At 73.0% G+C, this 42,305-nt stretch carries 21 protein-coding genes and 3 pseudogenes; 14 read left to right on the top strand and 10 right to left on the bottom strand.

Features of this window, described 5'->3' with window-relative positions; all coding sequences use genetic code 11:
• On the bottom strand, positions 1-17,098 hold a 17,098-nt coding region (locus AB0O67_RS00555; RefSeq protein ID WP_365443730.1), incomplete at its 3' end, for an amino acid adenylation domain-containing protein.
• Positions 17,099-17,269: 171 nt separating this feature from the next.
• Between AB0O67_RS00555 and AB0O67_RS00550 the strand changes: the two genes are divergently transcribed.
• The 3 genes from AB0O67_RS00550 (at position 17,270) to AB0O67_RS00540 (ending at position 20,371) form a co-directional block, all read left to right on the top strand.
• The gene (locus AB0O67_RS00550; RefSeq protein ID WP_365443727.1) at positions 17,270-18,310 is read left to right on the top strand and encodes an iron chelate uptake ABC transporter family permease subunit; all 1,041 of its coding nucleotides are present in this window, start codon (positions 17,270-17,272) and stop codon (positions 18,308-18,310) included.
• A 74-nt stretch (positions 18,311-18,384) separates the two neighbouring features.
• Positions 18,385-19,494, top strand: a complete 1,110-nt coding sequence (locus tag AB0O67_RS00545; protein ID WP_365443724.1) for an iron chelate uptake ABC transporter family permease subunit — start codon at positions 18,385-18,387, stop codon at positions 19,492-19,494.
• 4 nt (positions 19,495-19,498) lie between these two features.
• Positions 19,499-20,371 carry an ABC transporter ATP-binding protein gene (locus AB0O67_RS00540; protein WP_365443721.1) on the top strand — a complete coding sequence of 291 codons (873 nt, stop codon included), beginning with the start codon at positions 19,499-19,501 and terminating at the stop codon, positions 20,369-20,371.
• A gap of 43 nt (positions 20,372-20,414) precedes the next feature.
• Here AB0O67_RS00540 and AB0O67_RS00535 read toward each other — a convergent pair whose 3' ends face one another.
• Positions 20,415-21,362, bottom strand: coding sequence for a methionyl-tRNA formyltransferase (locus AB0O67_RS00535; RefSeq protein WP_365443718.1), 948 nt, complete (start codon positions 21,360-21,362; stop codon positions 20,415-20,417).
• A 120-nt stretch (positions 21,363-21,482) separates the two neighbouring features.
• On the opposite strand from AB0O67_RS00535, the gene AB0O67_RS00530 reads away from it, so the two are divergent.
• Positions 21,483-22,826, top strand: coding sequence for a lysine N(6)-hydroxylase/L-ornithine N(5)-oxygenase family protein (locus AB0O67_RS00530; RefSeq protein WP_365443715.1), 1,344 nt, complete (start codon positions 21,483-21,485; stop codon positions 22,824-22,826).
• 91 nt (positions 22,827-22,917) lie between these two features.
• Here the strand turns inward: AB0O67_RS00530 and AB0O67_RS00525 are convergent, their stop codons facing one another.
• The 4 genes and pseudogenes from AB0O67_RS00525 to AB0O67_RS00510 form a co-directional block, all read right to left on the bottom strand.
• Positions 22,918-24,984, bottom strand: a complete 2,067-nt coding sequence (locus AB0O67_RS00525) for an iron ABC transporter permease (protein WP_365443712.1) — start codon at positions 24,982-24,984, stop codon at positions 22,918-22,920.
• Positions 24,985-24,988: 4 nt separating this feature from the next.
• Positions 24,989-25,969: an iron-siderophore ABC transporter substrate-binding protein gene (locus tag AB0O67_RS00520; RefSeq protein ID WP_365443709.1), complete on the bottom strand. Its 981-nt coding sequence runs from the start codon at positions 25,967-25,969 to the stop codon at positions 24,989-24,991.
• Positions 25,966-26,826, bottom strand: coding sequence for an ABC transporter ATP-binding protein (locus AB0O67_RS00515; protein WP_365443706.1), 861 nt, complete (start codon positions 26,824-26,826; stop codon positions 25,966-25,968). Before AB0O67_RS00515 ends, AB0O67_RS00520 begins: the two co-directional genes overlap by 4 nt.
• Before the next feature lie 74 nt (positions 26,827-26,900).
• A pseudogene (locus tag AB0O67_RS00510) lies at positions 26,901-27,370 on the bottom strand (sulfite oxidase); the annotation flags it as partial.
• Between the two features lie 291 nt (positions 27,371-27,661).
• Between AB0O67_RS00510 and AB0O67_RS00505 the strand changes: the two are divergent.
• From AB0O67_RS00505 to AB0O67_RS00495, 3 genes and pseudogenes are all read left to right on the top strand, one after another.
• Positions 27,662-28,249: a winged helix-turn-helix domain-containing protein gene (locus AB0O67_RS00505; protein ID WP_365443703.1), complete on the top strand. Its 588-nt coding sequence runs from the start codon at positions 27,662-27,664 to the stop codon at positions 28,247-28,249.
• A gap of 13 nt (positions 28,250-28,262) precedes the next feature.
• Positions 28,263-29,516 (top strand): acyl-CoA dehydrogenase family protein, encoded by a 1,254-nt coding sequence (locus AB0O67_RS00500; protein WP_365443700.1) that lies wholly within the window; start codon positions 28,263-28,265, stop codon positions 29,514-29,516.
• Between the two features lie 103 nt (positions 29,517-29,619).
• Positions 29,620-29,801, top strand: a pseudogene (locus AB0O67_RS00495) (TauD/TfdA family dioxygenase); the annotation flags it as partial.
• Here the strand turns inward: AB0O67_RS00495 and AB0O67_RS00490 are convergent.
• A pseudogene (locus tag AB0O67_RS00490) lies at positions 29,801-29,971 on the bottom strand (TauD/TfdA family dioxygenase); the annotation flags it as partial. The pseudogenes AB0O67_RS00495 and AB0O67_RS00490 overlap by 1 nt on opposite strands.
• A gap of 92 nt (positions 29,972-30,063) precedes the next feature.
• Between AB0O67_RS00490 and AB0O67_RS00485 the strand changes: the two are divergent.
• The 5 genes from AB0O67_RS00485 to AB0O67_RS00465 all read left to right on the top strand — a co-directional run bounded on the left by AB0O67_RS00485 (position 30,064) and on the right by AB0O67_RS00465 (position 33,935).
• The gene (locus tag AB0O67_RS00485) at positions 30,064-30,183 is read left to right on the top strand and encodes a putative leader peptide (protein ID WP_365443698.1); all 120 of its coding nucleotides are present in this window, start codon (positions 30,064-30,066) and stop codon (positions 30,181-30,183) included.
• A gap of 98 nt (positions 30,184-30,281) precedes the next feature.
• Positions 30,282-31,388 carry an aliphatic sulfonate ABC transporter substrate-binding protein gene (locus AB0O67_RS00480; RefSeq protein WP_365443695.1) on the top strand — a complete coding sequence of 369 codons (1,107 nt, stop codon included), beginning with the start codon at positions 30,282-30,284 and terminating at the stop codon, positions 31,386-31,388.
• 40 nt (positions 31,389-31,428) lie between these two features.
• A complete protein-coding gene (locus tag AB0O67_RS00475) occupies positions 31,429-32,226 on the top strand; it encodes an ABC transporter ATP-binding protein (protein ID WP_365443693.1) in 798 nt (265 codons plus the stop codon).
• Positions 32,213-33,151 (top strand): ABC transporter permease, encoded by a 939-nt coding sequence (locus AB0O67_RS00470; RefSeq protein ID WP_365443690.1) that lies wholly within the window; start codon positions 32,213-32,215, stop codon positions 33,149-33,151. Before AB0O67_RS00475 ends, AB0O67_RS00470 begins: the two co-directional genes overlap by 14 nt.
• Positions 33,152-33,197: 46 nt before the next feature.
• The gene (locus tag AB0O67_RS00465) at positions 33,198-33,935 is read left to right on the top strand and encodes a hypothetical protein (RefSeq protein ID WP_365443688.1); all 738 of its coding nucleotides are present in this window, start codon (positions 33,198-33,200) and stop codon (positions 33,933-33,935) included.
• A gap of 390 nt (positions 33,936-34,325) precedes the next feature.
• On the opposite strand, the gene AB0O67_RS00460 is transcribed toward AB0O67_RS00465, so the two are convergent.
• The 3 genes from AB0O67_RS00460 to AB0O67_RS00450 all read right to left on the bottom strand — a co-directional run bounded on the left by AB0O67_RS00460 (position 34,326) and on the right by AB0O67_RS00450 (position 40,345).
• Positions 34,326-36,710: a phosphoketolase family protein gene (locus AB0O67_RS00460; RefSeq protein WP_365443685.1), complete on the bottom strand. Its 2,385-nt coding sequence runs from the start codon at positions 36,708-36,710 to the stop codon at positions 34,326-34,328.
• A gap of 117 nt (positions 36,711-36,827) precedes the next feature.
• A complete protein-coding gene (locus AB0O67_RS00455; RefSeq protein WP_365443682.1) occupies positions 36,828-38,465 on the bottom strand; it encodes an alpha/beta hydrolase in 1,638 nt (545 codons plus the stop codon).
• Positions 38,466-38,707: 242 nt separating this feature from the next.
• Positions 38,708-40,345: a sigma-70 family RNA polymerase sigma factor gene (locus tag AB0O67_RS00450; protein WP_365443679.1), complete on the bottom strand. Its 1,638-nt coding sequence runs from the start codon at positions 40,343-40,345 to the stop codon at positions 38,708-38,710.
• Between the two features lie 208 nt (positions 40,346-40,553).
• Between AB0O67_RS00450 and AB0O67_RS00445 the strand changes: the two genes are divergently transcribed.
• On the top strand, positions 40,554-41,390 hold the full coding sequence (locus AB0O67_RS00445; protein WP_365443676.1) for a hypothetical protein: 837 nt from the start codon (positions 40,554-40,556) through the stop codon (positions 41,388-41,390).
• Between the two features lie 100 nt (positions 41,391-41,490).
• Positions 41,491-42,099: a hypothetical protein gene (locus tag AB0O67_RS00440; RefSeq protein WP_365443673.1), complete on the top strand. Its 609-nt coding sequence runs from the start codon at positions 41,491-41,493 to the stop codon at positions 42,097-42,099.
• Positions 42,100-42,305: the final 206 nt, after the last annotated feature.

The following is a 42,305-nucleotide window of genomic DNA, read 5'->3' as shown; positions in this document are numbered from 1 at the left end:
CCGGGAGCCGGGCGGCGACATGACCGCGCAGTGCCCCCGGGTCCGGGGCGGTGCCCGGGGCCGGGATCACATAGGCCACCAGGAGCTTGCGCGGGCCTTCCTGCCGTACCGTCACCAGCGCCTGGCCGACGGCGGGGTGTGCGGTGAGCGTGGACTCGATCTCGGCCGGTTCGATGCGGAAGCCGCGGATCTTGACCTGGTCGTCGGCGCGGCCGAGGTAGTCGAGGCGCCCGTCGGGGGTCCAGCGGGCCAGGTCGCCGGTGCGGTACAGCCGCCCGCCCGGCTCGCCGAAGGGATCGGCCACGAACCGCTCGGCCGTGAGCCCCGGCGCGTCCAGGTAGCCCCGGGCGAGGCCGCCGCCCGCCAGGTACAGCTCGCCCGTGACTCCGGGCGGCACCGGCTGGAGCAGCCCGTCCAGGACGTAGGCGCGGGTGCCGGCCACCGGCCGTCCCACGAGGGGTCGTTCGCTGTCACGGACCCGCGCCACCAGGGCGTCCACGGTGGACTCCGTCGGCCCGTACAGGTTGAACGCCTCGGTGCCGCGCAGCGCGGCGAGCCGCTGCCACAGCGCCCCCGGTACGGCCTCGCCGCCCACGCCGACGACCGCGAGGGGGCAGTCGTCCCCGTTCAGTAGACCGCTGTCGGCCATCTGCGCGAAGAACGACGGAGTGACCTCCAGGAAGTCGAAGCGGTGCGCGGCGACGGCCGCCGCCAGCAGTTCGGGGTCGCGCCGCGCCTCTTCGGACACCACGTGCACGCAGTGCCCGTCGAGCAGCCACAGCTGGGGCTGCCAGGAGGCGTCGAAGAAGAAGGACCAGGCGTGGCCCGCCCGCAGGTGCCGCCGCCCGGTGGCCTCGACGGCCGGCCGGTACAGCGTCTCGCGGTGGCTGTGGAAGAGGTGGCCGAGACTCTCGTGGGTGACCACGACTCCCTTCGGGCGGCCGGTGGAGCCGGAGGTGTAGATGACGTACGCCGGGTGCCGGGGTCTCAGCGGGGCGGTCCGGTCGGCGTCCGTGAGGTCGCCCGCGTCCTGTGCCGCGATCCGCTCGGCCGTGCCGGGCTCGTCCAGGACTAGGGGCTCGGTGCCGGGCGGCAGGGTGGCGGCCAGGGCGCGGGTGGTGAGCGTCAGTACCGGGCGGGCGTCGGCGAGGACGTCGGCCGTGCGGTCCCCGGGCGCGTCCGGGTCGAGCGGCAGATACGCCGCCCCCGCCTTGTGCACGGCGAGCACGGCCGCCAGGAAGTGCGCGGTGCGCGGCAGCGCGAGGGCGACGTACCGCTCGGGACCCGCGCCGTGCCGGACCAGGACGCGGGCCAGCCGGTTGGCCTCCGTGTTGAGCTCGGTGAAGCTGTACTCGACGCCGTCCGAGGCGGCGGCGGGCAGGTCCGGGCACCGGCGGACCGTTTCCTCGAACAGCGCGGGCACGGTGGCCGGCGCGGCGCCGAGGGGGCGGCCGTGCCAGCCGCCGCGCAGCCGCGTCTCCTCCCCGGCGTCGAGGATGCCGATGCGCCCGAGCGAGACGTCCGGGTCCGCGGTGACGGCCCGCAGGACGCGCCGGAGGCGGTCAGCGAAGGACTGCGCGGTCGGATGGTCGAACAGTTCGGCGCTGTACTCCAGCACGCCGTCGACGCCACGGCCGTCGGAGCGCTCCACGAAGTCGAAGGAGAGGTCGAACTTCGCCGTGGTCTGCGCCACTTCGTCCCGGTGGGCCCGCAGTCCGGGCAGCCCGGCGTCGTCCCCGCCGGACGCGAGGTACACCACCATCACCTGGAACAGCGGGTGCCGGGCCAGGGACCGGGTGGGGTTGAGCACCTCCACCAGCCGCTCGAAGGGGACGTCCTGGTGGTCGAACGCGGCGAGGTCGGCCTCCCGTACCCGGGCGAGCAGGTCCCGGAAGGAGGGGTCCCCGGAGGTGTCGGTGCGCAGCACCATGGTGTTGAGGAAGAACCCGACCAGGTCCTCCAGGGCCGCGTCGGTGCGGCCGGAGATGGGGCTGCCGATCGGGATGTCGTGGCCCGCTCCCAGCCTGGTGAGCAGGGTGGCCACGGCCGCCTGCAGCACCATGAACACGCTGACGCCGTTGTCGCGCGCCAACCGGTGGAGTCGCGCCGCCAAGTCCGCGTCCAGCGACAGGTCGGCGGAGCCACCCCGGTAGCTCGCCTCCAGTGGGCGGGGCCGGTCGACGGGCAGCGCCAGCTCCTCGGGCAGCCCGGCCAGCGCCTGGCGCCAGTGGGCGATCTGGCGCGCGGCCAGGCTGAGCGGGTCCTTCTCGTCGCCGAGGACGTCACGCTGCCACAGCGTGTAGTCGGCGTACTGGACGGGCAGCGGCTCCCAGCCGGGGGCCCGCCCGGCCGTCCGGGCCGCGTAGGCGAGCGACAGGTCCCGGTTGAGCGGGGCCTCGGACCACTCGTCTCCGGCGATGTGGTGCAGCAGGAGCAGTAGCATCCACTCCTCCTCGCCGGTGCGGAACACATGGACGCGCAGCGGTGGTTCGCTCTCCAGCCGGAAGCCGTACGCCCCGGCCCGCTCCAGCCGCCCGGGCAGCCGGTCGGCGTCCGTGTCCTCCACCTCGAAGGGGATGCGGACGTCGGCGGCGTCCAGCACCCGCTGGTAGGGCCGGCCCTCCTCGTCGGGGAAGACCGTGCGCAGCGTCTCGTGCCGTACCACCAGGTCGTGCACCGCGGCGCGCAGTGCCTCGACGTCCAGCGCACCGGTCAGCCGCCAGGCCGCGGGGATGTTGTACGTCGCGGAGGGGCCCTCCACCTGGTACAGCACCCACAGCCGCTGCTGGGCGGAGGAGAGCGGCAGGCGTTCGGGACGCGGCCGGACCGTCAGGGCGGGACGGGCGGTGTCCTGTTCGTCCGTGACGCGTTCCGCGAGCCGGGCCACGGTGGGTGCGTCGAAGACCGTCCGCAGGGACACCTCGGTGCCGAGCGCGGCCCGGATCCGGGCGGTCAGCCGCATGGCGAGCAGCGAGTGGCCGCCCAGGGCGAAGAAGTCGTCGTCGATGCCGACCTCGGGGACGTCGAGCACCGCGGCGAACACCTCGCACAGCAGGTCCTCGCGGGGTGTGCGGGGCCTGCGTCCCGAGCTGAGCGCGGCGAGGTCCGGCGCGGGCAGCGCCTTCTCGTCGAGCTTGCCGGAGACCGTGCGCGGCAGCGCGGCGACGGCGACGAAGGCCGCCGGGACCATGTGCGCGGGCAGCGTGGCGGCGGCGTGGCCGCGCAGTTCCGTGAGGTCGGGCTCGCGGTCCCCGGCCGCGAGGACGTAGGCCACCAGCCTGCGCACGCCCGGGGTGTCCTCGCGCACGACGACGGCGGCGGTCGCCACGTCGGGGTGCCCGGCGAGCAGCGCCTCGATCTCGCCGGGTTCGATGCGGAAGCCGCGCAGCTTGACCTGGCTGTCGGCGCGCCCCAGCAGCTCCAGCGTGCCGTCCCGGCGGCGTCGGGCGAGGTCGCCGGTGCGGTACATGCGGCTGCCAGGCGTCCCGAAGGGGTCGGCGGTGAACCGCTCCGCGGTCATGCCGGGCCGGTTCAGATAGCCGCGGGCCAGCCCTTCGCCGGCGAGGTACAGCTCGCCCGTGACGCCCACGGGGACGGGCAGCAGCGCGTGGTCGAGGACGTGGGCGCGGATGTTGCCGACCGGGGCCGCCCAGGGGCCGGACGCGTCGCGGTGCCGGCCGTAGGAGTCGACCGCGCACTCGGTGGGTCCGTACAGGTCGTGGACCGCCACGTCCGACAGCGCGCACAGCCGCTCCCACAGTGCCGTGGGGATCGCCTCACCACCGACCGTGATCACGCCGGGGACGTGGCCGCCGGGGGCGAGGAAGCCGTGGTGGACCAGCTCGCGCATGTAGGTCGGGGTGACGTCGAGGTAGTCGATCCGCTCCCGTTCCAGGTACGCCAGCAGTGCGGCCGGGTCGGCCATGGTGGCCTCGTCGGTCACGTGCAGCTCATGGCCGGCGAGCAGCCAGATCAGCGGCTCCCAGCTGCCGTCGAAGCTGAACGACGCGGCGTGCGCGGCCCGCAGGCCCGTGCGGCCCGCCGCCCGCTCGGCGGGGATGACGACGTCGTCGCGCTGTACGGCGAAGAGGTTGCTCAGGCCGCGGTGGGTGCCGACGACGCCCTTGGGCCGGCCGGTGGAGCCAGAGGTGAAGATGACGTACGCGGCGTTAGACGGGGCGGGAGCCACGGGGGCCGGGGTCTCGCCGTCCGTGCCGAGGCCGGCCTCGTCGAGCAGCACCGGCACGCAGTCGTGCGGCAGTCTCGGCGCGAGCGCGGCCGTGGTGAGGACGCACAGGGACGCGGTGTCCCGCAGCATGAACTCCAGCCGGTCGGCGGGGTACTCGGGGTCCAGCGGGAGGTAGGCGGCCCCCGACTTCAGTACGCCGAGCAGGGCCGGGACCATCAGATGCCGGGGCAGGGCCAGCCCGACGACCGTCTCGGGGCTCGCGCCCCGGCGCAGCAGCAGCCGGGCCACCGCGTCCACCCGCTCCGCCAGCTCCCGGAAGCTGAGCCGTTCGTCCCCGGCGACCAGCGCCGGGGCGTCGGGCCGAACCCGGACCAGCTCGTCCAGGATCTCCGGGACCGAGCGGGTCTCCAGCGGCCTGGCGGTGTCGTTCCACACGGTGGTGGCGGCCGACTCCTCCTCGGCCGTCAGGACGGTCAGTGCGCCCACCGGCCGGGCGGGATCCCGTGCGACCTGCTCCAGCAGACTCACCAGCCGCTCGACGAGCCGGGCGGCCGTGTCCGCGTCGGTGAGGTCGGTGGCGTACTCCAGCAGCAGCGCCATGTCGCGTCCGGCGCCGTGGTCGACGAACGTGAAGTCCAGGTCGAACTTGGCCATGCCGGTGTCCATGTCGAACCACTCGGTGGGCAGCCCGAACAGGTCGGGGTCGCCGTCGGGCCGGTGGTGGTAGCCGAGCATCACCTGGAACAGCGGGTTTCGGTCGGCGACGCGCGCCGGGTTGACGGCCTCGACCACTCGGTCGAACGGCACGTCCTGATGCTCGAAGGCGGCCAGCGCGGCTTCCCGTACCCGGCCGAGGAGTTCGGTGAAGGTCGGGTCGCCGGTCAGGTCGGTGCGCAGGACGAGCGTGTTGACGAAGAAGCCGACCAGGTCGTCCAGCGCGCTGTCGGTGCGCCCAGCGATCGGCGCGCCGAGCGGGATGTCGTCCCCGGCGCCGAGCCGGTGCAGCAGGGCCGCCGTCGCCGCCTGGAACAGCATGAACATGCTGACCTGATGGCCGGCGGCCAGCTCCCGCAGCGCGGCCGCCGTGGCGTCCGGCAGGTCCAGGCGCACGACGGCGCCCCGGCCGGTGGTCCGGGCCGCGCCGGGGCGGTCCAGCGGCAGCGGGATCTCCTCGGGCAGATCGCGCAGGGTACGCGTCCAGTAGGTGAGCTGTTCCTCGCCGACCTCGGCGAGCAGGCGCTCCTGCCACAGCGTGTAGTCGGCGTACTGCACCGGCAGGGGTGCCAGGTCGGGCCGCTCGCCGGCGGCACGGGCCGCGTAGGCGCGGTTCAGGTCGGCCAGGAACGGCCGGTCCGACCACTCGTCGGTGGTGATGTGGTGCAGCACCACCGCCACCACGTGGTCCTCGGCTGCGAGCCGCATGACCTCGGCCCGGACGGGGAGTTCGCCGGCCAGGTCGAAGGGGCGGCGCTGGGCCGCCTCGATCCGCGCGGCGAGTTCCTCCTCGGCGCAGTCGGTCACCTGGACGTCGGGCTCGACCGCGCCGGGCGGCACGACCCCCTGGTACGGCTCGCCGTCCTCCGCCACGAACCTCGTGCGCAGCGCCTCGTGACGGCCCGTCACGTCGCGCAGCGCGGCCCGCAGGGCGTCGATGTCGAGTGCTCCGCGCACCCGGACGACCAGCGGGAAGTTGTAGGCCACGCCGCCGCCGGTGATCCGCTCCACCAGCCACAGCCGCCGCTGGGCCGCCGACAGCGCCACCCGTGCGGGACGTTCGGCCGGGGGTACGGGTTCCAGCACCGGCCGGGCGGGCCGTCCCGCCTGCGCGCGCAGGGCCAGCGCCTCGGGGGTCGGGGCCTCGAACAGGTCCCGGATCGCCAGCTCCGCTCCCAGCTCGGTGCGGGCCCGGCTGATCAGCCGGGTGGCCAGCAGCGAATGGCCGCCCAGGTCGAAGAAGTCGTCCTCCGCGCCGGTGCGCGCCAGGCCCAGCACCTCGGCGAACAGACGGCACAGCACCTCCTCGACGGGCGTGCGCGGCCCGCGGCCCTCCGACAGGGCCACCGCCGGCTCGGCGTCCGGCAGTGCCCGCACGTCGAGCTTGCCGTTGTCGTTCATCGGCAGCCGCGGCAGGACCACGAAGGCGGCCGGGACCATGTAGCCGGGCAGCCGCTGCCCCAGGTCCTCGCGCAGCCGGCGGACGAGCGCGCCGTTGCCGCGGGTGGCGGTGGGGGTGTTGGCGTAGGGGGCGGTGCCCCGGTCGTGGCGGGGGCGGTGCAGGCCCGAGGTGCGCCGGGGCTGCGGGCCGCGCACGAACACGGCGTCGAAGTGGCCCGGTTCGTCCGACCAGGTGGTCAGGACCCGGTAGCCGCGCGACTCCCCCAGCCACCGCAGTCGCTCGGGCTCCTCGCCCGCCGGGGCGGGGACGGGCCGGCCGGCGTCCATCGCCCGCGTCGCCGCGAGGTCGTCCGCCGTACGGGCGTCGGGTACGCGGCGGACCCGGAGCAGGTCCACGCCGTCCAGGCGGGCGGCGAGGTCGCCGGTGCCGGCCCAGTCCAGGACGGGGGCGTCGTCGACCCGCAGGGCGCCCTCGCCCTCGTACAGCACCACGTCGTAGCGGTACCGGGTCAGTTCGTTGTGGTGCCGTCCGGCCTTGGTGCGCAGTTCGACGCCGACGCCGAGGGTGCTGAACCAGTCGGGGTCGACGAGGAGTTCCTTCTCCAGCGCGAGGCCGCGGTCCACGGCCCGGCGCAGCGAGTCGGGGTCGGTGTCCGCGCCCGCCCGGGCGAGCTGGATGCCCGTCTGGAACACCCGCGCCTGCCGCAGGTCGCGCACGTCACCGAGGAACAGGGCGCCGCCCGGTGCGAGCAGCTTCAGGGCGCCCCGGATCACCTTGTGCAGGTGGTTGAGGCTCGGGAAGTACTGCACGACGGAGTTGATGACGACCGTGTCGAAGAACCCGGTCGGCAGGCCCTCGGTCACCTCGGCCGGTCGGCAGCGCAGTTCGACCTTCCGCGCCAGCTCGGGGTCGGCCTTCAGGTCCTCGCCGATCTTGCGGATCACGGGCTCCGCGAAGTCCGTCGCCCAGTAGGCCTCGGCGTCCGGGGCGAGCCTAGACAGCAGCAGACCGGAGCCGACGCCGATCTCCAGGATCCGCCGCGGCCGCAGCTCGCGGATGCGCTCCACGGTGGCCTCGCGCCACTCACGCATGTGCTCCACGGGGATGGGCGCGCCGTCGTAGGAGCTGTCCCAGCCCGCGAAGTCCTCGGTGAAGACGGCCGTGCCGATCTCGCTGTACTCGGCGGAGTAGATCTCCCGCCACTCGCCGATCTGGTCCCGCTCGGCCGTGCGCAGCGCCTCGGCGTCGGGGTCCGCCGGGACGACGTAGCCCACCAGCCGCTTGGTACCGGGGGCATTGGTGTCGTCGCGGGCGACGACGGCCGCCTGGGACACCTCGGGGTGCTGGACGAGCACCGTCTCGATCTCGCCGAGCTCCACCCGGTGCCCGCGGATCTTGACCTGGTCGTCGGTACGGCCGAGGAAGTCGAGGTTGCCGTCCGGGCCGCGCCGCACCAGGTCACCGGTGCGGTACATCCGCTCGCCCGGCCGCCCGTAGGGGTCGGCCACGAACCGCTCGGCCGTCAGGCCCGGCCGGTCGAGGTAACCGCGGGCCAGGCCCACGCCTGCGATGTACAGCTCGCCCGCGACCCCGTCCGGCACCGGCCGCAGCCAGGCGTCCAGGACGCGGGCGCGGGTGGCGCGGATCGGGCGGCCCACGGTGGGGGTGGCGCTGTCGTGGGTGCCGCCGCCGAGGGTGTTGATCGTGTACTCGGTGGGCCCGTACAGGTTGTAGCCGTACGTGCCCTCCGTGTCCCGCAAGGTGTTCCACACCGTCTCGGTGACCGCCTCGCCGCCGAGCAGCACGAGCGGCGGCCGGTGCCCCTCCAGCAGGCCCTCCTCGATGAGGAGATGGGCGTAGGTGGGCGTCACGTTCACCACGTCGACGCGGTGCTCCTCGCAGTACGCCACCAGCGCGGTGGCGTCACGGCGCAGTTCCTCGTCGCAGACGTGCACCTCGTGGCCCTCGACCAGCCACAGCAGTTCCTCCCAGGACATGTCGAACGCGAACGACACGGTGTGCGCGATGCGCAGCCGCCGCCCGCCCGCCGAGGCGATCGCCGGGGCGAAGATCTCCTTCTGGTGGTTGAGCTGCATGTTCGTCAGGCCGACGTACGGCGTGACCACGCCCTTGGGGCGGCCGGTGGAACCGGACGTGTAGATGACGTACGCGGGGTGGTCGAGGCTGAAGGTGACCTCCACGGCGTCGGCGGGCAGACCCGCGAGCTCGCTCGCCACGTCCGGGGCGTCGAGCAGGACGCGCGGGGTGTCACCCGTCAGGGTCCGTGACACCGCTTCCGTCGACAGCAGGAGCAGCGGGCGGGCGTCGGCCAGCATCAGCGACAGCCGCTCCGCCGGGTGGTCGAGCTCCAGCGGCAGGTACGCGGCCCCGGTGCGCAGCACCGCGAACAGCGCCACCACCATGTCGATCGACCGCGGCAGGCCCAGCGCGACGACCTTCTCGGGGCCCGCGCCGCGCGCCAGGAGCAGCCGTGCCATCCGGTTGCAGCGGGCTTCGAGTTCGGCGTACGTGACGGTCTGGGCGCCGAAGACGAGGGCCGTCGCGTCCGGGGTGCGGGCGGCCTGGGCGGCCAGCATGTCCGCGACCGTCTCGTGCGGCACCGGCTGCCGGTTCGCGCTCTCCTCACGGGCCAGCGTGGCGGCCTCGGCGGGCAGCAGCGGGTCCAGCGAGCCGACGGCGGCGGACGGGTCGGCGACCAGTCGGCCGACCAGGAGCACGAACCGGTCCAGCAGGCCGCGCGCGTAGACGTCGTCCAGCAGGTACGGACGGTAGGCGAGGGTGACCCGGACCCGCTCGCCCGGGGTGACGACCAGGTTGGCCGGGTAGTGGGTGGCGTCCACGTTGGCGACGGCCGTCGCCCCGTGCCGGTCGCGCAACTCGGCGAGCCGCTCGTCGGTGTCGGCGTTGCGCAGCACGAACAGCGTGTCGAACAGGCGCCGGTGGCCTGTCTCGGCCTGGAGGACGCCGAGGCCCAGGTACTCGAACGGCATCAGCGCGAGGCGCTCGCCCTGGACGCGGCGCAGCAGGTCGAGGACCGGCTCGCGCGGGTCGAAGGCGAGGCGGGCCGGCACGGTGTTGAGGAACATGCCGATGACGTTCTCGACGTCCGGGACCTCGCTGGGACGTCCGGCGACGGTCGTGCCGAACGCGACGTCCGTCCGGCCCGTGACGGCCGCCAGGGCGAGGCCCCAGGCCGCGTTGAGGACCGTGTTCAGGGTGAGGCCGTGGCGGCGGGCGGTGTCGCGCAGCCGGTCCGCCACCTCGGGGGCGAGGACGGCGTCGAGCTGCTCGGGGATCACCGGCTCCAGGCCCCGGTCGGAGACCGTGGGGGCCAGCAGCGTGGGCTCCTCGAACCCGGCCAGGGCGGTCCGCCAGGCGCGGGTGGCCTCCGTGTCGTCCTGGCGCTCGAGCCAGGTCAGGTAGTCGCGGTAGGAGCCGGGCCTGTCGAGTCCCTCGGGGTCTCCCGCGTTCTCGTAGAGGGCGAAGAGCTGGTCCAGGAACAGCCAGGCCGACCAGCCGTCCCACAGGATCAGGTGGCGTCCGATCACCAGGCGGTCGCCGCGGCCGTCCCCGAGCCGCACGAGCAGCATGCGGAACAGCAGCGGGCTGGTCAGGTCGAAGCGCCGGGAGCGCTCCTCGTCCATCAACGCCCGCATCCGGGCGTCCTGTTCGGCCGTCGCCAGCCCGGACAGGTCGACCTCGGTGAGCGGTATCTGCGCGTCCCGCACGATGAACTGCACCGGCTGGGGCAGGCCTTCGCCGGTGAAGCCGGCGCGCAGGCTGGGGTTGCGGTCGAGCAGGGTGCGGGTGGCGGCCACCAGCCGGGCGGTGTCGACCCGTTCGGCGAAGTCGAAGGACTCGTGGACGGTGTAGACGTCGAGGACGCCGTCGTCGTAGGTGGAGTGGAAGAACAGGCCTTCCTGGAGCGGCGCGAGCGGCCACACGTCCTCGACGCGGCCGGGGGCGAGCCGCTCGACGCGGGCGCGTTCCTCCTCGGTGAGGACGAACGCGGGGGCCGCCTCGGCGGGTTCGGCGCGCTGGTCCACCGTGGCCGCCGCGGCGAGGGCGGCCGGGGTGCGGTGCTCGAAGACGTCGCGCGGGCCGATCGCGAGACCCGCGCGGCGGGCGCGGCTGGAGACGGCGATGGAGGTGATGCTGTCGCCGCCGAGCAGGAAGAAGTCGTCGTCCGCGCCGGCGTCGGGGAGTTTCAGCACGGCCGCGAAGATCTCCGTGAGGAGTTGCTCGCGCGGATCGCGGGCCGCGCGGGCCACGGCCCGTACGGCCCGCGGGGCGGGCAGGGCGGCCCGGTCCAGCTTGCCGCTGGGGGTCAGCGGCAGCGCGTCGAGGAGGACGTAGGCGCCGGGGACCATCGGGGCGGGGAGGGAGCCGGACAGGGCGCCGCGCAGCGCCGTGGCGTCGACGGCGGTGCCGGGCTTCGGCACGACGTAGGCGACGAGTGCGTCGTCCCGTACCGTCACGGCGGCCTGCGCCACCTCGACCAGGCGCGCCAGCGCGGCCTCGATCTCGCCGAGTTCGATGCGGTTGCCGCGCAGCTTTACCTGCCGGTCGGTGCGGCCCAGGTACTCGAGCACGCCGTCCGCGCGGCGCAGCACCAGGTCGCCGGTGCGGTACATACGGCTGCCGGGCGGGCCGTAGGGGTCGGCGGTGAAGCGTTCGGCGGTCGGCGCCGGGCGGGCGTGGTAGCCGAGCGCCAGCTGCACGCCCGTCAGGTACAGCTCGCCCGGGACCCCGTCGGGCACGGGCCGCAGGCACCGGTCGAGCACTCGCATGCCGGTGTTCCACACCGGCCGCCCGATGGGCACGGTCGTGCCCGCGTCCCCGTCGTAGGGGTGGTGGGTGACGTCGACGGCGGCCTCGGTCGGGCCGTACAGGTTGTGCAGCGGTACGCCGGTCAGCTCGCGCCAGCGGCTCGCGGCGGCCGTCGGCAGCGCCTCGCCGCTGCTCAGCACGCGGCGCAGGGACGCCGCCCAGTCGGGGTCGGCGGTGACGTCCTCCGACTGGAGGAACGCCTCCAGCATGGACGGCACGAAGTGCATCGTGGTGACGGACCGCTCGCGTACGAGCGCCGCCAGATAGGACGGGTCGCGGTGTCCGTCGGGCCGGGCGAGGACCACGGCGGCGCCTTCGAGGAGCGGCCAGAAGAACTCCCAGACGGACACGTCGAAGCTGGACGGGGTCTTCTGGAGCACGCGGTCGTCGGCGCGCAGCCCGTAGGCGGCCTGCATCCAGGCGAGCCGGTTGACGATGGCGCGGTGGGTGACGACCACACCCTTGGGCAGACCGGTCGAGCCGGAGGTGTAGATGAGATAGGCGGGGTCGCCGGGGCGGGCCGTGCGCCCGGCGACGGGAGCGGCGGCCGTCTCGGGTGCGTCGAGCAGCACGGCCGAGGGCGCCTGCCGGGGCAGCCGGCCGGCGGACGCGGACAGCGTGACCACCGTCGTGGCGCCGGAGTCGGCGAGCATGTGGGCCACCCGGTCGGCCGGGTAGTCCAGGTCGACCGGCAGATACGCGGCACCGGACTTCAGCACGCCGATCAGGGCGACCATCAGCTCCGCCGACCTCGGGACCGCGACCGCGACGAACGCGCCCGGGCCCGCTCCGCGACCACGCAGCCGGGCCGCCAGCGCCTCGGCGCGGGCGTCGAGTTCGGCGTACGTCAGGATCTCGTCCTCGAACAGGACGGCGGTCGCGTCGGGGGTGCGGGCGGCCTGCGCCGCGAACGCCTCGGCCAGGGTGGTGTCCGGGACGGGACGCTCCTCGCCCGCCAGATGGGCGCGCAGTGCCTCGTCGGGCGACAGCAGTTCGACGGAGGCGGCGGGGCGCGCCGGGTCGTCGGCGATCGCCTCCAGGATGCGGGCGAGCCGGTCACCGAGCGCGCGCACGGCGTCCGCGTCCAGCCGTTCCGTGTGGTGTTTCAGCCGCAGGTCGAGCCGGCGGCCGGGCTTGACGACCAGGGCGAGCGGATAGTGGACGGCGTCGTGGAACGCGTCGCCGGTGATCCGGATGCTGCCCGAGGCGTCCCGCAGGTCGGTCTCGGCGGGATAGTTCTCGAACACCACGAGGGTGTCGAAGAGTTCGCCCCCGCCCGCGTGCCCGGCCAGCCGCTGGATCTCGGCGAGACCCAGGTGCTGGTGGTCGAGGAGGCGGGCCTGCTCGTCCTGGAGACGGACCAGCAGCTCCCCGAGCGGCTCGCCCGGCGCCCAGCGGAAGCGGGTCGGCAGGGTGTTGATGAAGAGGCCGACCATGGCGGCGATGCCGTCCACCTCGCTGTCCCGGCCGGAGACCGTGGTGCCGAACACGACGTCGTCCCGGCCCGTCAGCCTGCCCAGCAGCAGCCCCCATGCGGCCTGGACCACCGTGCCGAGGGTGACGCCGTGGGCGCGGGCCCGCTCGGTGAGGCGCGCTGTGGTCGACTCGGGCAGCTCCACGCGGATGTGCGCGGGCCGCACCGGCGCTCCCGTCCCCGGGGCGGCCACGAGCCGGGTGGGCTCGTCGAGCCCGGCGAGGGCGGCGCGCCAGGCGTCGCCGGCCGCGTCACGGTCCTGCTCCGCGAGGCGGCGCAGGAAGGCGCGGTAGGGGGTGACGTCGGCGAGGGGCGGCGCGTCGTCGCCGTAGCAGGCCATCAGTTCGCGGTGCAGGACCGGCAGGGACCAGCCGTCGGCGACGATGTGGTGGAACGTCAGGACGAGCCGGCTGCGCAGTGCGCCGAGCCGGATCAGGGCGCAGCGCAGCAGCGGCGGCGCGGCCAGGTCGAAGCCCCGGGAACGCTCGTCCTCGGCCACCGCGTCGCCCAGCGCCTCGCGGACCTCGCCGTCCTGTGCCGACAGGTCGATCTCCCGCCACGGCAGCTCGGCGTCCCAGGTGATGATCTGGACGGGCGTGCCGTCCGGGCGCTGGCGGAAGGCGGCCCGCAGCGGCGCGTGCCGGTCCAGCAGGCGCTGCGCGGCCCGGCGCAGGGTGGGGCCGTCGACCGGCCCGGCCAGGTCGAGCACCTGCTGCACCACGTAGGCGTCGCCGTCCGGGCCGCCGCTCAGCGCGTGGAAGAAGAAGCCCTGCTGGAGCGGGGTGAGGGGGAACAGCTCCGCGACGGGCAGCGGTCGCGTGCCCTGGATCTCGGCAAGTTCGGCCGCGTCGGCGTCGACCAGCGGGTGGTCGGCGGTGTGCTCGTCGGTGCGTTCGACGGCGGCCTTCGCGAGCGCCGCGACCGTGCGGTGCCGGAACACGTCGCGGGTGGTGAGCCGGAGCCCCGCCTCCCGCGCCCGGACCAGCAGCTGGATGGCGGTGATGCTGTCGCCGCCGAGGGCCAGGAAGTCGTCCTCGGCCGTCACGGAGTCGAGCCCGAGCGCCCCGGCGTACAGCCCGCAGAGCAGTTTCTCGCGGGCGGTGCGCGGAGGGCGGCCGGAACTCATCGCCGAACGGTCCGGGACCGGCAGCGCCTTGGCGTCGATCTTGCCGCTGGGGGTGACCGGCAGGGTGTGCAGCGGGACGAAGGCCGACGGGACCATGTAGTCGGGCAGCCACTCGGCGGCGTGCGCGCGCAGGCTCCGCATCAGGGCGGTCACGTCGCGGAAGGGGGCGGGGCGGTTGGCGCGCGGGTACGCCCCGGTGGTGCGGTACGGCCCGGACAGCGGGCCGTCGAGGGCGAGGAGCACGTCGAACGCGCCGTCGTCGGCGGCGCCGTTCCAGGTGAGGGCCACCTGGTAGCCGTGCTCGGCGGCCACGCGGTCGACGTCCTCGGGGTCGACGCCGGGTGCCGCCTCCTGGCCGCTGCCCTCCAGCCGCCGCAGGTCGGCCAGGTCCTCGGCGAGACGGGCGTTGGGCACACCGGTGACCCGCAGCCGCCGCGGCCGCCGCGCGAGCAGGTCTGCCAGGCCGGTGAGACCGCCGACGGCGGCCCAGTGCACCTCGCGCTCGTCCGGAACGCCGGCCGTGGCGTTAGCGGGGCGCAGGACGACGTCGTACCGGTAGCGGCTCAGCTCGTTGTGGTGCGTGGCCCGCTTGATGCGGATGTCGGCGTCGAAGCCGTCCAGCGCGGCGAAGAAGTCGGGGTCGAGGAGGAGTTCGCCCTCCCAGCGCACCGACCGCTCGACGGCCGCGCGCAGGGCGCTCTTGTCCGCCTCCTCCTCGCCCGCCGAGCGCCGGGTCTCGACGGCGGCGCGCAGCGTGCGCAGCAGCCGCAGATTGCGTACGTCACCGACGAAGACGCGTCCGCCCGGGGCGAGCAGCGCCGAGATCCGGGTCAGTACGTCCCGGAGGTAGTCGGCGCTCGGGAAGTACTGGGCGACGGAGTTGAGGACGACGGTGTCGAAGTAGCCGGCCGGCAGCCCGTCGGTGTCGTGCGCGGGGCGGACGCTCAGCTCGACCTTGGCGGCCAGCTCCGGGTCGGCCGCCACCTGGGCGCGCAGGGCGTCGATCGCCTGCTGCGAGAGGTCGGTGCCCCAGTACGCCTCGCAGTCCGGCGCGATCCGGGACAGGATCAGGCCGCTGCCGACGCCGATCTCCAGCACCCTGCGGGCGGTGCCGAGTGCGCGGACGCGCTCGACGGTCGCGTCCCGCCACTCGCGCATCTCCTCGACGGGTATCGGCCGGCCGTCGTACATGCTGTTCCAGCCCGCGAAGTTCTCGCGGAAGCCGCCGGCGTTCTCGCGTGACCCCTCGGATCCGGCGGCGCGGTAGAGGAGTTCGTGCAGCTGCTTCCACTCCTCGACCCGCGCCTCCGGGTCGGCGTCGCGCGGCCCGTCCAGTGCGGGCACGACGTAGGCGGCCAGCCGCCGGTCGCCGGGGCGGTCCTCGCGGGCCACCACGGTGACCTGGTCCACTGCGGGGTGGCCGCGCAGCACGGACTCGATCTCGCCCGGCTCGATACGGAAGCCGCGGATCTTGACCTGGGCGTCGGCGCGGCCGAGGAACTCCAGCCGCCCGTCCGCCTTCCAGCGGACCAGGTCACCGGTGCGGTAGAGGCGTTCGCCGGGCGCGCCGAAGGGGTCGGCGACGAACCGCTCGGCGGTCAGGTCGGGGCGGCCCAGATAACCGCGCGCGAGGCCGGCTCCGCCGAGGTGGAGCTCACCCGTGACACCGGCGGGAACCGGCCGCAGGAAGGCGTCGAGGACGTACGCGCGTGTGCCGGGGTCGGGGACGCCGATCGGCACGATGGAACCGGCCGGGATGTCCGGATCGCACAGACCGAGTGTGGAGTTGGTGGTGGCCTCCGTCGGCCCGTACGCGTTGAACATCATCCGTCCGCGCGCGTAGCGGCCCACCAGCTCCGGGGACACCCGTTCGGTGCCCGCCAGCAGCGTGGCCGCGGACGGCAGCCGCACGTCCTCGGGCATGGCGGCGAGCAGCGCGGGCGGCAGGATCATGAAGGTGATGCCGTGGGCGTTCGCGTAGTCGGCGAGCGGCGCGCCGGGCACCCGCCGTTCGGCCGGTACGACGACCAGCCGGCCGCCGGAGAGCAGGCCGAGGCACAGGTCCCAGAAGGCGACGTCGAAGCTGGGCGAGGCGAACTGGAGCACCCGGCTGTGCGGTCCGATGCCGAACCGCTCGCTCTGGGTGGCGACGAGCTTCGCGACGCCGCTGTGGGAGAGGACGACGCCCTTGGGGCGGCCGGTCGAGCCCGAGGTGTAGATGACGTAGGCGGCGTTGAGCAGGGAGACGGGTACGGCGGGGTCGTGGGCCTCGCACCGGGCCATTTCGGCGGCGATGGCGGGCGCGTCGAGTGCGAGCAGCGTCATGCCGTCGCGTTCGGGGAGTTCCCGCGCGGTCTCCTCGGTGGTCACCATGCAGACCGGTGCCGCGTCGCCGAGCATGTACCCGATACGGTCCACCGGGTAGTCGTGGTCGATCGGCAGATAGGCGGCGCCGGACTTGAGGACGGCGACCTCGGCGACGATCAGATCGGTGGAGCGCGGCAGGGCCAGCGCGACGATGCGTTCGGGGCCGGCGCCGCGCGCGATCAGGGCGTGGGCGAGACGGTTCGCCCGGGCGTCCAGCTCGGCGTAGGTGAGTTCCTCGTCCTCGAAGACCAGGGCGACGGCGTCGGGGCGCGCCCGGACCTGCTCGGCGAACATCGCGGGCCAGGTGAGCGGCGGCACGGTGTGCTCGGTGGCGTTCCAGTCGACGACGACCTGACGCACCTCGTCGGGGCCCATCAGGTCGAGCCGGGCGACGGTGGTCCCGGGCCGGGCCAGCGCGTCGGCGAGGAGTACCCGGTAGTGGCCGAGCATCCGCTCCACGGTGCCGCCGTCGAACAGGCGGGGGTCGTACGTCGCCCGCGCCTGGCCTTCACGCACCTCCAGCACCACGTCGGCGGGAGCGGGCAGGTCGCCGGCGGGCCGGGCCGCCGTCGCGAACACCGTGTTGACGAACAGGCCGCCGCCGCGCGTCGGCCGGGGCCGCAGTTCGTCGACGAGGAGTTCGGCGGGCACCCGGTGGGTCACCGCCTCCTCCCAGGCCCCGGTCACACGGCGTACGAGTTCCCCGAAGGTGGGCTCGTGGTCGAGGGACACCCGCACCAAGAGCCCGTCGTGGCCGACGGTGAGGTCCGGCGCGCCGCTGTAGCGGTGCAGCAGGGCGACGAACGCCGCGAGCTGCACGGTGTCGGCGGCGTCCGGTACGCCGGCCAGCGTGCGGGTCTCCCGTTCCGCTGCCGGCTCCGCCGGATAGGTCCGGTCGGTGGGCAGGGATGTCTCCAGCGGGAGCGGGGTGAGTATCCGCCGCCAGTACGCCAGCACTTCTTCGGAACCGCACACAGCAGCGTGCCTCCCCAGCGGGTCTGTCCCGGCCCTGGGCCGGGGGTCGGCGACATACTAAGGTAAGGGTTACCTTATTCACAGGGTAAGCACTTGGTTCACCCAGGGGTGGGATGCCGGGCCGTCTCGCCCTACGCTTGGCTAAGGCAAGCCTCATCAAAGGAAGTTCACGTGGGGACCTCAGCGGTCCGGGTGGCGAAAGGCCCCCGCGCAGTCGCACTGCTCGCGCTCTCCGGCGTGGCGCTCCTGGCGCTGTGCGCCCTCTCCATGGCGTACGGCGCGCTCGCCGTACCCCTCGACCAGGTCTGGGACACGCTCGTCGGCGACGCGCCCAACTCCCGTATCGAGAGCGTGATCTGGTCCGTACGGCTCCCCCGCACCGCCCTCGGCCTCGCCACCGGCGCGGCGCTGGGCCTGTCGGGGGCCCTGATGCAGGCCCTCACCCGCAACCCGCTGGCCGATCCCGGCATCCTGGGAGTCAGCGCGGGCGCCGCCTTCGCCGTCGTGCTGTCCGTCGGTGTCCTCGGCATCGGCACGGTCTACGGCTACATCTGGTTCGCCTTCGCCGGTGCCCTGGTGGCCAGCGTGCTTGTCTATCTCCTGGGCGGGCTGGGGCGGTCCGGATCCACGCCCGTCAAACTGGCCCTGGCCGGCGTCGCCGTGACCTCCCTGCTGTTCTCCCTGACCAGCGCCGTCGCGCTGACCGACCCGGACGCCCTCAACCGTTACCGCTTCTGGTCCGCGGGCTCGCTCGCCGACCAGAACGACGAAGTCCTCGTCCGTGTCCTGCCGTTCCTGGTGCTCGGCGCGGTCCTCGCCCTCGCCTGCGCCCCCGCGCTCAACAGCCTCGCTCTCGGTGACGACGTCGCCAAGTCGCTCGGGCTCAGGCTGGGCACGGTCCGCGTCTGCGGGGTGGTCGCCGTCACGCTGCTCACCGGCGGAGCGGTCGCCGTGATCGGCCCGGTGGTCTTCGTCGGCCTGGTCGTCCCGCACATCGCGCGCGTCCTCACCCAGTTCGCCGGCATCGGCCCGGACCATCGCTGGCTGCTGCCCCTGTCGGCGGTGCTCGCCCCCTGCCTGCTGCTCACGGCGGACATCGTCGGCCGGCTGGTCGCCCGCCCGGTCGAGATCCAGGCCGGGATCCTGGTCGCCTTCATCGGAGGCCCGTTCTTCATCGCCCTGGTCCGCCGCCGACGCCTCGCGGAGCTGTGAGCGATGACGCGTCCGCGAGGGGGCCGGGAGCGGCCGCCGGCCCATGACGAACCCACGCACGAAGGTGTGAGCGAATGACGACCGAACTCGTGCCCGGAGCCGGGGGGAAGGGCGTGGCGGACCGGATCGCCGTCCCCCGCTCCCCCGGCCGCGTCCCCTTCCGGCTCGGCGTCCCGCCCGTCTCCGGGGTGCTGCGGCCCCGGCTGGTGGCGGTCTGCCTGGTCCTCGCCGCCTGCGCCTTCCTCGCGTTCTCCGTGGAGACCGCGATCGGGGACATCGGCCTCCCGCTCACCGACGTGATGCGGGCCCTGTTCGGCGCGGGCGACCCCGGCACCCAGCTGATCGTCCATGAACTGCGCCTGCCGCGCGCCCTGGCGGGCCTGCTGGTCGGCATCGCGTTCGGCGTCTCGGGCGCCCTGCTCCAGACCATGACGCTCAACCCGCTCGCCAGCCCCGACATGATGGGCATCACCCAAGGCGCCGGCGCGGCGGTGGTCGCCGGCATCGTCCTCGGCTGGGAGACGGGCCTGAGCACCCAGGCCCTGGGCCTGCTCGGCGCGTTGACGGCCGCGCTCCTGGTCTACGTCCTGGCGTGGAGCCGCGGCACCACCGGCTACCGGATCGTCCTCGTCGGCGTCGGCGTCGCCTGGATCTGCACCAGCGCCACCGACTACCTCATGGCCCACGGCAGCCGGTTCCAGGCGCAGGCGTCGCTCGGCTGGCTGGTGGGCAACCTCAACGGCCGCACCTGGGAGCAGATCGGCCCGCTCGCCGTGACCATGGCCCTGCTGGTGCCCGCCGCCCTGCTGTTGGGGCGGCAGATGCGGACCCTGCAACTCGGCGACGACGTCGCGCGGAGCCTGGGGACCCGCGTCCAGACCGTCCGGGTGGCCGTGCTGCTCGTCTCCGTGGCACTCGTGGCCTTCGGCACGGCGACCGCCGGGCCCGTCGCGTTCGTGGCGCTCGCCGCGCCCCAGGTCGCCCAGCGCCTGGCCGGCACCGCCGTCCCGCCGCCCGTGGCCGCCGGCCTGACCGGCGCCGTGATGGTGCTCGTGTCCGACCTGATCGCCCGGAAGCTGATCCCGGACACGGAACTCCCGGTGGGGATCGTCACGGGCGTCCTGGGCGCCCCCGTACTGCTGTGGCTGCTCGTCCGCGCCAACCGCGCCGGTTCAGGAGGCTGAAGACGTGTCATCGAAGCACGAGGTGTACGAAGGTCCCACCGATGGGCCCGACCTGCGCGCCGAGGGCCTGCGCCTGGCGTACGACGACCGGGTGGTCGTCGAGGACCTCGATGTGGTGATCCCCTCCGGCCGGATCACGGCGATCGTCGGCGCCAACGCGTGCGGCAAGTCGACCCTGCTGCGGGCGCTGGCCCGGCTGCTGACTCCCCAGTCCGGGGCCGTGCACCTCGACGGGCGCTCGGTGCACTCGATACCCACCCGCGCCCTGGCGCAGCGGCTCGGCATCCTGCCGCAGACGCCGGTCGCGCCCGAGGGGCTGACCGTCGTCGACCTGGTGGGGCGCGGGCGTTCACCGCACCAGACGTGGTGGCGGCAGTGGTCGGCCGCCGACGAGGAGGCCGTGCACGACGCGCTGCGGGCCACGGCGATGACGGACCTCGCGCACCGGCCCGTCGACGCGCTTTCGGGCGGTCAGCGCCAGCGGGCCTGGATCGCCATGGCGGTCGCGCAGGGCACCCCGGTGATGCTGCTGGACGAGCCGACGACGTATCTGGACCTCGCGCACCAGATCGACGTCCTCGACCTGATCACCGACCTGAACCGGCATCAGGGCCGCACCGTCGTGATGGTGCTGCACGACCTCAACCAGGCGTGCCGGTACGCCGATCACGTCGTCGCGATGAAGGCGGGCCGGGTCGTGGGCGAGGGCGCGCCCGCCGACGTCGTCACCGCCGCGATGGTGGAGGAGGTCTTCGGGCTGCGCTGCCTGGTCGGCGAGGACCCCGTCAGCCGGACTCCGATGGTCGTCCCCATGGGCCGCCACCACGAGGGCGCCCAGGACACCGCCCCCGTCGCCGTGCCGGGCGTGGCCGGCTGACGTGGGGCGGACCGGCGACGCCGCCGGTGCGCCCCGGGCGCCACTAGGGATGGGGTGTCAGATAGCCGCCCATGGTGCGGAAGTAGTCGGTGGCGGCGTGCTCGGTGCCGTCCGCGGTGCGCACCCGCCTGACCACCAGACCGGGCAGCCGCCCGGACCGCGCCCCCGCGCCGGCGACGACGACGACCCCGTCGCCCTCACGGATGAAGATCCGCCCCGGCGTGCCCCCGTAGCGGCCCTCGGAGACGGCGGCCGAGACGATCCGGATCCGTTCGCCGCGGTGATGGGTGAAGGCGTTCGGGTACGGGTCCGACTGGGCCCGTACGAACCGCTCCAGGTCCTCGGCGGGCCAGGTCCAGTCGATCCGGCTGTCCTCCAGGGACCGCTTGTGGAAGAAGCTGGAGCGGGAGCGGTCCTGCGGCGTCCACACCGCCTTGCCGGAGGCGATGAGATCCAGGGCGTCGGTCACGATGGGGCCGATCAGGTCGACCGTGCGGTGGAACAGGTCGGTCGCCGTGTCGGTGGCGCCCACCGGCACCGCGCGCTGGAGCAGGATGTCGCCCATGTCGAGCTCGGCGTCCATGCGGTGCGCGGTGACCCCGACCTGCTTCTCGCCGTTGATGAGCGCCCAGATCAGCGGCGAGAAGCCGGCGTAGGAAGGCAGCAGCGAGTCATGGACGTTGAGCGTGCCGTGCGGCGGCAGCTCGAAGATCTCCGGGGGCAGCCAGGTGCGCCAGTTGTTGGCCACGATGATGTCCGGCTCGGCTTCCTTGAGCGCGCGCAGCAGTTCGTCGTCGCCCGGCCGGTTGCGCAACAGCACGGGCACACCGTGCTGTTCGGCGAGGTCGGCGACCGAATCGCTCCAGATCCTCTCGTACGCGTGGTCGCTCTTGGGGTGGGTGACGACCAGGACCACCTCGTGGTCGGAGGCGAGCAGAGCCCGCAGCGTCCGGTGCCCCCACGTCTGATAGCCGAACATGACGACCCGCATATAGGCCTCCTCAGGCATTGCTAGGTAAGGCTTACCTTATCTAGCATGTGCCTGCTTGGGGGAGGCCGTGTTCCAACTTTGGGAACGCCGCGTCCCCCCTTCATGGGAGGCGATGAAGCGGTGACGACACTGCAGAGCGAGCCGGATGACGTCCACGACCTTCTGGGCATCGGCTTCGGACCGTCCAACCTCGCACTGGCGATCGCGCTCCAGGAGCACGGCGCGACGTCGGGCGAAGGAGGCGGGATCCGGGCGTTGTTCCTCGAAAGACAACCTCGATTCGGCTGGCATCGCGGCATGCTCATCGACGACGCGACCATGCAGGTGTCCTTCCTCAAGGACCTGGTCACGATGCGCGACCCCACCAGTGACTTCAGTTTCCTGTGCTACCTGCGTGAGCGCGGCAGGCTGGTCGACTTCCTCAACCAGAAGACGCTCTTCCCGCTGCGCATCGAGTTCCACGACTACTTCGAGTGGGCGGCGAGCCGCGTCGCGCCGCTCGTCGAGTACTCCGCGGAGGTCGTCTCCGTACGGCCCGTCACCGAGGGCGGCGAGGTCCGCTGGTTCGACGTCACCACCCGCGACCCTGCCCACCCGGAGCGGCTGACGGTCCGCCGGGCCCGGAACGTCTGTGTGGCCACCGGCCTGGAGCCGCATCTGCCGCCCGGCGCCGAGCGGTCCGGACGGGTCTGGCACAACAGCGAGTTGCTTCCCCGTGTGGACCAGCTCGTGGCCTCCGCGACCCCCGTACGCCGCGCCGTCGTGCTCGGTGCCGGGCAGAGCGCCGCCGAGGCCGTGGACTACCTCCACCGCACGTTCCCCGACGCCGAGGTCTGCTCGGTGTTCGCCAAGTACGGCTACACCCCGGCCGACGACAGCCCGTTCGCCAACCGGATCTTCGACCCCGAGGCCGTCGACCTCTACTACGGCGCGCCTCGTGAGGTGAAGCAGTCGCTGTTCGAGTACCACCGCGGCACCAACTACTCCGTGGTGGACATGGAGTTGATCGAGGCCCTGTCCCGGACGATGTACCAGGAGAAGGTCCAGGGCACGCAGCGGCTGCGGATGATGAACGTCTCCCGCATCCGCGAGGTCGAGGACGGCGCGGACGCCGTGAAGGTGACGGTGGAGTTCCTGCCGACCGGCGAACGTGAGGTCATCGCCTCGGACCTGCTCGTGTACGCGACGGGCTACCAGCCGCAGGGCATCGGCGACAACCTCGGCGAGCTGGCCAAACTCTGTGTACGCGACGAGGAGGACACCCTTGAGGTCGGCCGTGACCACCGGGTGGTGACCACGTCGAACGTCACCGCCGGCATCTACCTCCAGGGCGGCACCGAACACACCCACGGCCTCACCTCCACCCTGCTGTCCACCACAGCGGTCCGGGCCGGGGAGATCCTCACCTCGCTGCTGGCCCGGCACGGCGCGGACACCGCGAGCGCGGAGCGCGTGCGCAGCTGAGAAGAAGGTCCTCCACGCGAGCGGCCGCGGTGCGGTGGACGGCTGAGCCGTCCACCGCACCGCGGCCGGTCGAAGCCGGGCGGCCGGGCCGCTACCGGCGGCTGCGGACGAGCAGATGGAGGAAGTACGGCGTTCCGATCACCGCGGTCATCAGTCCGGCGCCGAGCTGGGCCGGTGCGATGACGGTTCGGCCGATCAGGTCCGCGGTGCAGACCAGGGTCGCGCCGAGGAGCATCGCGACGGGCACCACCCGGACGTGCTGCCGGCCCACGAGGGCCCGGGCCGCGTGCGGCGCGACGAGGCCCACGAAGCCGATCGTGCCCGCGGCGGCCACGGCGGTGGCGCTGAGCAGGACGCTCACGACGAGGAAGCCCAGGCGCCCCCGCGCCACATCGAGCCCCAGGAGCCGCGGCGTGTCCTCGTCGAGCGACACGAGGTCGAGCTCCGTGCGCCGCAGCACCGCCACGGCCGCACCGACGGCGAGCACCGCCGCGAGCGGCGCCACGTCGGGCAGCGTCCGGCCGTAGGTGGAGCCCGACAGCCAGGTCAGCGCCTTGGTCGCGTTGAACGGGTCGGTGAGGATGATGAGCATGCTGATCAGGGCACTTGCCCCGGTCGCGACGCCGAACCCGACGAGGACCAGCCGGTTCTGCTGGAACCCGCCCCGTGCCGCGAGCCCGAAGACCAGGACCGAGCTGACCGCGGCGCCCGCGAACGCCCCGCCGGCCACGCTCCACGACCCGGCCATGGGCACGGTCGTCACGAGCAGCACGGCACCGAGCGCGGCGCCGCCGGAGACTCCGAGGACACCGGGCTCGGCCAGGGGGTTGCGGGTCACGGACTGCACGAGGGTCCCCGCCAGAGCCAGTGCCGCTCCCGCGAGGAGCGCCGCGGCGACCCGGGGCACCCTGGTGTCCAGAACGAAGCCGACGGTCCGCCCGGCCCTGCCCTGGGCCCAGTTGACGACGTCGCCCAGCAGCAGCTTGCTGTCGCCGAGCAGCACGGCGGCGGTCGTCACCGCGACGAGGAGGACCACGAGGACGGCCGTGGTGGTGAGGAAGGCGGACCGGCTCCTGATGCGCAGCCGGTCGGGTGCGGAGGCGGCGACGCCGTCCCGGACCCGGGTGGCCATCACGATCAGGAAGACCGCGCCGACCAGGCTGGTGACGACCCCGGTCGGCACGGCGACGGCCAGGTCCGTCGGTACGACGGCGCGCAGCAGCACGTCCGAGCCGAGCACCAGCAGCGCGCCGACGAGCCCCGCGAGCGGCATGCTCGCACGGGTGCGGGTGAATCCGCGGAACCTGCGGGCGAGGGGGCGGACGAGCGCGGGGGCGCACAGGCCGACGAAGCCGATCGGTCCGGCGAGCGTGACGGCGGCCGTGGAGAGCAGCGCCGTGAACACGACGACGGTGATCCGGGTGGTGCGGACCCGGACTCCCAGGCCGCGTGCGGCGTCGTCGCCGAGCGCCAGGGCGTCGACCCGCCGGGCGACGAGCAGCAGCCCCACGAGGCCGGCGACGCCGATGGGCGTGGTCTGGAGCACGCCGTCGAACCCGTTCTGGGCGATGCCGCCCTGGTTCCACCGGTAGAGGCCCTCGGTCTGCTGCGGGAACAGCAGGAGCAGCCCCTCGGTGACGGCGGTGAGGCCGAGCATGAGGGCGCTGCCGGCCAGCACGAGCCGGACGGTGCCCGTGCCCTGACCGGACAGCCCGAGGACGACGGCGGCGGCGGTGAGGCCGCCGGCGAACGCGACGCCGGTGGAGGCGAACAGCGGGAGGGAGACGCCCGTGACGGCGGCCACGCCGAGGGCGAGGTAGGAGCCCGCGTTGACGGCGAGGGTGTCGGGAGACGCGAGGACGTTGCGGCTGACGGCCTGGAGGGCGGCGCCGGCCATCCCCAGCAGGACCCCGACGACCAGCCCGGCGGCCATTCTGGGCAGCCGGGAGGCGATGACGACGGAAGAGTCGCCCGGGTCGGCCCGGCCGGTGAGCGCCTTCCACACCTCGGGGGCGCCGACCGCGGCCGTGCCCTGCGTGATGTCCACCAGCGCGAGCACGGCGACCAGCAGGACCAGCGTGGCCGTCACCGCGGCGGCGCCGCTCCGGGACGTTGCGGGCGTCGGGCGGGTGGTGGGAGCGGTTGCGGTGACGGCCACGGTGCTACTTCGCCAGGGCCTCGACGACCGCGTCGACGTACTGCCCCATCGCCTCGGGGCCGCCGAACATCCAGATGCCGTCGGGCAGCCGGTGCACATTGCCCTTCTTCACGAACGGCAGCGAGGTCCACACCTTGTCCTTGGCCAGCGCGCCGGCGAACGGGGTGCTGTTCTTGTCACCCTCGCTGCCGATGTAGGCGAACTGGACGTCGCCCAGCTCGGTGAGGCCCTCGACGTCGGAGGAGGCGAGCCCGTAGTCCTTGTCGCCCTCGACCGCCCAGGCGTTCTTCAGGCCGAGCTTCTCGTTGACCGCGCCGATGAGCGAGCCGCTGGTGTACGGCCGGATCGAGACCTGGTTGGAGACGACGTAGCCGTCGGCGAAGGCGTAGCCGGCGCCCGCGAGTCCGGCGTCGGCGAGGGCCTTCTTGCCCTCGGCGAGCTTCGCGTCGAACTGCTCCTTGAGCTCGTCCGCCTTCTCGGTGGTGCCGGTGGCCTGGGCGATGAGGTCCAGGTTCTCGGTCATCTGCCCGATCGGGTCGGACGCGTCGGCGGAGCGGAGTTCCAGGACCGGGGCGACCTCGCGCAGCTGCTTCACGGCGGCCGGCGGCAGGTCGGTGGTGGCGACGATGAGGTCCGGGGCGAGCGAGGCGATGGTGTCCATGCTCGGCTCGCCGCGCGTGCCGATGTCCTTGGGCTCGTTCTTCAAAGCGACCGCGGTGTCCCAGGTCTTGTAGCCCTTGACGTCGGCCACGCCGACCGGGTCGACGCCCAGCGATATCAGGTTCTCGACGACGTTCCACTCGGTTCCCACGACCTTCATGGCCGGACCGTCGAGTTCCACCTTCGCGCCGGTGGCGTCGGTGAGGGTGATGCGCTCGCTGGTCTTCTTCGCCGCTTCGTCGGCGGCGGGTTCGGTGGTCCCGCAGGCGGTCATGGTGAGCGCCGCGGCGGTGGTGACCGCCGCGGTCAGCAGGAGGCGTCTCATGAGGTGGTGCTGAGCCTTTCGCTTCGCGTGTGGTGTCGGCCGATGGCGCGGGTGCGCAGCCGGCCGGTGAGGGGGTCGGTGTCGACCTCGATACGGATGCCGTACGTGTCGGTGAGCCGCTGTGCCGTCAGTACGTCCTCGGGCAGGCCGTCGGCGATGATCCGACCCTCGTGGAGCAGCACGATCCGGTTGGCGACGGCCGCGGCCTGGTCCAGGTCGTGCAGGACGGCGCCGACGGCGATCCCGTGATCGTCCGCCAGGTCGCGGACGAGGTCCAGGAGTTCGATCTGGTACCGCAGGTCCAGATAGGTGGTGGGCTCGTCGAGGAGCAGTACACCGGTCTCCTGGGCGAGACAGCCGGCGAGCCAGACGCGCTGGAGCTGGCCGCCGGAGAGGTGCTCGGCACCCCGTTCGGCGAGCTCCGCGACGCCGGTCAGGGCGAGCGCGCGGTCCACCGCCGCCCGGCCGTCCGCGTCGCCCCGGCCCCAGCGGCCCCGGTAGGGGTACCGGCCGAACTCGACGACGTCCCGGACGGTCAGCCCGCTGGGCGTGGGCCGCCCCTGGGTCAGCAGAGCGACACGGCGTGAGAACTCACGGGGAGTCAGTGCCAGTGCGTCGGTCCCGCCGTCGATGACGAGCTCGGCGGTCCTCGGCCGCTGCAGCCGCGCGAGGGCGCGCAGCAGCGTCGACTTGCCGCTGCCGTTGGGCCCCACCAGCACGGTCACCTCGCCCGGCCGCAGCCTCAGGGCAGCGCCGTGCACGACATCGACACCGTCGTAGGCCACGGTGACACCCGTGGCCGACAGTTCATGACCCCGTGGACTCACGGTCCCGGAGGTCTCTTCAGCAGCTCGCACGTTACGAAGGTTAGCCTAACCTAAGGTTGGATTGAACCGGGGGCGGCCCATGCGCAAGGCGAAGATCCGCCGGATCAGAGGACCGTGACCGGATGCCGCACCACCGCGTCGAAGAGGTAGCCCTGGGTGTTGGGTACGGCGACGTCGGGCTGGCGGCGCCCGCAGGTGCCGGTGCGCGGGCCAGCAACTGTGTGGCGCCCGGCCGCTCGGGCGTCCAGGCCACGGACCAGCGCGTCCAGGTGCCGGCCCGGGGACGGTCGTGCAGCCGGGCCCGCCGCCAGCTCGTCCCGCCGTCGGTGCTGACGTCGACCCGCCCGACCGCGCCCGCGCCCGACCAGGACCTGCCGTGCAGCACCTGGTCCTCCCCCACCGGGAACGTGGCGCCGTTCGCCGGCTCGAAGGCGCTCTTGACCGTCTGCCGGGTCAGCGGCGCGCTGCCCCCCGCGGGGTGAGCGGGCCCGAACAGCCGGTAGAACGTGGTGTTCCAGGGCGAGAACAGCGGCTGCGCGGACACCTCGATGTCACCCGCCCACTTGACCGACGAGGTCCTCACGGCGCTCCTCCCCCACTTTCCCTATCGAATCACTAGGAAAGTCTTGACGGGGCGTGGCGGGGCCGCGCAGGATGGCGTACATGTCCCGTACGCAGCAACGACTCGTTCGTCGTCGGCATGTCGACTTTGGTCACGTCGTCAGCGCCGCCTGCTGTCGCGCGTAAGGCACTCGGCTCCCCCGTTCGCCCGTGCCCTCCGCCCCGTTCTTCCAGCCGGTCAGGCGGCCAGGGGATCTCGCCCGCCGCACCTGACGGCGCGACACACTTCCAAGGGACGACCGCCATGACCACGGTACTTCCGGCCCAGCCCACCCCGCACGATCCGGCACTCCCCGACGCGCGCCGACTGCGTCTGGTGGGCGACCCCACCGCGCGCGGCGGCGCACAGGAACACGGCGCCGACGAACCGGCCTCCGCGCCGCTCGTCGGCTATCTGGTGCTCGTCCCCGAGGGCACCGATCTCGCCGAGCTCTTCGTCAAGGACAGGCCCCGGCCCGAGATCCGGCCGGTCCTCGCCACGGAGCCGGGACCTGCCCCACGCACCGGGGACGACGCCGTCCGCATCGATCCGGCGCTCCATCTGGCCGAGGTGGACGGACGCGAACTCGACCTGACCTACCTGGAGTTCGCGCTGCTGGCGCATCTCGTCCGCCATCCCCACCAGGTGCATGCGCGCGACCGGCTGGTGGCCGCCGTCTGGGGCTACGACCACATCGGCGACGGCCGCACCGTGGACGTCCACATCGCGCGGCTGCGCCGCAAGCTGGGCGAGGCGCACCGGCACCGGATCGTCACCGTACGGCGCGTGGGCTACAAGTACGTGCCCGGCCGGCAGGACGGCACCCACTCCGCGTCCTGCGACCGCTTCTGAGGAGACGACCGCCATGGGCGTTGCCACCGCGCCGCCGGGATCCGCCCCGGAATCCGGGAAACGAGAGGAAACCGGGGCGTCCTCGGAGTCCGACCCGACCGGGCCCGGCCGTGCGCACTGGCTGCGCGTGGCCCGCGAGGCGGCGGACGACCTGGCCACCGACGCGGTGGCCAGGGAGCAGGCGGGCAAGGCCCCGTTCGACGAGGTGTCCCGGCTGCGCGAGGCGGGGCTGCTGACGCTCCTGGTGCCGGCCGAGTACGGCGGAGGCGGCGCGGACTGGCCCACGGCCTACGCCGTCGTCCGGGAGATCGCCGCGGCGGACGGCGCGATCGCCCAACTGCTCGGCTGTCACTACTTCCTGTCGTGGAGCGCGCGGTTCTTCGCCGAGCCGGCTCTCGCCGCGCGGGTCGAGCGGCGGTCCGCGGCGGGGCAGTGGTGCTGGGGCGGGGGTCTCGCCCGCCGGGAACCCCCGCCCACGCTGGCCAGGACGGCTAACGGCCTGGTGCTCGACGGCCGGCAGAGCTACGCCACCGGAATCCTCGTCGCCGACCGGCTCGCCGTGCGGGCCGTGCGGGCCGGCACCGGCGAACCACTGGCCGTCGTCGTGGATCCCGGCCGTCGCGGCGTGCGGATCGAGGGCGACGCCGACACCTTCGGCCAGCGGCTCGCGGGCGGCGGCAGCGTGGAGTTCGACGCCGTGCCGGTCGCCGCAGGCGACGTACTCGGCTCCCTGTCGGCGGACGAGGACGTCCTGTCGCCCGCAGCCGCTCTGGCGTCCCCGGTCGGGCGGCTCGTCTCCGTCCAGTTGCTGCTCGGGGTGGCCGAGGGAGTTCTCGCGGAAGCCCGTGAGTACAGCAGGACGGGCCACTCCCCCTGGCAGCCCGCCACCCCCGACGACCCCCAGGTGCTGACCACCTACGGAGAACTCACCGTTCTCACCCGCTCCGCGTCCGCCCTCACCGATCAGGCCCTGGCCGCCGTGTACGGCGGGCTGGTCCGCGGCGCGGACCTCGCCTACGACGAGTACGCGGAGATCTCCGTCCTGGCGGCGATGGCCGAGGCGGCTGCCGCCAGGGCCGCGCAGGAATCCACCACCCGCGCCCTGGACGTCGTCGGCGCCCGCTCCGCCTCGGCGCGGCTGGGCTTCGACCGCTTCTGGCGCAATGCCCGTACCCACACCCTGTACGAGCCCGGCGCCCACCGGCTCCGTGAGGTCGGAAACTACTTCCTCGACGGCGCGCACCCCGCTTTCACCCTGCCGGCCTGACCCCCGGGCCGGAATCCGCCGGTCATTGTGAACGCGATACTTCCGCTGCGTGTCGGACTGTCGAGAATGCGCGACGGCATCGACCCGACGTCAGTTCCTCACGGCCGAGTACCGCCAGCGGTTCGTCTCGCGGAAGTACCGCACCGCCCATCCGTCGTCCGGGTCCACCCCGAGACCGGGGAGCGCGGACTGTTCATCGGCGGCTTCACGCAGAGCATCGTCGGCCTCGGCTCCCCCGACTCCCGTGACCTGCTGCGCGTCTTCCGGTCGTACGTCACCCGCCCGGGAACATCGCCCGCCACGGTCACCCGGTGCAGCAGGCGCGGCAGGTCGCCGTAGTCGTCCGGGGCGTGGTGCTGGGTGATGCGGTTGTCGAACAGGACGAGGTCACCCGGGTTCCAGTCCACCCGCACGATGCGCTCTGGGCCGGAAGTCCGATCCCTGAGATGAGCACGTCCAGCATCCGAACACCCTCTTGGGGAGAGCGCGACCTTCTGTCACTATCCCTAGCAGTCAGGTAGGAAAACTAGGGATCCAGGGGGTGGCCATGCGCGCGTTCGACCGACTCGACCGACCCGGCCGGGCCGACCTGCCGCTCTCCCTGCTGACCTCGCGCCGCCACGTCGACCTCGGCCGCACGTCCAGCGCCATCTGTCGGCCCGTCTGAAGCCGTCCGTACCGACGTTTTCGGGCGGGCCCCACCATGCGCGCCGCGCCTTCCCCTCGCATCTCCTTGATCACCCCTTTCCCTGAGAGGACACCTCCGTGTCTGCCGCAAGACCGCTCACCGCCCTGCGCACCCTCGCCGTCACAGCGGCCCTTCCGCTCCTGCTGACCGCCTGCGGTTACGGCGCCGAGTCCACCGACGACGGCAAGCAGGCGGAGGTCGCGGCGGGCGCCGAGAAACTGTCCGCCGACGAAGTGAAGATCGGCTACTTCCCCAACCTCACGCACGCCACCGCCCTGGTGGGGGTCCAGGAGGGCCTGTTCCAGAAGGAGCTCGGCGGCACCAAGATCAAGGCGTCGACCTTCAACGCCGGCCCCTCGGAGATCGAGGCGCTGAACTCCGGCTCCATCGACATCGGATGGATCGGCCCCTCGCCCTCGATCAACGGCTACACCAAGTCGGGCGGCAAGAACCTGCGCATCATCAGCGGTTCCGCCTCCGGCGGCGTGAAGCTCGTCGTCAACCCGGACAAGATCAAGTCCGTGGACGACCTGAAGGGCAAGAAGATCGCCACACCGCAGCTCGGCAACACCCAGGACGTCGCGTTCCTCAACTGGATCGCCGAGCAGGGCTGGAAGGTCGACGCGCAGAGCGGCAGCGGCGACGTGTCCGTGGTCCGCACGGACAACAAGATCACCCCGGACGCCTACAAGTCCGGTTCCGTCGACGGCGCCTGGGTGCCGGAGCCGACCGCGTCCAAGCTGGTCTCCGAGGGCGCCAAGGTACTGCTCGACGAGTCCGACCTGTGGCCCGGCAAGAAGTTCGTGATCACGAACATCATCGTGTCGCAGACCTTCCTGAAGGAGCACCCGGACGTCGTCGAGGCCGTGCTGCGCGGTTCGGTGAGGACCAACGAGTGGATCAACGCCAACCCGCAGGACGCGAAGACCTCCGCCAACGCCGCGCTGAAGGCGCTGTCGGGCAAGGAGCTGCCCGCCGAGGTCATCGACCCGGCGTGGAAGTCGATCACCTTCCTGGACGACCCGCTGGCCGCCACCCTCGACGCCCAGGCGGAGCACGCCGTCAAGGCCGGCCTGCTGGAAGAGCCCCAGCTGAAGGGCATCTACGACCTCGCGCCGCTCAACGAGGTCCTCAAGGCCGAGGGCAAGGATCAGGTCGACGACGCCGGTCTCGGCGCCGAGTGACGACCGGCCGGACCCGACGAGTTCCCAGGAGGTGACGACCATGGCCACCACGATCGCCAAGGCCGCCGAGGACGCACCGCGGGCGACGTACGCCGCGCGTGTCGAGCACGTCTCGAAGTCCTTTCCCGCGCCGGGCACCCCCGGCGGACGGCAGCTCGTGCTCGACGACATCACCCTCGATGTCGCACCGGGCGAGTTCGTCACCCTCCTGGGGGCTTCCGGCTGCGGCAAGTCCACGCTGCTCAACCTGGTCGCGGGGCTGGACAAGCCGTCCTCCGGCTCGATCGGCACGGACGGCCGGCCCGCCCTGATGTTCCAGGAGCACGCGCTGTTCCCGTGGCTGACGGCCGGCAAAAACATAGAACTCGCGCTGAAGCTGCGCGGCGTCGCGGGTCCGCAGCGCCGCGCCGAGGCGGAGCGGCTGCTGGACGCCGTACGGCTGCGGGGCGCGTACCGCAAGCGGGTGCACGAACTGTCGGGCGGTATGCGCCAGCGCGTCGCACTGGCCCGTGCGCTGGCCCAGGACAGCCGGCTGCTGCTGATGGACGAGCCGTTCGCCGCGCTGGACGCGATCACCCGGGACGTGCTGCACGACGAGCTGACCCGCGTCTGGCACGAGACGGGAGTCTCAGTGCTGTTCGTGACGCACAACGTGCGCGAGGCGGTGCGGCTGGCACAGCGCGTCGTGCTGCTGTCGTCCCGCCCGGGACGGATCGCGCGGGAGTGGACGGTCGGCATCCCGCAGCCGCGCCGCCTCGAGGACGGCGCGGTCGCCGAACTGTCCGCCGAGATCACCGAGGAACTGCGTGAGGAGATCCGCCGCCATGGCCGTCCCTGACCACGGTGTCCGCACCGAGGCCGACGTGCGCGAGGGCGGCCCCCGGACCGCCGGGACGCCGCGGGACCCGCACGACCTGGCGGGACTGGAGGCCGGGCTCGACGCACTGGACTCGGTGCAGGCCGGCCGTACTCCGCTGAGGGACTCCCTGACGCGAAAGGTGCTGCCCCCTGTCACCGCCGTCGCGCTGGTGCTGGTGGTCTGGCAGTTGCTGGTGTGGGCCGAGGTCGCCCCCGACTACAAGCTGGCGTCGCCGTCCGACGTGTGGGGCGAGGTGCGCGACGCCTGGCTCCAGGGCACGCTGCTCGACTACGTCTGGACCAGCGTCTCGCGCGGTCTGCTCGGCTTCCTGATGGCGCTCGCCATCGGCACCCCGCTCGGCCTGCTGATCGCCCGCGTCGGCCTGGTCCGGGCTGCCGTCGGCCCCATCCTGTCCGGCCTGCAGTCGCTGCCGTCGGTGGCCTGGGTGCCGCCCGCCGTGATCTGGCTGGGCCTGAACGACTCCATGATGTACGCCGTGATCCTGCTCGGCGCGGTGCCCTCCATCGCGGGCGGTCTCGTCGCGGGCATCGACCAGATCCCGCCACTGTTCCTGCGCGCCGGGCGGACACTGGGCGCGACCGGGCTGCGCGAGTCCCGGCACATCGTGATGCCGGCGGCGCTGCCCGGCTATCTCGCCGGTCTGAAGCAGGGCTGGGCGTTCGCCTGGCGGTCCTTGATGGCCGCCGAGATCATCGCCTCCTCGCCCGATCTGGGCGTGGGGCTCGGCCAGTTGCTGGAGAACGGACGCAACAACAGCAGCATGCCGCAGGTGTTCCTGGCCATCCTCCTGATCCTGCTCGTCGGTGTCGCCGTCGACCTGCTGGTCTTCAGCCCGCTGGAGCGGCGGGTGCTGCGCGACCGCGGCCTGCTGGCCGCCCGCTGAACGGCCCTGTCGCCTGCCGTGATCCCGGTCGGCGAGACTGGGCGGTGTGAACGACCACCGCCCTGTCGACCGGGACCTCGCTCCGGAGCAGTACGGACGCCTGCGGGTGCGGACCGCCGACCTCACCCCGGCCGACTGGCTCACCGGCCGCGTGGCCGGATTCGGCCGGCCCGGCGGCCTCGGCACAGTGACTGGCGTCGTGGGTCCCGGATTCCCCGCCCACGTCCGGGTGCTGCACCCGGCCGGCCTGGACGAGCGGCCGGTGCGCTGGGCGACGGTGGCCGCCGCCTACGGGCGTACCGTGACACCGACCGCCCGCTGGCACGAACTGGTCGGGCTGGACGACATGTACCAGAACGCCGCCGAGCACGGCCTGCCCGGCGTCTGGGACGAGCATCCGGCGGAGGGCCCCACGCCGCCGTCCGTCGCCGAGGCCCTGATCCCGGTCCTGGAACGGCACACCCGGACCCCGGAGCACTGCTGGTTCGGGCTCTGGAACGGGTACGGACGCTGGGACTTCGACCGGTTCCCCGTCTTCGAGACCCCCGGCCGGGACGAGGTGCTGCTCGCCGGCGCACTCACGGACGCCGTCTCCCCCACCGCCCTGGACGAGTTCGCCGAGCTGCCCGACCTGTGGTGGCCGCAGGACCGCGCCTGGTGCGTCGGCGGTGACGTGGACCTGGTCAGCACCTACGTCGGCGGCTCCCCGCAGCTCGTCGCCGACCTGCTGGCAGCCGCTGACGTGGAGACTCACGCTGTCGCACCGGGCGACCCGATCGGCTGACGAGGAGCCTGACGCCCCCTCCACGGCCTGCCGGTTCGGGTCCGTGGTACGGAACGGCCGTCGCCGAGGCAGCGGTTGGGGTTGGGCCCGTCGACCAAGGGGAATGGTCCGGCGTAACCGGTGATCGGGTCGCTCGCGAAGGGCCGGCCGCCGGCCGAGGACAAGGTTCACGTGCACGCGGAGCGCAGGACGGCGACCCGCAGAACCCCCGAGGAGGCGACGGTCATGAAGCGGATCCAGGAGGAGAGGCGCCCACGGCCTCCGCGCCGCCCGACGGGTCTCGACCTGAGGACGCCTTCCGGGCGCCCGCTGCCCTACTGAGGGCCCGGCCGGGGCCGAACGGCCCCGGCCCCGCCCATGCCGTGGATCCTTCGGCGGATCGAAGGCCCGTCAACCGTCCCAGGACCAGTCCGCCACCTCGGGCAGATCGGTGCCGTGGACGCGGATCCAGTCGTGGTGCCGCAGACGGGCGTCCTCCATGCGCTGGCGTACGGCGGCGGCGCGCACCGCGAGGCCGGGAACGCGGTCGACGACGTCCATCACCAGGCGGTACCGGTCGAGGTCGTTGCGGACGACCATGTCGAACGGCGTGGTCGTGGTGCCGATCTCCTTGTAGCCCCGCACATGCAGGTTCGCGTGACCGGTGCGCCGGTAGGCCAGGCGGTGGATCAGCCAGGGGTAGCCGTGGTACGCGAAGATGACCGGCTTGTCCTCGGTGAACAGGCCGTCGTACTCGAAGTCGCTCATGCCGTGCGGGTGTTCCTCACTGGGCAGCAGGCGCGCGATGTCGACGACGTTCACGACGCGGACGGCGAGCCGGGGCAGATGGCGGCGCAGGAGCTGCGCGGCCGCCAGCACCTCCTGGGTGGGGACGTCACCCGCGCAGGCCAGCACCACGTCGGGCTCCCGGGTGTCGTCCTCCGTGCCGGCCCAGTCCCAGATGCCCGCGCCGCGGGCGCAGTGCACCCGGGCCTGGTCCATGGAGAGCCAGTCGTAGCAGGGCTGCTTGCCCGCGACGATCACGTTCACGTAGTCACGGCTGCGCAGCGCGTGGTCCGCCACGGAGAGCAGGGTGTTGGCGTCCGGCGGCAGGTAGACCCGTACGGCTTCGGGGCTCTTGTTGAGGATGTGGTCGACGAAGCCGGGGTCCTGGTGGGAGAAGCCGTTGTGGTCCTGCCGCCACACATGTGAGGTGAGGAGGTAGTTGAGGGAGGCGATGGGGGCGCGCCAGGGCAGGCGCCGGGTCACGCGCAGCCATTTGATGTGCTGGTTGACCATCGAGTCGACGATGTGCGCGAAGGCCTCGTAGGAGGAGAACAGCCCGTGACGGCCGGTGAGGAGGTAGCCTTCCAGCCAGCCTTGGCAGGTGTGTTCGGACAGGATCTCCATCACCCGGCCGTGCCGGTCGAGGTGTTCGTCCACGTCCAGGGTCTGTGCCTGCCAGGCCTTCCCGCTCGCGGCGTAGACGGCGTCCAGGCGGTTCGAGGCGGTCTCGTCGGGTCCCACGAGGCGGAAGTCGCGCCGGGCCGCGCTCTCCCGCATCACGTGTTCGAGGAACTGGCCCAGCACGCGGGTGGGTTCGTGCACGGTCGCGCCGGGCTTGTCGACCGGGACGGCGTACCGCTCCAGTGGCGGCAGCGGCAGTTCGCGCAGCAGCAGGCCCCCGTTGGCGTGCGGGGTGGCCCCGAGCCTGCGCGAGCCCGCCGGCACGCAGTCGAGGACCTGGGGCCGGGGACCGCCCTGCTCGTCGAACAGTTCCTGCGGGCGGTACGAGCGCAGCCACGCCTCCAGCGCGCGCAGGTGCTCGGGGTTGGCGCGCACTCCGGCCAGCGGCACCTGGTGGGAGCGCCAGGTGCCCTCCACCGGCAGGCCGTCGACCTCCGCCGGTCCTGTCCACCCCTTCGGTGTGCGCAGCACGATCACGGGCCAGCGGGCGCGTTCGCCGGCTCCGTCGTCGCGGGCGGCGCGCTGGAGGGCGGCGATGCGGTCGAGCGCGGCGTCCATGGCTCCCGCCATGGCCCGGTGCACGGCCGCCGGGTCGTCTCCGGTGACGTGGAGGGGGTCGTGGCCGTAGCCCCGCAACAGCTCGTCGAGTTCGGCCTCCGGCAACCGGGCCAGCACCGTCGGGTTGGCGATCTTGTAGCCGTTGAGGTGGAGGATCGGCAGCACGGCACCGTCGTGGACGGGGTCGAGGAACTTGTTGGAGTGCCAGGACGCCGCGAGCGGCCCGGTCTCCGCCTCGCCGTCGCCGATGACACAGGCCACCAGGAGGCCGGGGTTGTCCAGGGCGGCGCCGTAGGCGTGCGACAGGGAGTAGCCCAGCTCGCCGCCCTCGTGGATGGAGCCCGGGGTCTCGGGGGCGACATGGCTGGGCACGCCGCCCGGGAACGAGAACTGCCGGAACAGGCGCGCCATCCCCGCCCCGTCCCGGGTGATGTCCGGGTACGTCTCCGTGTACGAGCCCTCCAGCCAGCTGTTGGCGAGGACGGCGGGCCCGCCGTGCCCGGGTCCCCAGACGCACAGGGCGTCGAGCCCGCGCGCCTTGATCACCCGGTTCAGATGGGTGTGCACCAGGTTCAGGCCCGGCGAGGTGCCCCAGTGGCCGAGGAGACGGGGTTTGATGTGCTCCGGGCGCAGCGGCTCGGTGAGCAGGGGATTGGCCATGAGGTAGATCTGGCCGACGGACAGGTAGTTCGCGGCGCGCCAGTGGGCGTCCAGCGCCTGGAGCTCCTCTTCGGTGAGGTCGGCGGGCATCGGTCGCGTGTCGAGGGACATGGACGTTCCTTCCCGTTCGGGCGGAGGCGGATGGTTCAGGCGAGTGCTCTCCCGCACTCCGCCCGTCGACGGGTACCCAGACAGGGCCGACCGGGCCGACCCTGGACGGGCGTGGGGTCAGGGACGGACCGTGAGGATGTGGGCCGTGCCGCCCTCGCCGGCGGAGACGGCGCCCTGCGGCTCGTCCGAGGAGAAGGGCGGCTTGTCCTGTCGGCACTTCGCCCCCGCCGGCGGCAGCGTGCCGTCGACGAGGTAGCGGCTCTCGTGTGCCTGCACGCAGCTGCTGGGGTTGACCAGGGCCGTGTGCCCGTATCCCTCGTGGGTGAGCAGGCGGGCGTCGGCCAGTTCCCTGGCCATGGCCTGGGAGCCCGAGTAGGGGGTCGCGGGGTCGTTCGTGGTGCCGACGACCAGGACCGGGTGGGCCGTCCGCCTGTTCCACGGACCGCGGTAGCTGTCCTGCGCGACGCCCGGCCAGGTGGCACAGCCCACGGTGGCCCAGGTCCAGTAGCGTCCGGCGTCTCCCGCCCGGGCGGCACTGGCCTCCTCCATGGTCCGGTAGGCGCCGGGGTCACGCGGGTTGGGGCTGTCGCCGCACACGACCGCGACGGCCTGTTCCTCGCCCAGGTACGGGTTCGGGTGCGGGACGGCGGGTGCGGGCGGGAGCGCGGACGGCCGCGGGACGCGGCCCTGCCAGAGGTCCTGCAGCCTGCCGGCGAGGTCCGTCCAACCGGGGAGGACGGAGTAGAGGCCGCTCACCGCGTCACCGACGGTCCGGCCGTAGCCCCACTCGCCCACGGGTTCCGTCCGCAGCCGCCGCAGCAACGCGTCGAACTTCTCCCGTGTCTCCTGCGGGCTGCCGGCGGAGAAGGGGCAGCGGGCGGTGGTGGCGGCCCCGCACAGTTTGAGGAACTCGTCCAGGACCCCCGCCGCCCCGCGGTCCGATCCCAGACGCAGCATGGTGGTGAGCCGGGCGGCGGCCCGGGAGGCGTCGTTCGTCCAGGCCCCTGGGTCCCAGTTGCTGTCCAGGACCATGGCGCGGACCGTGTCGGGGAAGAGGTTGGCGTAGGTGGCGCCCAGGTACGTGCCGTAGGAGATGCCGAGGTAGGTGAGCTGCGGGTCGCCCACCGCCTGGCGGAGCTGTTCCAGGTCGCGGGCGGTGTCGGTGGTCGACACATGGCGCAGCAGCTCCGGGTCACGTTGCTGACAGCGTCTGCCGAGGTCCTGGTACGCGGTGATCCAGGCCGCGCGCTCCTTCTCGCCCACCGGGACACCGGTCGTCTTGGCCGCCGTCCACTCCTCGGCCTGCGCGGTGCTCGCGAAGCAGTTGACCGCGGTGCTGCTGCCGATCCCCCGGGGGTCCCAGCTGACGATGTCGAACCGCTCCCGCACCTCGCGCGGGAAGAACTCGTAGTTCTGGGGCATCTGCACGGTTCCGGGCCCGCCCGGGCCGCCCGGGTTGAAGAACAGGGTGCCGATACGCCGTCCCGGTCCGGTCGCCTTCCGCTTGACGACCGCCAGCTCGATGGAGCGTCCGCCGGGGGCGCGGTAGTCCAGCGGCACCTTCGCGGTCGCGCAGTCGAACGGACTGCCCTTCACGCAGGGGCTCCAGTCCAGCTTCGGGGCGGACGCCGAGGGTGTCGGCGGGCCGCCGGCCGTGGCGAGGCCCGGAGCGGCCAGTGCCGTCGCACAGGTGACTACTGCGGCGACGGCTGCGGCACAGGCCCGGCGGCGGCCCTTGGGTGCGGATATGTGCATGCGTTGTCCATTCACGGCTGGGCGCCCGACGCCGCCCATGCGCTGGGCGCCGGCACGCGTGCACGTCAACACCACCGTGGTCCGGCGGTGCGCGCGAGCCGGCCGCAGCCGAATGGCGCAGCCGCCGCCCCGCCCGTGTCACATGGGTCGGTGCCGGGGGTCTGCTCGACCACACGCAGGGCGAGCACGTCATGCTGTGACCGGGGCCGCGCGGTGCCGTCGCCCGCCGCCGTGGTGCTCCTTCACTGCTTGGCGCCGAAGTTCTGGGTCCACCACGGTCCGCCCGAGCCGTTGTGGATGCCCACGCCGATGTCCTTGAACGAGCAGTTGAGGATGTTGGCGCGGTGGCCGGGACTGTTCATCCAGGAGTCCATCACGGCCTCCGGGGTCTGCTGGCCCCGGGCGATGTTCTCGCCGTACGTGGACCAGTTGTAGCCCGCGGCGGTGGTGCGCTGCCCGGGGTCGGCGCCGTCCGGATTGGTGTGGTCGAAGAAGTCGCGGGCGGCCATGTCCTGCGAGTGCCCCTGGGCCGCCTCGTTCAGCTGCCCGTCCTGCGAGAGCGGACCGCAACCGGCCGCCGACCTCTCCTTGTTCACCAGCGCGACCACCTGCGCGACGGCGCCCGTCGGGGCCGGCTGCGTCTGCGGTGCGCTGGACGCGCTGCGAGTCGGCGTGGCGGACGGCCGGGGCGCCGGCACCGCCTTCCTGGTGGGGCGCGGGGTCGTGGAGGGACTCGCCTTCTTCGACGGTGAGGCGGACGGCGACGCGGACCTGGAAGCCGACGGGGAGGCCTCGGCGGTGCTGGGCGTCGCGAGGTCCACGGCGGGGGTGCCGGTGGTCCGCACGGCGGACGCCTCCTCGGTCGCGGTCTCGGGATCCGAGTCGAAGTACCACAGACCGCCACCCGTGACACAGGCCGCGACGACGGCGACTCCGGCTGCCCGACGCCGGACACGCCTGCGCCGACGGGCCTCGCTGCGGGAGGCCACCCTGCCCTGCGGGGCCTGGCGCCCGGCGCCGGGGCCCGGACCGCCCCGGCCTCCGGACGGGCCCAGCGAGGTCGCCGAGCTCACGGTTGCCATCCCGCCGGAGGCGGAGAGCACCCGGTCCAGCAGCGCGGGCGTCGCGGCGACCAGCGCCAGGCCGGCCAGCAGCCCCTCGGCGGGCATCAGCCCGCCCCACAGTCCGGAGCAGCGCGCGCAGCCACGGGCGTGCCGGGCCGTTCGCTTGCGCCACAGCGCGGAGGGCCGGCCGTCCCAGGAGGCCAGCAGTCCGCTCAGCTCCTCGCATCGCGGGCGCGCGTCGAGCGCCCGTACGACCACCCGGGCAGCCTCCAGCTGCGCCTTCATGCGCTGCACCCGGACCGCAGTGTGCTGGGGCGACAGCTCCAGGGCCGCGGCGACCTCGGACCGCGTCAGCTCACCGGCGCACTCCAGCCACCACAGCGACAACAGCCCCCGGTCGTCGGGCTCCAGCCAACGGGTCGCGCGGGCGGTCTCCTGCCGTTGCCCGGACAACTGGAGCTGGACCATGGTCAGGTCGACGAAGTCGGCACCCGGATCGGCGAGGTCCTGCGCCTCCTCGACGGCACCCGGGGCGGACTGACGGTCGTGCCAGTGCGCCCGGACCTGATTCATCGCGATGGCCACGAGCCAGGAGCGGAAGTTCTCGGGAGCGCGCAGGGAGTCCAGCGAATCGAGGGCACGGAGCACGGTCTCCTGCACGACGTCGTCGACATCGACCGAGCCGTTCAGCGCCCGGCCCACCACGTTGTAGACCAGCGGCAGAAACGCGCTGACCAGAGCGTGCTGAGCCTTGGGATCGCCACCCGCGGCGGCGGTCACCAGTGCCGCCGACTCCCTCGTGCGCTCTGTGCTCATCAAAAATCTTCCTGTCCTCGACGCCGAACGATCCTGTCCGATACATGGGAGATCGATCGGGAGCCCCGGGATAACAGTTCTTCGGACGCATGTTCCACGCGAGCCTTCACGGGACCGGCCCGGCGGCGCAATGGGGACCGTCACAGTCACGGGCTGCGCGGCTTTTACCCGCTCGTACGGATGGGGTCAAGTCCCGACTTGTCGCGCCATGACCTGGGCATTTTCCTCGGGCCTACTGGAAGTGCGGGCCTCACCGGAAGAAGGAACGAGGAATACCGCATCGAATCCCCGATCAGCGGGGCATTTCGAACATTTCATTCCGCTAAAGAGGAGAAAAGCCATGAACCACATCAGCACTGCCGATAATTCCCACCGGCCCGAGCGTCGTCGCGCCAAGATCGCGGCTCTTGTCAGCTCCGCCGTCGTGGTCGTGGGCGGGATCATCCTTCCCGCCACCACCGCCTCCGCGGCCCCGACACCGGATTCCCAGGTCGTGAGCCTGGTCGACCACAAGGACAAGAAGGACGGCAAGCACAAGGACAACCACAAGAACAAGAAGAAGGGCAACGGCAACGCCAACGGCGGCAACGGCGGCAACGCCAGCTCCAAGGGCAACGGCGACGCCAACGGCGGTAAGGGCGGCGACGCCAAGTCCGAGGGCAACGGCAACGCCAATGGCGGCAACGGCGGAAACGCCGACGCCACGGGCAACGGCGACGCCACCGGCGGCAACGGCGGAAACGCCGACGCCACCGGTAACGGCAACGCCACCGGCGGCAACGGCGGAAACGCCGACGCAACCGGTAACGGCAACGCCACCGGCGGCAACGGCGGAAACGCCGACGCCACCGGTAACGGCAACGCCACCGGCGGCAACGGCGGAAACGCCGACGCAACCGGTAACGGCAACGCCACCGGCGGCAACGGCGGTGATGCCACGGCCGAAGGCAATGGGGACGCCAACGGGGGTAACGGCGGTAACGCCGAAGCCACCGGTAACGGCGACGCGAACGGCGGCAACGGCGGAAACGCCACTGCCAACTGACCCGCGGACCGTTGACCACAGTCGGTCACCGAAGGGGTCGGGTGGTGCGGCAGCAGGCCGCACCACCCGACCTCCCCCACCACACAGAAATCGAATCCTCATGATCTCCAATGTCCGTAAGAGCACCATGGCCGTCGCCGTCGCCTCCGTACTGCTCCCCCTCGGCGGTGTAGTGATCCCGGCGGGCGCCGCCTTCGCCGCATCCGCGCCGCACAGCGTGGCCGCCTCGGCGCCGACCGGTGACCACGGGAGCAAGGGAGACCGGAACAGCGATCACCACGAGAAGGACAGGAAGAAGCACGACCGGGACAAGAAGAAGGACCGCCACAAGAACGATCACCACAAGGACGACGACGACTACTGCCGCCCCGGCAACGCCACCGGCGGCAACGGCGGCAACGGCACGGGCGGCGACGCCACGGTCTGCACGGCGCCCGGCGGCACGGGTACCGGCGGCTCCGGCGGACGCGGCAACGGCCGGTGCGGCGGCAAGGGGACGGACGGCCGCGGTGGCACCGGCACCAACGGCAACGACGGCCCACCGTGCCCGGACAAGAAGCCGCCGCACGAGCCTGGCAAGGACGAGGGCAGCACCCCCTCGGTCCCCGAGGCACCGGCCCCGCAGGAGCCGCCCGCTCCGCCGGCACCTAAGGAGCCGCCTGCTCCACCCGCACCGCCCCCTCCGAACGACGACGTGATCGTCAAGTGAGCGAATGCGGAAAGCCGAATGCCTCGCCCGCAGTCTTGTCGCGGGCGAGGCATTCGGCGAATCAACGCTGGTTGTCGGAGTCGGGGTTGGGGTTGGGGTTGGGGTTGGGCTGCGGGTCCTGGTCCGGCTGCTGCTCCTGCTCGGGCTGCTGGTCTTCCTGGGGCTTCTGGTCTTCCTGGGGCTTCTGCTCCTCCTGCGGCTTGTCC

It is taken from the genome of Streptomyces sp. NPDC086077 (assembly GCF_040686175.1).
In the GTDB taxonomy this organism is placed as follows: domain Bacteria; phylum Actinomycetota; class Actinomycetes; order Streptomycetales; family Streptomycetaceae; genus Streptomyces.
This window is presented reverse-complemented; position numbering and strand designations above follow the sequence as displayed.

What these genes read in the sequence shown, in the direction of transcription:
- AB0O67_RS00545 (WP_365443724.1), top strand. Translation starts at nt 18,385, where the DNA reads ATGACGACCGAACTCGTGCCCGGAGCCGGGGGGAAGGGCGTGGCGGAC.
- AB0O67_RS00535 (WP_365443718.1), bottom strand. Translation starts at nt 21,362, where the DNA reads ATGCGGGTCGTCATGTTCGGCTATCAGACGTGGGGGCACCGGACGCTG.
- AB0O67_RS00520 (WP_365443709.1), bottom strand. Translation starts at nt 25,969, where the DNA reads ATGAGACGCCTCCTGCTGACCGCGGCGGTCACCACCGCCGCGGCGCTC.
- AB0O67_RS00505 (WP_365443703.1), top strand. Translation starts at nt 27,662, where the DNA reads ATGACCACGGTACTTCCGGCCCAGCCCACCCCGCACGATCCGGCACTC.
- AB0O67_RS00500 (WP_365443700.1), top strand. Translation starts at nt 28,263, where the DNA reads ATGGGCGTTGCCACCGCGCCGCCGGGATCCGCCCCGGAATCCGGGAAA.
- AB0O67_RS00485 (WP_365443698.1), top strand. Translation starts at nt 30,064, where the DNA reads ATGCGCGCGTTCGACCGACTCGACCGACCCGGCCGGGCCGACCTGCCG.
- AB0O67_RS00475 (WP_365443693.1), top strand. Translation starts at nt 31,429, where the DNA reads ATGGCCACCACGATCGCCAAGGCCGCCGAGGACGCACCGCGGGCGACG.
- AB0O67_RS00470 (WP_365443690.1), top strand. Translation starts at nt 32,213, where the DNA reads ATGGCCGTCCCTGACCACGGTGTCCGCACCGAGGCCGACGTGCGCGAG.
- AB0O67_RS00460 (WP_365443685.1), bottom strand. Translation starts at nt 36,710, where the DNA reads ATGTCCCTCGACACGCGACCGATGCCCGCCGACCTCACCGAAGAGGAG.
- AB0O67_RS00455 (WP_365443682.1), bottom strand. Translation starts at nt 38,465, where the DNA reads ATGCACATATCCGCACCCAAGGGCCGCCGCCGGGCCTGTGCCGCAGCC.
- AB0O67_RS00450 (WP_365443679.1), bottom strand. Translation starts at nt 40,345, where the DNA reads ATGAGCACAGAGCGCACGAGGGAGTCGGCGGCACTGGTGACCGCCGCC.
- AB0O67_RS00445 (WP_365443676.1), top strand. Translation starts at nt 40,554, where the DNA reads ATGACCTGGGCATTTTCCTCGGGCCTACTGGAAGTGCGGGCCTCACCG.
- AB0O67_RS00440 (WP_365443673.1), top strand. Translation starts at nt 41,491, where the DNA reads ATGATCTCCAATGTCCGTAAGAGCACCATGGCCGTCGCCGTCGCCTCC.